Source organism: Nocardia sp. NPDC024068, assembly GCF_040638875.1.
Taxonomy (GTDB): Bacteria; Actinomycetota; Actinomycetes; order Mycobacteriales; family Mycobacteriaceae; genus Nocardia.
Map to the genome: position 1 here is coordinate 400,379 of NZ_JBEZYU010000003.1, position 41,126 is coordinate 441,504.

Annotated in this window: 38 protein-coding genes and 1 pseudogene (1 of these 39 cut by a window edge); 22 read left to right on the forward strand and 17 right to left on the reverse strand. The window is 66.5% G+C overall.

Translation table 11 applies throughout. The features are described from left to right. The 6 genes from AB0F41_RS06920 to AB0F41_RS06945 all read right to left on the reverse strand — a co-directional run. A protein-coding gene (locus AB0F41_RS06920; protein ID WP_357421774.1) for a TetR/AcrR family transcriptional regulator C-terminal domain-containing protein crosses the window boundary here: on the reverse strand, positions 1-420 show its 5' portion. The gene continues 375 nt to the left of window position 1, outside the view; 420 of the gene's 795 nt are visible here — the first part of the coding sequence; the start codon lies at positions 418-420; its stop codon lies beyond the left edge, outside the window. A gap of 199 nt (positions 421-619) precedes the next feature. After that, positions 620-1,717, reverse strand: coding sequence for a hypothetical protein (locus AB0F41_RS06925; protein ID WP_357421775.1), 1,098 nt, complete (start codon positions 1,715-1,717; stop codon positions 620-622). 1,358 nt (positions 1,718-3,075) lie between these two features. Further along, on the reverse strand, positions 3,076-3,300 hold the full coding sequence (locus AB0F41_RS06930) for a hypothetical protein (protein WP_357421776.1): 225 nt from the start codon (positions 3,298-3,300) through the stop codon (positions 3,076-3,078). A 114-nt stretch (positions 3,301-3,414) separates the two neighbouring features. Further along, on the reverse strand, positions 3,415-3,945 hold the full coding sequence (locus tag AB0F41_RS06935; RefSeq protein ID WP_357421777.1) for a hypothetical protein: 531 nt from the start codon (positions 3,943-3,945) through the stop codon (positions 3,415-3,417). Positions 3,946-3,962: 17 nt separating this feature from the next. After that, positions 3,963-4,655 carry a GTP pyrophosphokinase family protein gene (locus AB0F41_RS06940; protein WP_357421778.1) on the reverse strand — a complete coding sequence of 231 codons (693 nt, stop codon included), beginning with the start codon at positions 4,653-4,655 and terminating at the stop codon, positions 3,963-3,965. Between the two features lie 178 nt (positions 4,656-4,833). Further along, positions 4,834-5,862 carry an AraC family transcriptional regulator gene (locus AB0F41_RS06945; protein ID WP_357421779.1) on the reverse strand — a complete coding sequence of 343 codons (1,029 nt, stop codon included), beginning with the start codon at positions 5,860-5,862 and terminating at the stop codon, positions 4,834-4,836. 306 nt (positions 5,863-6,168) lie between these two features. Between AB0F41_RS06945 and AB0F41_RS06950 the strand changes: the two genes are divergently transcribed. From AB0F41_RS06950 to AB0F41_RS06970, 5 genes are all read left to right on the forward strand, one after another. After that, on the forward strand, positions 6,169-7,143 hold the full coding sequence (locus AB0F41_RS06950; RefSeq protein WP_357421780.1) for a quinone oxidoreductase: 975 nt from the start codon (positions 6,169-6,171) through the stop codon (positions 7,141-7,143). A 48-nt stretch (positions 7,144-7,191) separates the two neighbouring features. Beyond that, entirely contained in the window at positions 7,192-8,082 is an 891-nt protein-coding gene (locus AB0F41_RS06955; RefSeq protein WP_357421781.1) for a TauD/TfdA family dioxygenase, read from the forward strand. A 41-nt stretch (positions 8,083-8,123) separates the two neighbouring features. Next, positions 8,124-9,176 carry a 3-keto-5-aminohexanoate cleavage protein gene (locus AB0F41_RS06960; protein ID WP_357421782.1) on the forward strand — a complete coding sequence of 351 codons (1,053 nt, stop codon included), beginning with the start codon at positions 8,124-8,126 and terminating at the stop codon, positions 9,174-9,176. A gap of 118 nt (positions 9,177-9,294) precedes the next feature. After that, positions 9,295-10,638 carry an MFS transporter gene (locus AB0F41_RS06965; RefSeq protein WP_357421783.1) on the forward strand — a complete coding sequence of 448 codons (1,344 nt, stop codon included), beginning with the start codon at positions 9,295-9,297 and terminating at the stop codon, positions 10,636-10,638. A 23-nt stretch (positions 10,639-10,661) separates the two neighbouring features. Continuing rightward, complete coding sequence (locus tag AB0F41_RS06970; protein WP_357421784.1) at positions 10,662-11,258, forward strand: alpha/beta fold hydrolase; 597 nt, start codon at positions 10,662-10,664, stop codon at positions 11,256-11,258. A 19-nt stretch (positions 11,259-11,277) separates the two neighbouring features. On the opposite strand, the gene AB0F41_RS06975 is transcribed toward AB0F41_RS06970, so the two are convergent. From AB0F41_RS06975 to AB0F41_RS06990, 4 genes are all read right to left on the reverse strand, one after another. Continuing rightward, positions 11,278-12,027 carry an amino acid ABC transporter ATP-binding protein gene (locus AB0F41_RS06975; RefSeq protein ID WP_357421845.1) on the reverse strand — a complete coding sequence of 250 codons (750 nt, stop codon included), beginning with the start codon at positions 12,025-12,027 and terminating at the stop codon, positions 11,278-11,280. A 26-nt stretch (positions 12,028-12,053) separates the two neighbouring features. After that, complete coding sequence (locus AB0F41_RS06980; protein ID WP_357421785.1) at positions 12,054-12,794, reverse strand: amino acid ABC transporter permease; 741 nt, start codon at positions 12,792-12,794, stop codon at positions 12,054-12,056. 28 nt (positions 12,795-12,822) lie between these two features. Continuing rightward, a complete protein-coding gene (locus tag AB0F41_RS06985; RefSeq protein ID WP_357421786.1) occupies positions 12,823-13,680 on the reverse strand; it encodes an ABC transporter substrate-binding protein in 858 nt (285 codons plus the stop codon). Positions 13,681-13,834: 154 nt separating this feature from the next. Continuing rightward, positions 13,835-14,881 (reverse strand): LacI family DNA-binding transcriptional regulator, encoded by a 1,047-nt coding sequence (locus AB0F41_RS06990; RefSeq protein WP_357421787.1) that lies wholly within the window; start codon positions 14,879-14,881, stop codon positions 13,835-13,837. A gap of 176 nt (positions 14,882-15,057) precedes the next feature. Here AB0F41_RS06990 and AB0F41_RS06995 point away from each other — a divergent pair, with 176 nt between their 5' ends. The 12 genes from AB0F41_RS06995 (at position 15,058) to AB0F41_RS07050 (ending at position 26,820) form a co-directional block, all read left to right on the forward strand. Continuing rightward, on the forward strand, positions 15,058-16,023 hold the full coding sequence (locus AB0F41_RS06995; RefSeq protein ID WP_357421788.1) for a dihydrodipicolinate synthase family protein: 966 nt from the start codon (positions 15,058-15,060) through the stop codon (positions 16,021-16,023). Further along, positions 16,013-17,161 carry an FAD-binding oxidoreductase gene (locus AB0F41_RS07000; protein ID WP_357421789.1) on the forward strand — a complete coding sequence of 383 codons (1,149 nt, stop codon included), beginning with the start codon at positions 16,013-16,015 and terminating at the stop codon, positions 17,159-17,161. The genes AB0F41_RS06995 and AB0F41_RS07000 overlap by 11 nt, the downstream gene beginning before the upstream one ends. Before the next feature lie 12 nt (positions 17,162-17,173). Then, positions 17,174-17,560: a gamma-glutamylcyclotransferase gene (locus AB0F41_RS07005; RefSeq protein ID WP_357421790.1), complete on the forward strand. Its 387-nt coding sequence runs from the start codon at positions 17,174-17,176 to the stop codon at positions 17,558-17,560. Then, entirely contained in the window at positions 17,557-18,945 is a 1,389-nt protein-coding gene (hydA, locus tag AB0F41_RS07010; RefSeq protein ID WP_357421792.1) for a dihydropyrimidinase, read from the forward strand. The genes AB0F41_RS07005 and hydA overlap by 4 nt, the downstream gene beginning before the upstream one ends. Before the next feature lie 215 nt (positions 18,946-19,160). Then, entirely contained in the window at positions 19,161-19,826 is a 666-nt protein-coding gene (locus AB0F41_RS07015) for a flavin reductase family protein (protein WP_357421793.1), read from the forward strand. A 274-nt stretch (positions 19,827-20,100) separates the two neighbouring features. Then, positions 20,101-20,826, forward strand: a complete 726-nt coding sequence (locus AB0F41_RS07020) for a tyrosine-protein phosphatase (RefSeq protein ID WP_357421794.1) — start codon at positions 20,101-20,103, stop codon at positions 20,824-20,826. 17 nt (positions 20,827-20,843) lie between these two features. Then, complete coding sequence (locus AB0F41_RS07025; RefSeq protein ID WP_357421795.1) at positions 20,844-21,683, forward strand: metallophosphoesterase; 840 nt, start codon at positions 20,844-20,846, stop codon at positions 21,681-21,683. Beyond that, the gene (locus AB0F41_RS07030) at positions 21,683-22,801 is read left to right on the forward strand and encodes an ABC transporter ATP-binding protein (RefSeq protein ID WP_357421796.1); all 1,119 of its coding nucleotides are present in this window, start codon (positions 21,683-21,685) and stop codon (positions 22,799-22,801) included. The genes AB0F41_RS07025 and AB0F41_RS07030 overlap by 1 nt, the downstream gene beginning before the upstream one ends. A 12-nt stretch (positions 22,802-22,813) precedes the next feature. Next, complete coding sequence (locus AB0F41_RS07035; RefSeq protein WP_357421797.1) at positions 22,814-24,190, forward strand: ABC transporter substrate-binding protein; 1,377 nt, start codon at positions 22,814-22,816, stop codon at positions 24,188-24,190. Continuing rightward, complete coding sequence (locus AB0F41_RS07040; protein WP_357421798.1) at positions 24,187-25,179, forward strand: sugar ABC transporter permease; 993 nt, start codon at positions 24,187-24,189, stop codon at positions 25,177-25,179. The genes AB0F41_RS07035 and AB0F41_RS07040 overlap by 4 nt, the downstream gene beginning before the upstream one ends. Then, a complete protein-coding gene (locus AB0F41_RS07045; RefSeq protein ID WP_357421799.1) occupies positions 25,169-26,062 on the forward strand; it encodes a carbohydrate ABC transporter permease in 894 nt (297 codons plus the stop codon). Before AB0F41_RS07040 ends, AB0F41_RS07045 begins: the two co-directional genes overlap by 11 nt. After that, positions 26,059-26,820, forward strand: coding sequence for a GntR family transcriptional regulator (locus tag AB0F41_RS07050; RefSeq protein WP_357421800.1), 762 nt, complete (start codon positions 26,059-26,061; stop codon positions 26,818-26,820). Before AB0F41_RS07045 ends, AB0F41_RS07050 begins: the two co-directional genes overlap by 4 nt. Positions 26,821-26,847: 27 nt before the next feature. Here AB0F41_RS07050 and AB0F41_RS07055 read toward each other — a convergent pair whose 3' ends face one another. From AB0F41_RS07055 to AB0F41_RS07070, 4 genes are read right to left on the reverse strand one after another with little or no spacing between them, the layout of a single operon-like run. Next, positions 26,848-28,065: an amidohydrolase family protein gene (locus AB0F41_RS07055; RefSeq protein ID WP_357421801.1), complete on the reverse strand. Its 1,218-nt coding sequence runs from the start codon at positions 28,063-28,065 to the stop codon at positions 26,848-26,850. A gap of 16 nt (positions 28,066-28,081) precedes the next feature. Continuing rightward, a complete protein-coding gene (locus AB0F41_RS07060) occupies positions 28,082-29,383 on the reverse strand; it encodes an amidohydrolase family protein (protein WP_357421802.1) in 1,302 nt (433 codons plus the stop codon). A 36-nt stretch (positions 29,384-29,419) separates the two neighbouring features. Further along, on the reverse strand, positions 29,420-30,658 hold the full coding sequence (locus tag AB0F41_RS07065; protein ID WP_357421803.1) for an amidohydrolase family protein: 1,239 nt from the start codon (positions 30,656-30,658) through the stop codon (positions 29,420-29,422). Positions 30,659-30,678: 20 nt separating this feature from the next. Further along, positions 30,679-31,071, reverse strand: a complete 393-nt coding sequence (locus tag AB0F41_RS07070) for a pyridoxamine 5'-phosphate oxidase family protein (RefSeq protein ID WP_357421805.1) — start codon at positions 31,069-31,071, stop codon at positions 30,679-30,681. A 136-nt stretch (positions 31,072-31,207) separates the two neighbouring features. Here AB0F41_RS07070 and AB0F41_RS07075 point away from each other — a divergent pair, with 136 nt between their 5' ends. Beyond that, positions 31,208-31,624: an OB-fold domain-containing protein gene (locus tag AB0F41_RS07075; RefSeq protein WP_357421806.1), complete on the forward strand. Its 417-nt coding sequence runs from the start codon at positions 31,208-31,210 to the stop codon at positions 31,622-31,624. 16 nt (positions 31,625-31,640) lie between these two features. Then, positions 31,641-32,789 carry a thiolase family protein gene (locus tag AB0F41_RS07080; protein ID WP_357421808.1) on the forward strand — a complete coding sequence of 383 codons (1,149 nt, stop codon included), beginning with the start codon at positions 31,641-31,643 and terminating at the stop codon, positions 32,787-32,789. A 41-nt stretch (positions 32,790-32,830) separates the two neighbouring features. Here the strand turns inward: AB0F41_RS07080 and AB0F41_RS07085 are convergent, their stop codons facing one another. Together AB0F41_RS07085 and AB0F41_RS07090 are read right to left on the reverse strand one after the other, a co-directional pair. Further along, positions 32,831-33,628: an SDR family oxidoreductase gene (locus AB0F41_RS07085; protein ID WP_357421809.1), complete on the reverse strand. Its 798-nt coding sequence runs from the start codon at positions 33,626-33,628 to the stop codon at positions 32,831-32,833. Positions 33,629-33,647: 19 nt separating this feature from the next. Next, positions 33,648-34,754 (reverse strand): phosphotransferase, encoded by a 1,107-nt coding sequence (locus tag AB0F41_RS07090; RefSeq protein ID WP_357421810.1) that lies wholly within the window; start codon positions 34,752-34,754, stop codon positions 33,648-33,650. Between the two features lie 403 nt (positions 34,755-35,157). Here AB0F41_RS07090 and AB0F41_RS07095 point away from each other — a divergent pair, with 403 nt between their 5' ends. Both AB0F41_RS07095 and AB0F41_RS07100 read left to right on the forward strand, forming a co-directional pair. Further along, a complete protein-coding gene (locus AB0F41_RS07095; protein ID WP_357421811.1) occupies positions 35,158-36,654 on the forward strand; it encodes a carboxyl transferase domain-containing protein in 1,497 nt (498 codons plus the stop codon). Between the two features lie 4 nt (positions 36,655-36,658). Continuing rightward, positions 36,659-36,880, forward strand: a complete 222-nt coding sequence (locus tag AB0F41_RS07100) for a hypothetical protein (RefSeq protein ID WP_357421813.1) — start codon at positions 36,659-36,661, stop codon at positions 36,878-36,880. Positions 36,881-36,888: 8 nt separating this feature from the next. Here the strand turns inward: AB0F41_RS07100 and AB0F41_RS07105 are convergent, their stop codons facing one another. Continuing rightward, complete coding sequence (locus tag AB0F41_RS07105; protein WP_357421815.1) at positions 36,889-38,430, reverse strand: aldehyde dehydrogenase family protein; 1,542 nt, start codon at positions 38,428-38,430, stop codon at positions 36,889-36,891. An 876-nt stretch (positions 38,431-39,306) separates the two neighbouring features. Here AB0F41_RS07105 and AB0F41_RS07110 point away from each other — a divergent pair. Next, positions 39,307-41,126 (forward strand): annotated as a pseudogene (locus tag AB0F41_RS07110) (DNA-directed RNA polymerase subunit beta); the annotation flags it as partial.

The following is a 41,126-nucleotide window of genomic DNA, read 5'->3' on the forward strand; positions in this document are numbered from 1 at the left end:
GACGAGGCTGGCGATGACACGTTCCGTCTGCTGTCCGCCGAGTCGCGCCGCTTTTTCGCTGAGGGCCGACCTGATGAGGATCAGATCGCACAGGATGGGATTGCCGAGGAAGGTCTGTCGCATTGTCTGTGCGTGTTTGCGCAGCGTTTCGCGCCAGTCCTCGGCCTCGATGAAGGGTGTCTCGAACGCGTACTGCCGCAGCGCCCGGTCCGTCATGGCGTTGAGTAGCTCTTCCTTCTTGCGGAAGTACCAATAGATACTCGTGACGCCGACACCCAGATGCTTGCCCAGCAACGGCATGCTCAGGTTGTCGATCGAGATCTCTTCGGCGAGTTCGAACGCGCCCGCGACGATATCGTCGGGGTTGAGAGAGCCGCGTTCGCGTCTCGGGCGCTTCGTCGCGGTTCCCTGCTTCGCCATCTCGATCCCACTTTCTCGCTCGTGATGCCGGCAAGGCGTACCGCAGGTCCTGCCCGGACTATCCGGCCATAGAGCCTCCGCAGCGCGCATCTTTGCCGAAACTGACACCGTTGACGTTACCACAGGGTATTCTGTCGACCATTTTGTAATCGCCGCGGTGCGGCCTGGTGGCGCTTCCGCCGCTCCCGGAGGGCCGCCCTCACCGCCCGTCGGGCCGGGAGCCGAGCCATCGGGCGACTTCGGCGACTTCATGGAAGAACGGCCCTTCGGGGAGCGGGTCGTGCGCGGCGAACTCTCCGCTGAGCTGTTCGCCGGTCTCCGCGATTTCGACCGCCCACCACACTGTGCCGGTCCGGGTCGCGGCGACCGACGCGTACACCCTGCGCAGTGGACGGCGCTCATCCCACCCGCCCGTGGCACGCATCAGGTGCGTAGGCGCGGCAGCACCGGTGTCGGCGAATACCGCCCACGCAGTGGCCCGGAAAAGTGCCCCGTAGTATTCGCCGGGCTGTTCACCGGCGATGAGGCGGGCGGGCGGCACCAGCAGCGGCATCGTCTGCGTTTCGGGAAAGTCGACCGCCGCAAGTTCGAAATCGCCCACTCGGCTCTCGTCCTCGGGTGTACCGAACAACACCAGCAGGGGATCGGTGGTTCGGAAGAAATCGTCCGGGTCGAATGTCAGCTCGTTCACAAGTTGCCGGATCGTCACCGGGTCACCCTCGGGACTCCCGGTGGCGGTCGGTGTTTCCGGCTCGGCCGGCCCGGATCCTCGGACACCGGAGGGCGCGGCGGCGTCGCGAATCGAGTGGGCCTGGTGCAGGACCCGGCCCACCAGCTCTCCGGCGGGACGCGCACCGGTCGTGCCGGACGGCGCCCACCCGGTGAGCGTGTCGTCGCGGCCGTCGATCCGTGCTGCCCACCAGAGGTTCCCGTGCCGGTCGGCGACCAGGATGAACACACACGCGTGCAGATCATCGGTCGCGGGGTCGATGCTGTCGATTCCCGCGCGGTACAAGCCGCGGACCTGCTCGGCAGTGCATTTCACGTAACCGTCTGTGTGGTAATAGCAGGCCCACCAGTTCATCGTTTCGTTTTCGGGGCGCTGCGCGATCTCGCGGGCCAGGACACTCAGATCGGTCGGCGATCCGCTGTCGACGGGGGTGCCCGGCAGATGGACCTCCGGGTAGTCGGCGACGAGTCCGAACCGAGCGGTGTTCGCGGGAAACCACGACAGCAGTGCCTCGGTGAGGTTGGCGACGTGTTCGGTTGGTACTTCCGGTGGCAGAGCGTTCGTCACCGATCCGACCCTAGTATTCCGCGCCTACCGACGGCGAGGAGCTGATAAGACGGGAGTGGGTGGGCTGGTTCCCGCGTATGAACAGGGAAGAGGAATAGGAGTCCGGGCGCGGAACGTGGAAAGCCAACGCTGAGCGACTCGGTCGTGAGAAGTTCGCGCTGATCACCGGAGGCGGGACCGTGCTCGCGATCGGCGAATCGCCGACGGTGTGTCCTACGGTGACCGGTTCGGGGCCCAGGGTCTATTGCTCGTCGCGGGGCATCCGGTCTATGACGCCTGAATCGGGCAGCCCGACCCGGCGGCGAACAATTCCCAGAACCCCGTCAGCTACGTCGACCTGTCCGAAGAAGCCGAATTCGGTGGTGGAGGTTCCGGAGAGCCAGATGATGGTCTACCTGCCGGTCACCGAACAGGACACGCAGAGAATCGCCGATTACTGCCGACGCGAATGACCCCGCGCCGCTGCCGCATTCCTTTGGTCGTGTCGGCTGGTGTTCTGGATACCGGTATCCGCGGTGACTTCTGCCCAGCCGGAAGCGGTCATAGGTTCGACCGATGATCGATACCCTGCGCGCCTCCCGCGGCGAGCGCACGAGCGAGCCGGGCTCGGATGTGGCTCTGGGCGTGAATGCCGACAGCGGTTTGTCGTGAATATCGACAACGGTTTGCGGTCGCAGTGCTGTTCCTGTGCGTGAAAATGAACACCACCCGGCCGGTGTGTCGGCGGGTGGTGTCGGGTGTGTTGGGATCGGATGCCGAGGAATGGGGAGAAGGTCCGGGAAGCGAGCCGGGTGAATCTGCTGTCCGCCGGATGATGTAGCAACGGTTCCGTCGGATGAAATCACCGCTTCCCGGTGATGGCGACCCCGCTCTTTTCCGATAGCCTGCTCTCGGTCGGACAGACTGCCTCGGCGTCCGCGACCAAGGGGGTGGCCTGACAGTGATCTGTAGTCGAACCGGATCGTGGATCATCCGGGGGGCGGCGTGTCACATTTCATCGAGATACGTCTGCCAGAGCCACCTCCTTCGCCGGGGCGGTGTCGGCCAAACGGAAAGATCCCCGGGTGATGTCGGGAACCGTTTCGTGTGCCTGCCGACGTTCTCGAGCCTGGCTTTCTCTGCGATGGGCGCGGACCGTCGTTCAGCTCTGTTTGGCGGGTGTGCTGGCGTCGTCGCACGCAGCGGAAAGATCTGGCCGGCCGTCCCCGAAGGTGGAGACCAGCCATTGCTGCCCACCACCACCGGATGGCCGGGTCGAGATCGCGTAATGCCGCGGCCCACGGTCCAGCCGGCGTCGCCTGCCCAGGTGGACAGGCGGCGCCGGTGGCCAGAAAACCGATCGATCGGCGTCTCGGTTGCTACTGCCCTACGGCGGGCTCCAATTTGTAGGTGCCATAACCGTCTTCGACGCAGACAGCTTCCTTGCCGTAGAGCTGCCGGTAGCTGTCCTTGCCCGTGGTCATGCACTCCTGGTACGACATGCCGCCGCCCTGGGCGGGAGCGGTACCGGCGGTCCAGACAGCACCGGCCATTGCGCCGGTGACCAGGACGCTGATCGCGAAACCATAAGTGGTGCGTTTCATCACGTGAATCCTTTTCTCGGGTGCAGAAGGCATCACACGTGCCCTCCTCGTGTCGGCGAGAACTCCCACTACTTGGATGCGCGGTAACCCGATCTGGTTCCGCCGGAACCGAAATCAATCAAAATCATCGCGCCACCATGGGTCGTACCAGCCGCCGGGGCCGGGTGTAGCGGATGTTGCCGTCCACGTCGCGCCAGTGGTCGCCATCGCGTGTCCAGCCCACGTAGTCGCCGCCGTAGCGCGGTTCCAGCTTTTGGCGCAATTCGGGGTCGATATCGTCCGCCGAACCCGGGTCGGCGCGGTGGCCGCGCGGGCGTCGTGTTCGGCGTTGAACTGGTCGAAAATGGCGCGGTTTCGGGCCTGCTCTTCTTCGGACAGGGCCAAGCCCAGCTGCTTGGCCTCCTCGGCGGTGTAGAGGGTGATCCCGCCGACTTGCTTGGGCATGGTGTGGCCCGTCCGGGCCGGTGTATTCGCCGACCGGATGGCCGGTCTTGGAACGATCTGGAATTCCACGGCCTTGGACTCCGAGAACGCCGGATTCGTGCCAGCGGGCTTGTTCGAGGTCGCGGTATAGCCCTTCTCGGTAACCGGCCGGCCCGGCTGGTACTTTTCCAGTTCCTCGGGTGATAGATCTTTGTGCCGCACGAGCGGGCCCCGATGGGTCAGCCGCGGGAGTCCCGGGCGAGGTCCCACAGATACTCGAGGATCTGGTCGTCGATATCCGTCTCCGGTCCGCGGGTTCTGCCTTCCGTCCCGTGTACTTCGGTGTGCAGCTGCTCCATCCGGTGGTCGAGCTCTGCGGCCGTCGCGGCGGCGCTCGCCAGGTCGTCGATGAGGCGCTGGGGTACGTGCCCGTCGTATTTGTAGAAGATCTTGTGCTCGAGGCTCGCCCAGAAGTCCATGGCGATAGTGCGGACCTGGAGTTCGACGGTGACGTTCACCGGACCGGTGGACAGGAATACCGGGATCTCGAGGATAGCGTGCAGGCTCTTGTAGCCGTTCGGCTTCGGATGGGCGATGTAGTCCTTGACGGCGAGGACGCGGACGTCGTCCTGTGAGGTGAGCGCCTCGAGCACCTGGTACGTATCGGTGATGAAGCTGCAGGTGATCCGCACGCCCGCGATATCGGTCAGGTGTTCACGGAACGCGGGTAGCTCGGGGCGAATATTTTTCCGTATCGCCTTCTGCAGAATGCTCGTCGGTGATTTCACTCGGGAGGTGACATGTTCGATGGGGTTGTAGTGGTGCAGATGCAGGAATTCCTCACGCAGAATCGTGACCTTCGTGAGCAGTTCCTTCACAGCGAACTCGTATTCCATGACGAACCGGGTCATATCTTCCCGCATGTGGATCATGAAAGCGACCCTCGCCTCGTCGCCCGACCCGTGCCGGTCGGTTTCTCGTCTGTGCTCTTCCGCCGCCATCTCGACCTTTCGATGTCGTTCCGTCCCGGTAGGGATATCGGGCACAACCAGGCCTGTCCGCCTCGACCACGGTACGCGGCCGGATCGCACCCGTTGTCCGGCGGCCTCGCTACACCGAAGGCGGAGCAGCGGACATTTCGTGGGTCTTGCGCCATTCGCTGGGGCTGCATCCGTGGTGGTTGCGGAACCAGCGGGTGAAATTGCTGTGCGACGAGAAGGCGAGCATCTCGGCAACCTCGGTGAAGGTGTATCGACGGTTGGCTACCAGGCGACCGGCCAGCCCGGCCCGTACGCCGTCGAGGATCGAGCTGAAGGTTTCACCCTCCTGTGCGAGGTGCCGATGCACGGTCCGCCGGTCGATGCCCAGGCTCCGCGCGACCTGATCGGCCGAACACCGTCCGGTCGGCAGCAGCGTCTCGATCAGATCACGGACCCGGCTTGCAGTGGTCGGCTCCGGTATCGGCTCCGCCGTTCCCAGAAACCGCTGGGTATATGACCGGAGCAAGGGGTCGGATACGGCGTTGGCCGCATCGAGATCGGTTGTGTAGACGACGATTCCGTTGAATTCGCGGTCGAACCCGATATTGCTCCCGAAGATCCGATGGTGGGTGTCGAGATTGCGGGGAGCGGAATGTGTGAAATCCACTTCGAGTGGGCGCCAGCCGGTTCCGAGGAAATCACGCAGGAGTGCGTGGAGAACTCCCACTCCGAGTTCGATTGCCTGGCGTGTCTCACCCGGTTCGCCGAGATCGATGGTCAAGCCGATCGTGCCGACGCCGTTACGCTCGGTCAGACGAGTGTGCAGGGCCTCGTTGTACATATTCTCGTGCCGGGAAAGAATTTTCAGCGCACTGCGCACATCGGGTTCTTCGCGGATGGCGAGGCTGAGCGGGCCGAGGCTCGATATCCGGCGCAGTTCGGCCAGTCTGAGTCCGAAATCTTCGTGGCCGGACTCACCGGCGGCGCGTTCCAGCAGGTCGGCGACCGCTACCGCGGGGACCCAGCGGTCCGGCAGGTTGAGGCCGGCCGGGTCCAGTCCGGCCGCGCGTACGAGCCGGGCCGGATCGAGCCCGAAGGATTGGCCGAGCGTGACGAAATTGTTCAGCGCGGCATAGCGCGCCAGCGGTTTTCTTCCCATACCCGTGTCCCTGAATGAATAACTTCCTGTCCCGTCAGGATAAGCATTCATTCGGAATCTCGCCTAACGTGGGTCACATCACAGCGAGCGCACAGGACCGGAAGGAGGGCGATATGGCTGGTGAGAGCACTCGGCACGCCCTTCCTGCGGGGGCTCGTATCCGGTAGCCCGCATGCCGTCGCAATCCGTGCGGTGACCATCCGGCGCGGCATCAGGTGTCTCCATCGGACGCCGCGCATGCCCGATCGCCCGGTGTCGCGAGTCGGTCGTGAACAAGAGATGCGGTCGTGAGAAGAGGAGAGTGTCGTGGCCGGAACTGTTCGAATGTATGAGACGGGTGGACCCGAGGTCCTCCGCTGGGAGGAGTACGAGGTGGGGCAGCCCGGTCCGGGCGAGGTCCGGATCCGGCACGAGGCGGTCGGGCTGAATTTCGCCGACACGTACTTCCGCAGCGGGCTGTATCCGTCCCCGCTGCCGGCGGGAATGGGGGTCGAGGCCGCGGGCGTGATCGAAGCGATCGGTGCCGGTGTGCCCGGGTTCCGGGTGGGTGACCGCGTCACCTATACCGGGAGCCCGCTCGGCGCGTACAGCACGGAAAGGGTGCTGCCGGCGCAGCATCTGATCGGTCTGCCTGATGCCATCCCCTTCGAAACCGCCGCGGCCATGACGATGCGCGGACTGACCACCGCCTATCTCCTACGGCGTATTCACCCGCTCCGGGCCGGTGACACGGTCTTGTTGCACGCCGCCGCGGGTGGGGTCGGCCTGATCTTCACCCAATGGGCGAAGGTGCTGGGCATCAACGTCATCGGGACGGTCTCGAGCGAGGAGAAGGCGGAGGTCGCCCGGGCGCACGGCTGCGACCATGTCGTGATCTACACCAGGGAGGACGTCGCGGCCCGGGTCCGTGAGATCACCGGGGGCGCTGGTGTGCCCGTGGTATTCGACAGCATCGGCGAGACCACCTACCACGCTTCGCTGAACTCCCTGGCCAAGCGCGGGCTGCTCGTCTGCTTCGGTACGGCCTCCGGGCCGGTGCCGCCGATCGACGCTGTGCAGCTGGCGGTGCACGGGTCGTTATTCGTGACCCGCCCGGCTCTCGCCGACTACATCGCCGACCCAGCCGAACGAGCCGAGTTGGCCGGTGAACTGTTCGGCCACGTCGCCGCGGGGCGGATCCGGGTCGAGGTCAACCAGCGCTACGCCCTCGCCGACGCGGTCGGCGCGCATCGCGACCTCGAAACCGGCCGCAGCATCGGCTCATCCGTTTTCACACTCTGAACTGGTGCGGAGCACCGGTGTCCGGATCACACCGTACGGAGGACGATCATGACAACCAATGCCGGGCCCCGGCCGATCACGGATCGGCGGATCAGGGTGCTGCCGTTGACCCGGTCGATCGGCGCCGAACTTCCCGATATCGACCTGGCCGAGGTCGCACGGGACGACGCGCTGTTCGACGAATTGCGGGCGCTACTGCTCGAATACAAAGTGCTGTTCGCCCGGAACCAAGACATCGGCCGTTCCGAACATATCGCGCTGGCACGGCGATTCGGTGACCTGGAGGATCATCCGGTGGCGGGCAGCGATCCCGGACATCCCGGCCTGGTCCGTATCTACAAGGACCTCGACAGCCCGCCGGAACACTACGAGAACGCCTATCACTGCGACGCCACCTGGCGGTTGAATCCACCGATGGGGTGCGTGCTGCGCTGCGTGGAGACACCGCCCGTCGGCGGCGACACGATCTGGGTGGATATGGCCGAGGCCTACCGTCGGCTGCCGGACCAGGTGAAGGCGCGGATCCAGGGTTTGACCGCGCGGCACAGTATCGAGGCGAGTTTCGGCGCTGCGATGCCGGTCGAACAGCGGCACGCCCTGCGCGAACGTTTCCCCGATGCCGAACATCCGGTGGTGCGAACCCACCCGGAAACGGGCGAGAAGATCCTGTTCGTCAACTCGTTCGCCACCCATCTGACGAATTTCCACACGCCGGAGAATGTTCGATTCGGTGCCGATTACGCTCCCGGCGCCGCGGAACTCCTGCACTACCTCATGCGTCAGGCGAGCATTCCCGAATACCAGGTGCGGTGGCGGTGGACTGCGAACAGTTTCGCGATCTGGGACAACCGCTCGACGCAGCACTATGCCGTACAGGACTACTGGCCCGCTGTCCGCAAGATGGAGCGCGCCGGGATCATCGGCGACCTCCCGTACTGACCACCGATCATCTGTCACCTATTTCTCATCGGAGGATTTCCATGTATTTCCACGACGACGCGCTGTTCCCGGAAAACCAGGAAAAGCTGGTCATCACGGTCGCGCCCTACGGGCCGGAATGGGAGCCGGGCGATTTCCGGGAAGATCTCCCGCTGACCATGGACGAACACGTACAGCAGGCCGTCGATTGCTATGAGGCCGGCGCCACCGTACTGCATATCCACGTCCGCGAACTCGACGGCAAGGGGTCCAAGCGGCTGTCGAAGTTCAACGAACTCCTCGGCCGGCTGCGTGAGGCAGTCCCGGATATGATCCTGCAGGTCGGTGGCTCGATTTCGTTCGCACCGGAAGGATCCGGCGCCGACGCCGTATGGCTGTCCGACGACACGCGGCATATGCTCGCCGAGCTGGATCCGAAACCGGACCAGGTGACGATCGCGATCAACACCAATCAGATGAATATCGTCGAATTGATGACCGACGACGATATCGCCGGCACATCCTTCACGCGGCCCGACGTGTACGAGGCGTACCGGGAGATGCACGTTCCCGCCGGTCCCGGCTGGGTGGCGGAGCATCTGAAAAGGCTGCAGGCCAAGGGAATCCAGCCGCATTTCCAACTCGCCAACATCGCGCAGTTCGAGACCGTCGAACGGTTGATCCGCCGAGGCGTGTACACCGGACCGCTCATGCTGACCTGGGTGGGGATCGGCGGTGGCTTCGACGGGCCGAATCCCTACAACATGATGGAGTTCATCCGCCGGGTGCCCGACGGCGCGGTGCTCACGCTGGAGACTCTCATGCGCAGCGTCCTGCCGGTCAACACGATGGCCATTGCCCTGGGATTGCATGCCCGCTGCGGGAACGAGGACACGCTCTGGGGTCGTAAAGGGCAGAAGATGACCTCGGTCCAGCAGGTCGGGCAACTGGTGCGCATCGCCGGTGAGCTGGGCCGCGAGGTCGCCACGGGCAAGGAAGCCCGCGAGATCTACAAACTGGGCGAACGCTACAGCGGCGCCGAGGAGACCCTGGCCAAGATCGGATTCGCGCCCAACCGGAAGCCCGGCCAGGTCGGATTCACCCAGCACGCCTGACCGTCCGCCCCGGTGGACGCCCGATATCACCACGGGCACGAGCCGCGAGGCCTGTGCCCGTTCCTTTCCACACCCGGCCGGGCCGTTCTTCGTCTGCGCCGGATCAGCAGGAGCACCGATGGAGTTGCACACCACCGCCGCCGGGCCGGCGGATCACGATACCGCCGTCCCGGTCCGGGCGCTCACCGGCTCACCACCGGGCCGCCGCAGGATCTATCCCTGGGTGGTGTTCGCGCTGGCCTTCGGACTGCTGCTGGCCGACTACATGTCCAGGCAGGTCCTCAGCGCGATCTTCCCGTTCCTGAAAACCGAATGGCTGCTGTCGGATTCGCAACTGGCTTCGCTCACCAGCGTTGTCGCTCTGATGGTCGGGCTGCTCACGTTGCCACTGTCGATGGTGGCCGACCGGTGGGGGCGGACCCGCAGCCTGGTACTCATGGCGGTGCTGTGGAGTGCGGCGACACTGTTGTGCGCGGTCGCGGTGAGCTACGAGCAGATGCTGGGCGCACGATTCCTGGTCGGGGTGGGGGAGGCCGCCTACGGCAGTGTCGGTATCGCGGTGGTGCTCAGTGTGTTCGCGCCGCGTGTACATGCCGCCCTCGGCGGCGCGTTCATGGCCGGTGGATCCTTCGGATCCGTGCTCGGCGTCGCGCTCGGTGGGGTGATCGCGGTGCAACTCGGCTGGCGCTGGTCGTTCGCCACCATGGCCGTGTTCGGGTTGATCCTCGCGCTGCTGTTCCGGGTCGTGGTGACCGAGGCGAAACTGGACCGCTACGCCACGGATCCGGTATCCGGCGGTCCGTCCGGCGTGGATACGACGCGGGCGCCGGTGTCCACGTTGTTCACCAACCCCGCGGTGCTGTGCGCGTACATCGGCAGCGGTCTGCAGATATTCACCGCGGCGGTGCTGCTGTCGTGGATGCCGAGCTTCTTCAACCGTCACTACGACCTCGCACCGGACAAGGCGGGACTCGTCGCGTCGGTTGTCGTCCTTTTCGTCGGTGCGGGCATGGTCGGCTGCGGGTTCCTCACCGATCGCGTCGGTCGCGCCGATATGTCACGTAAATGGACCACGGCGATCGTGTTCTGCCTGACCTCACTGCTCTGCCTGACCATCGGGTTCGGCCTCGGTACCGGTCCCGCGCAGTTGATCCTGATCGGTATCGGAGCCTTCTTCTCCGGTGGTTCGTCGGGCCCGACCGCCGCCATGGTCGCGAACCTCACGCACCCGTCGGTGCGGGCGTCGGCGTTCGGCACCCTCACCCTGGCGAACAGTCTGCTCGGACTCGCACTCGGCCCTTTCGTCGTGGGTGTACTCGCCGACCATATCGGGCTGACCGCGGCCCTGCGCCTGGCTCCGCTGCCGTACCTGCTCGCCATCGCCGCATTCGTCGTCGGTAAACGCGTCTACCCCGCCGGACTCCGCCGGCTCGCCGCGCTGGAACCGACCGGCCCTCGATAACACCCGAGAGGACATCGAATTCCATGAACGACACCGCCGACCCGACGATCGTGATCGTCCCGGGACTCCGCGACCACGTGGCCGACCACTGGCAGACGCTGCTGGCGGAATGCCTTCCGAACGTGCGGACGGTACCGCCGCTCGAGCACGGCACGCTCTCGCTGACCGCGCGGATCGCCGCCCTGGACGCGGTGCTCGACGAGATCACCGGCCCGGTGTACCTGGTCGCGCACAGCGCGGGCGTGCTGATCACCGTGCACTGGGCGCAGTCCGCGACGCGGCCGGTGCGCGCGGCGCTGCTCGCCACCCCACCGGACCTCGAATCCGCACTACCTGCCGGGTACCCGTCATCGGAGGAACTCGGCACCAACGGCTGGCTGCCGACCCCGCGGCGCCGGTTGCCCTTTCCCAGCGTCGTCGCCGCATCCACGAATGATCCGCTGGCGTCCTACCGGTGCGTTTCCGGTATGGCGGAGGCATGGGGCGCACGTCTGGTCGATATCGGCGAGGTCGGACATCTCAATCCGGCCGCCGGGTACGGGCCGTGGCCGCGCGGTGAGCGGCTCCTCGCCGAACTGATGGACACCCGGACACAGACGGTGGGGGAGAGCCCGCGGTGAGCGGGTCGTCACCGCGCACTCAGAGAACCTGGCGCAGGAATTGCCGGGTTCTGGGGTTCTGCGGGTTGCCGAAGAATTGATCCGGCTCCGCGTCCTCGACGATTTTTCCGTCACTCATGAAGACGATTCGGTCGGCCGCGGCCTTGGCGAAGCCCATCTCGTGACTGACCACGACCATGGTCATTCCCTCTTCACGGAGGCGGACCATCACGTCCAGGACCTCTTTGACCATTTCCGGGTCGAGTGCCGAGGTGGGCTCGTCGAACAGCATGACCTTCGGTTTCATGGCGAGAGCGCGGGCGATGGCCACCCGTTGCTGTTGCCCGCCCGACAACTGCGCGGGGTAGTTGCCGGTCTTGTCTCCCAAGCCGACCATGTCGAGCAGTTCCCGGGCCTGCCGGCGAGCGAGGTCCTTCGTGACCCCCAGGACGTGCCGAGGTCCCGAGGCGACGTTGTCCAGGGCGGTCATCATGGGGAACAGATTGAAGCTCTGGAACACCATTCCGGTGTGATGGCGCTGTTTCGCGAGTTGGGTTTCGGACAGCGGGCGGCGCCGATCGTCGTCGGCGAATCCGATCATTTCACCGCATACCCGCACCGTGCCCGAATCGATGGTTTCGAGGCAGTTCAGAGTCCGCAGCAATGTGCTCTTACCGCTGCCGGACGGCCCCAGGAGGAGCACCACTTCTCCGGCGCCCACGGCGAAGTCGATTCCGTCGAGCACGACGAGATCGTTGTACGCCTTCGTCATATTCCGGACTTCGACCATCATCGGAGCCTTCTCCGCGATATCGGTCATCGGTTCACCGCCTCTGCCTCCAGTGCACTCTCGTCGGGAATCTTCGATTCCCCGGTGCTCTTATGTCTGTAATTGCGGTCGTAGCCGCGGCCGACGCGGGCTTCGAGCATCCGCTGGATCAATCCCCACAGCGTGGTCAGCACCAGGAAGTACAGCGCGGCCGCGCACAGTCCCTCGAGTACTCGGAAATTGACCTGGACCAGGAACTGTGTTCGCCGGAGAAGTTCCTGAACCGAGATCACCGATACCAGTGTCGTCGTTTTCAGGAGGCCGTTGAAGCTGTTTCCGAGCGGCGGAATCATCACCCGCAGCGCCTGGGGGAGGACGACGACCCGGAACACCTTCGCCGGGGACATTCCGAGCGCCCGCGCGGCCTCGGTCTGTCCCGCGGGGACGGACAAGATCCCCGAGCGCACGATCTCGGAGAGGTAGGCGGCCTCGTTGAGAACCAGTCCGAGAAGTGCGGCCTGGATGACACCGAGTTTGATTCCGACCTGCGGCAGTCCGGTGTAGATGATCACGAGCTGGACCAGCAGCGGGGTGCCCCGCATCAGCCACACATAGAACCCGGACACCGCCCGCAGCGGTACCAGCCGCGATGACCGTGCCGCGGCGACCACCACCGCGAGGACCAGCCCGAGGATCATGCTCACGACCGTGAGCCAGATCGTGACCCACGCGCCTTCCAGTAATTGCCGGCTCGTCAGGATGGAGAAGAACGCGTCCCAAGACCACATGGAGATGCCTTTCGGATAGGGCGGCGGATCAGTTGGTCAGCGGGCCCGTACTCACGGCGATATCGCCCTCGTAGCCGGTGACGCCGTATTCGCCGAACAGCTCCGGGAGGTAGCCGTCGGCGCGCATCTCGGCCAGAACCCGGGCCACCTCGGCAGCCGCCTTACTACCCTTGGCGAAGCCCATGGCCAACGGTGCCTCGTTGATACCGCCGACCGCCGTCTCGAAGCGGCCGTCCTTCTGATAGAAGGACGTCACCGACTCCACGATCGACGTTCCGTCGATCTGGCCGGCGGACAATGCCTGGTAGGCGTCGGCGTTCGTTTTGAAGGTCTGGACATTCAGGGCCGGTTTGCCGTCGGCGGCGAACTGCGCGGCGAGCTCGGTGAGCGTATCGAACTCGTACCCGGGCGCCTCGACGCCGATCGTCTTGCCCGCGAGGTCCTCGACGCGGGAGATCGATTCCGGGTTGCCCGCGGGCACCGAGATGGATACCGCCTGCACCTCGTAGGGCACGAGATCGATCGTCTCCGCACGTGCCGGTGTGTAGAACATCCCGGTATCGATCATGTCCCACCGGCCGCTCTGAACGCCCGGGATCTGCGCGTCGAACTCGATGTTGACGAACTTCGGCGCGAGGCACAGGCGCTTGGCGATCTCCTTACCGAGATCGACCCGCATGCCGATGACCTCGCCGTCGGCGTCGACGTATTGCATGGGCGGCAACGTCGCGTTGGTCGCCATGGTCAGCGCACCCTCCTGCGCGAGGTCGGCCGCGCCGAGCGTCGGCGAACAATCCGTCGGGGCGGCGACCTCCTCCGACGAACTGCATCCGGTGACGGCGGCGGCAACGACGATCGCTGCCGCGAATCCGATGATCTTGCGCATTGACGAGCCTTTCGAGATGAACTGCACCGCAACCGAGTTGCGGGGAAAGTCGAAATCAATCCGGGGAATCGATGGGATCGATTGCATAAAGAGTGACAAAACATAGGAGGACCGTCAATGTGGTTAACGCATCCGGCATCGACGTCATCAACTGTTAACGAGGCGGCGGATCGGTCGAGGAGTTCGTGTGGTCGCCGTCATGGGCGCGGCAGGACGCGCGTTCGATCAGGCGCGCACCGATCCGGTAGGTCCGGCCGTCCGGTTCGGCCGCGTCGTTGACCTGCTGGAAGAGCAGGTCCATCGCGACGTTCGCCAGCTGGGCGGCGCCGTTGTCCACCACCGTGATCGCCGGCTGCCACATCGCCAGCCACGGCATGTCCTCATGGCAGACCAGGGACAGTTCACCGGGTACCGAGACGCCACGGCCGGAGAGGGTGGGCAGGATTCCGAACACGGCCTCGTGGTTGGCCGCGTACAGCGCGGTCATCGGTGCGGGCCCGTCCAACAGCGAGTTCACCGCCGCGGCGCCGAACTCGGTGGTGAAGGGTCCCTTGCGTACGAGGTCGTGATCGACCTCGATCCCGGCCTCGGCCAGCGCGAGCCGGTACCCCTCGAATCGCTCCCGGCCCGAGGTCGCGTCGGCGGTGCCGCCGATATAGCCGATACGGCGATGTCCCAGCTCCAGCAGATGTGTGGTCGCATCGCGGGCCCCGTCGAGGTCGTCGGCGAGCACGGTGGAGGCCTTGCTGCCCTGTACGGATCTGATGAGGTTGACCACCGCGCGCCCCTGTGACAACAAGGCGTTCGACGCGGTCGCGCTGCGGCCGCTCCCGATGATGATCGTGCCGTCCACCCCGTGCTCGCCGAGCATCGCCAGCACGTCGTTCTCCCGGCCGGGGTCCGCGTCGGTGATGCAGAGGATGACCTGGAAACCACTGGTCGAAGCCCTTTTCTGGACCACTTCCGCGACTGTGTGGAACGTCGCGTTGAGCAGATTGTTCATCACCAGCCCGATCAGATGCGATCTGTTCGACCGCAGCGCACTCGCGGCGCGGTTGGGCCGGTATCCGAGTGTGCGGGCCGCGTGTTCCACCGCGGCCCGGGTCTCGGCCGAGATCAGGCGGGAACCGCTCAGCGCCCGCGACGCGGTGCTGCGCGATACGCCCGCGGCCTCCGCCACATCGATCAAAGTGACCGCCATCGAACCCTCTTGTCTCCATTCCGTGTCCGGACTTCCGCCATTCGACACCGCCGGCGTTACAAGCACGTTTCCGGCTTGACGGCGGTGGCCGTCTGGCGGCAGTCTATGCAATCGATCCCATCATGGTCGGCAAAATGACCATCTCCGGTGGAATTTCGCTCGAAAGGCATCACCACATGAATCGCGACGACGTCTCGTGGTCCGGATATTGGCCCGCGGCCCCCACCCCGTTCACCCCGTCGGGCGCCCTCGACACGGCGGCACTCGGGTCGCTGATGAACCTGTACGCGGATATGGGTGTCAACGGTGTCCTCGTCAACGGCAGCACCGGTGAATGGTTCAGCCAGACCGACGACGAGCGCCGGACTGTGACCGAGGTGGCAGTGGAGGCCGTCGCGGGTCGATTCCCTGTGGTCGTCGGAATCAGCGCGTACACCGCCCGGCAATCGTCGGCCTTGGCGGTGCACGCGTCCGCGGCCGGCGCCGACGGTGTGCTCGCGACCCCGCCTCCGTATGTCCACACCTCACCCGAGGAGACGCTGCAATTCTTCCGAACCGTCTCCTCGGCGACGGCCCTACCGTTCATGGTCTACAACTGGCCGCGCGGGGTCTCCGTCGATATCGGTACCAGCCCGGGTCTGTTCTCCCGCTTGGCCGACCTCGACAATGTGGTCGCGATCAAGGACAGCACCGGAAACTGGCTGTCGATGCTCGACACCGTGGAAGCGGTGGCGGGCAGGGTCCGGGTTTTCGGCAGCTTCCTGCACCGGCGCGGACTCGCCACGCTGCTCGAACTGGGTGGTGACGGCAATATCGACGGCGGCGGCGTGGGCGCGCCGTTCGCCGTACCGTTCTATCGCGCGGTGGCGGCAGGTGACGCCGAATCGGCCCGCGTCTGGGCCGACAGGTACCGTGCGCTGTCCGGGCGTCTGATCAACGGCGACTACAGCGGCGTGTTCGCCTCACCCATTCCGCAGCTGAAAGCCGTGATGAACCTGCTGGGTCAGCCGGGCGGCGCGGTGCGTGATCCCCTGCTGCCGGTCACGGACGCGACGACCCTGGCGGCACTTCAGGAGATCATCGACGAATCCGGTATCGCCGAAGCGTCGGCACAGATCCTGGGAGCCGGCAGTGCGCACTGAGGTCGACGCGCTCGTCGTCGGAGCCGGAATAGTCGGCGCCGCCACCGCATTGGCACTCACCCGTGCCGGGTCGCGGGTCGCGGTACTGGATCGTGGAATACCGAACAGCGCCGGTTCGGGTACCACCGCGGGAAACCTGCACATCCAGACCATCCACGCGCGCCGGCCCGGCCAGGGGATCGCGGTCGATGTCGAACGCCTGCTTCCCCTGCAGAAGGCCACCAGCGGATTGTGGGACGCACTGGCGGGATCCGTACCCGATCTCGGTCTCGTGCGCTGTGGCGGATTCATGGTCGCCGAGACAGCGGATCAGGTGGACCGGCTGCGGATGAAACACGAGTGGGAACGTGCCGCCGGGATTCCGACCGAGCTCCTGACCGGAGACGAGGCGCGTCGTGCGCTGCCGCTGCTGGGCCCGGCGATCGAAGGCGCCACCTGGTGTCCGTGGGACGGTTTCGCCGAACCCGATATGGCGGGTCCGGCGCTGCTGCGACAGGCGGAAGCCGAAGGCGCGGGAGTGTATTCGAACACGCCCGTGACGGCACTGCGCCGGACGGGTGACAGCTGGGAGGCCGATACGCCCGCCGGGATATGGCACAGCCCGGTCGTGATCGATGCCGCCGGTCCGTGGATGGCCGATATCGCCGCGCTGGCCGGGGTGCGGCTCCAGCTGACACCGACCGCACTGCAGATGCATTCCCTCGCTGCCGCCCCGAACACCCTCGACGTGCTGGTGCAGCATGTCGGCGAGGGGATGTCGATCAAACAGGACCGCCGCGACCGGCTCGTGCTCGGCGGCGGATGGCCCGCCGGACCGTTCCACACCAGCGAACCCGCCCCCGTTCTGGAGAACAGCACCAGCGGCAACCTCGCCCAGGTGGCGCGGCTGCTCCCGAAGCTGTCCGGTGCGCACCTGCTGGAGGCGTGGACCGGGCCCGTCGTCACGACACCCGACGAGATGCCGGTCATCGGCGAACTCGACGGCGCCCCCGGCCTCTTCGTGGCGGGTGGTACGTACTCGTTCACCTTCGCGCCGCTGTGGGCGGAACTGCTCACGGCGCTCGTGCTCGGAAAAGAACCCGAGCTCGACGTGTCGGCGTTCTCCCCCTCCCGGCTCGCTCAGTTCCCGACGCAGTAAAGGACGTATCTCATGGATCGGGTCACAATGTTCGTCAACGGGCAGGCGATGTCCGGCGGAACTCTCAACGACGCCTTGAACGACGCACGGTTTCTCGGAAAGGTCCGCACCGCTCCCAAATACCGGTTCTATTCCGTCCGTGACGAGTTCCCGGGCCTGCATCCCGTCGCGGAGGGCGGATTCGTGGTACCCGGTGAACTGTACGAGGTCGACTACGACGTGCTCCGCGAGAAACTGCTGCCCCGCGAACCGGCCGAACTCGAACTCGGTGTCATCGAACTGGAAGACGGGAGCGGATCGCTGTCCATGCGGATGCGTGCGGGCGCACTCGGCGCAGCCGGTGTCACCGATATCAGCGACCGTGGTGGCTGGCTGGCATACCTGGAGGAAACGCGATGAAGGTTGTGCGCGGCGGCACTGTCGTGGAATCGAATTGGTCGGCACCGGCCGACCTCGTGATCGACGACGGCAAGGTACAGGCCGTGGTCGCCCCCGGAACGCCGGTCGGCGAATCGGCCGAGATCGTCGACGCCACCGGAAAACTCGTCCTGCCCGGTGGGGTGGATCCGCACTGCCACGTAGGTTTCACCTCGGGCGAATTCACCTCGCTGGACTCCTACCTCGAATGCACCACGGCCGCGGTCTTCGGCGGGACCACCACGATCGTCGACTTCGCCATTCCACGCCCGGGCCAGCGGCCGCTCGACGCGGCGGTGGCGCAGCGCGCCAAAGCGGCCGAGGGGCTGTGTGATTCGGCGCTGCACGCATGTGTCGTCGAATGGGACGACACCACGGCGGAGCAACTGGCGATCATGGCCGGCGCCGGTATTCGCACGGTGAAGATGTTCACCACCTATGCCGGCGAGACCATGGCGAACGAACACACCATCCTGAACACCATGCAGACCACGCGTGATCTCGGCGGGATGGTCATCATCCACTGCGAATCCGATGCCATCGTCGCCGACGCGCAGAACTGCGCGGCGGCGACAGCAGGTGTCGACGCCTCCCGAATGCCGAGCACGCGGCCGGAACTGGCCGAAACCGCATCCGTCGCGGCGATCCTCGCGATCGCGGAATCGCAGGGCGCACCGGTCTATTTCGTCCATCAATCCAGCGCGGCCGCGGTCGAACTGGTGGTCGACGCCCGCACCCGCGGGCTGATCGCGTTCACCGAGGCCGTCGCACACCATCTCACCCTCGACGCCACCGAATACGCCGGCCCGGAACCGGAACGTTTCGTCTGCTGCCCGCCGCTGCGTCCGGCCGATACCGTCGCCGGTCTCGGCCGCCAGCTGTTCACCGGCAACATCACCACCATCGGGTCCGATCACTGCTGCTACGACACCGCGCAGAAGCGGTCACACCGGCACGACGTGCGGCATATGCCCAACGGGCTGCCGGGCGTCGAAACGCGGCTCCCGGTCGTCTTCTCCCACTACGTCGACGGTCTGGGCCTGGCGCCCAGCAGATTCGTGGAGCTGACCGCGACCAATCCCGCTCGCACCAACGGTCTCTATCCCCGGAAGGGTTCCCTGATGCCCGGAGCCGACGCGGATATCGCGATCTGGGACCCGGCGCTCGAGTGGACGGTCACCACGGGCGAACTGCATATGGCCACCGACTACACCCCGTACGAGGGCCGGCGTCTCCGGGGCAAGCCGGTCACCGTCCTGGTAGGTGGGGTGGTTGTGGTCGACGACGGGCGGCTGGTCGATGCGACGCCACGTGGCCGGCACCTGGAGGCAGAGCCCCTGGACTTCAGCGGTGCCTTTCATATGTGAACGAGTCATATCGTGAACGGGCCCGAGGCGCCGGTACCTCTGTCATGGGATGACCGGGGATCTCGTCGGCGTCCGCCGAGCACCGGACCCGTCGTGGTCCGGAGGGCCGGGCTCGGCCGGCCTCGTGCTCGGCGCTACGGTCGAATCCGTGCATGCCGTCGGCAGGCCCGGGCCGCGCGGCGGCGATCATCCGACCCGGTAGGGAGGCATGCCGAATGCGAACCGATATCGATCCCGATGAGCTGGGCTACGGCGGCTTCTACAAGGTCTTGACCAGTGTCGTCGTCCCCCGGCCGATCGCGTGGGTATCGACCCGGTCCGCGGCCGGTGTCGACAACCTCGCCCCGCATTCGTTCTTCACCGTCTCCTGCGTGTCGCCGCCCATGGTGCAGTTCACGTCGGTGGGGAAGAAGGATTCGCTGCGTAACGTGCTCGAGACCGGTGAATTCGTCGTCTGCCTGGCCACCGAGTCGATGTTCGAGCAGGTCAACGCCACCGGGACGAACTTTCCCGCCGAACTTTCGGAGTTCACCGAAGTCGGGCTCACGCCCGAGCCCAGCGCGACGGTGGCGCCGCCGCGGGTCGCGCAATCACCTGTCGCACTGGAATGCTCGCTCGAGCAGGCTCTCGAGCTCGGGGATTCGACCGTGGTGATCGGCCGGGTGCGGCACGCGGCGATCGATATCGATGTCGTGCGTACCGATCCGCGTGGCAACAGCCTCCCCGCGGTCGACCTGCTGCGTCCGCTCGCTCGTCTGGGACGTAACGAATGGTCGACGATCGGGGAGGTGCGCGATATCGCCCGCATCCCCTACGAGCAGTGGCCGGGCGGTTTCCGGGGCGAGGACCGAGGGTCGGGATCCGTGCTCGGGCTGCCGTAAGGGCACCCGGCGGTCTCGGCCGGGCATCGGTTGCCCCGAGTTGACCGGAATGGCCGACGGTCGTCATCGACCGACCCCGTCCTCTGGCCGTAAAACCTGCCGACGCGGCCTGGGGTCTGTCGGTGGTGAACTTGCGCAGGACCTCATTGGGTCATATCTATGCAGGTAGTCACCGATTTTACGGGGTAGTCCGAGTCTTTTCGACACTTCGGCTTCGGTGGATGTTCAACTTTTCGAGCATTCTCCCGACACTTTCATCTAGATGAATAGTGGTGTGACCACATCAGCTCCACGCCGAAGGCTACCCATCGGCAACTTCTACAACTTGCGTGATATCGGCGATTACCAGACGGCAGACGGCACCCGGACCGGTTGGGGTCGTCTCTTCCGTTCGGACGCAACCCGGTTCACCGATAGCGCCGATCTCGCCGCGCTGGGCCTGCGCACCGTGATCGACCTACGCGACGACGCCGAGGTGACGGTCCTGCCCACCGGTCTCGACGCACTCGTCCCGGCCGTGCTCCGTCGTCCGCTGGACCCACGCTCACTGCTGTCCGGCGTGCGCGACGACGCGCCGGACCCGCTCGGCGACCTCTATGTGGCGCTCATCCGGGAGCGAGGCGCCGAACTGGCGGCGATCGTCGCCGATCTGGCCCGGCCGGGCGCGTTACCCGCTCTTGTCCACTGCGCCGCGGGTAAGGACCGCACGGGCGTGGTGATCGCCCTCGTGCTCTCCGCCATCGGCGTGGCGGATGACCTCGTCGCCACCGACTACGCGCTGACCGCCGACTATCTGACCGCCGATTTCTTCGCCGCGATCCCGGCGGAATCGGGCGCCGCGGACCCCACCGACGAGGTGCTGCGCGGCGCCCGCCCCGAATCCATGACAGCGATGCTGCGCGTACTCGCCGCCGAGTACGGCGGCGCCCGCACCTACCTCACCGGCCACGGCGTGCCGGGTGAGGCGATCGACCGGCTCCGTACCGCCCTCACCCACTGAAATCCCCGGAGGAATCCATGAAGATCGTGCAGATTTCCGATACCCACCTGACCGCGTCCGGCGGTCCCACCACCGACGCCTTCCGGCTCCTCGCGCGGCATCTCGACGAGGTGGTCCGGCCCGATCTGGTCGTGCATTCCGGCGATATCCAGGTCCTCGACCCGGACGACGCCGCCGATCGCGCCCGCTCGCGCGAATTGCTGGACCTGATCAGCGCACCGCTGCTGGTGGTTCCGGGCAACCACGATGTCGGCATGCCCGGCCTGGACGCCTGGGCCGGTATCAGCGTGACCGGCGAGCGGGTGGCCGCGCACGAAGCGGCATTCGGTCCGGGCCACTGGCGCCACGACACCGGCGAGGCGACCCTGCTCGGGATCAACAGTGAACTGCTGGGGTCCGGGCTGCAGCGCGAAGCCGACCAGTGGCGCTGGCTCGAAGAGACCCGCACGGATCTGCCGGCGGGCCGCCCGGTGCTGCTGTTCCTGCACAAGCCGCTGTGGGCGGTCACCGACGAGCCGGTCGACCACCAGGTCGACATCGGGCCGGTGGCCCGTGACCGGCTGCTCGGCCTGCTGGAACGGATCGACCTGCGGGCTGTGGGCTGCGGTCACCTGCACCGCTACCGCCAGGTGCAGCGGGGCAAGGCGATCGAGGTGTGGGCGCCGGCCACCGCGTTCCTCGCCCCCGGCGAGGACGATCTTCCCGAAGGCCACCAGGAACTGGGCTACGTCGAGTACACCGTCGCCGACGGCGAGGTGAGCGCCGAATTCCGCCTCGTACCGGGTATGCCGCAACTCACCACCGATGACGTCCCCGAGATCGCCCGGGCGATCGAAGCCATGACGGCCGCGGTCTGATGGCCGCCATCGAACTCGACGGAATCGTCCGCCGTTTCGGCGATACCACTGCTGTCGCCGAGGTCTCGCTGACCACCGAACGTAACGAATTCCTCGTGCTGCTCGGTCCCAGCGGTTGTGGCAAGACCACCCTGTTGCGCATGATCGCGGGACTGCTCGAACCCAGCGAGGGCCGGATCCTGGTCGACGGACAGGATGTCACCACGCTGCCGCCGCGGGAACGCGATCTGGCGATGGTCTTCCAGAACTACGCCCTGTACCCGCATCTGACCGTCGAGCGCAACCTCGGCTTCGGGCTGAGTGTGCGGAAAACCGGAAAGCAGGAGATCCGCCGGCGCGTCGAAGAGGTCGCGGAGCTGCTCGACCTCGGCCACCTGCTGCGGCGGCGGCCCAAGGAGCTCTCCGGCGGGCAGCGGCAGCGGGTGGCGCTGGGTCGCGCGATGGTGCGCGAACCGAGGGCCTTCCTCATGGACGAGCCCCTGTCCAACCTCGACGCGAAGTTGCGTGCCGGCACCCGGACCCGGCTCATCTCCCTGCACCGCAGGTTGGATACGACCTTCGTCTACGTCACCCACGACCAGATCGATGCCATGACCATGGCCACCAAGGTCGCGGTGCTGAATCAGGGCCGGATCGAGCAGTTCGGCACGCCGGTGGAAATCTACGACGAGCCCGCCTCGGCGTTCGTCGCGGGGTTCATGGGCGCGCCGCCCATGAACCTGCTGCCCGCCGAACTGGGCGCCGGATACGACGACGAAGTCGTGGTGCGTGCTCCCGGTGTCGAGGTCGCGCTGCCGCTGCGCGCCGGCGCCGATCCCGGCATACGCGACGTGCTGCTGGGGGTACGCCCCGAGCATCTCGTCCCCGTACCCGCCGATCACGACGGACCGGTTCTGCGTGGCAGGGTCGATATCGTCGAAAACCTCGGGAACGAGGAGATCGCGCAGATCGAGATAGGGGACCTGCGGGTGAATGTCCGCGGCTCCCGGCCGATCCGTCTCGGGCCCGGGGATATCACCACGCTGGCCGTGCGCCCCGAACATATCCACCTCTTCGCGCGGCAGAGCGGCCGGCGGCTCAGCTGGGAGTCCGCACCGGTGCCCGCCCTCGTTTCCTGAAAGAGATTCCCCATGAGATTCTTTCGCGTGCTGCCCGTTCTGGCGGTCGCGTTCGCGGCCGTGCTGTCCGGCTGTGCCACCATCCCCACCACAGACAGCGCCGGCTCCGTCGCGGCCACCTCGATCATCCCCGAGCTGGCTCCGGACCAGCAGGTATCGATCCGCTGGGAGAGCTACAACCTCGCCAGCGCCGGGATCTTCGGCGATACCACCCGGAAGCTGGTCGCCGAGTTCGAGCGCCTGCACCCGAACATCCACGTCGAGGCGGTGCCGCCGCAGGGTTCGGCCAACGAGATCGCGCAGAGCGTGCAACGACAGGTCGTGGCGGGCAACCCGCCCGACGTCGCCCAGTTGACCTTCGCCGATCTCCGCTACACCGCAAGCGATCTCGGCGCCCGGCCGCTCGACGCCCTCGTCGGCCGCGACGAAGTGCAGCGACTGCTCACCGGCGGGCCGCACCCCTACGCACCCCGGGCCGCCGTACTCGGCGATGTCGACGGCACCACGTACGGCATTCCCTACGTTTTCTCCACCCCGATGCTGTTCATCAACGAGGATCTGTTCCGCAGGGCCGGGCTCGATCCCGCCGACCCCCCGAAGACCTGGGACGAAGTCGCCGCGGCCGCCGCGGCCATCGCAAAAGTGCCCGGTACCAGCGGCGGCGCCTATCTCAGCTGCCTCGACGCCGCCTCGGGTGGTGACTGGTGCCTCACCGGTATCGTCCGCTCCGCGGGTGGGCGGCTGCTCTCGGAGGACGGGAAGACCCTCGGCTGGGCCGATCCCGCATCGGTCGCGGCGTTCGACGGGATGCAGAAGATCGCCCAGGCCGGTCCGAAGGCCCTGCCGAACCTCAGCGGTTCCGACGCGCAGGACGCCTTCCTGCGCGGCGACCTCGGTATGTTGCTGACCTCGGCCGCCCTCCAGAATGCGATTCTCCAGTCCTCCGCGGGCAAATGGCAGGCGGCGGCCGCCCCGATGCCGGGGTTCGGCACCACTCCCGCGGTACCCACCAACTCCGGTTCCGCGTTGTTCGTCCTGACCGGCGACCCCGCGAAACAGCGGGCCGCCTGGGAACTGATCAAGTTTCTGACCAGTGCAGAGAGCGAGACCACGATCACTTCGAATATCGGATACGTGCCGTTGCGTGCCTCCCTGATCGACGACCCCGCCTACCTCCGGTCCTTCGCCGACGCCCATCCCGGCTTCGTCCGGCCCAATGTCGCCCAACTCGACCGGCTCGAACCCTGGGTCTCCTATCCCGGACCGAGCTACCAGCAGATCCGCACGCTGCTGAGCAAGGCCACCGAAGAGATCGTGTTCCGCGGGGCCGATCCACAGGCCACCCTGTCCGCAGCGCAGACCGGCGCCCAAACCCTCATGCCGAAATGACGGAAGTTCTCGACCGGCCGGCCCCGGCCCCCGGGCGCTTCGTGGAATCGGCGCCGCCGGTGCCGCGGAGCACCCCGCGGCCGGTCGCCCGCCGGCCGCTGATACGTCGGCTCGCGGGCGGCTCGGCGCCCTACCTCTACCTGGTTCCGGCCCTGGCCGGGCTGGTGGTCTGGGTGTATTCCCCGCTCGTTCAGACCATTCAGCTGTCGTTCTACGACTGGAACCTGGTGCCCACCACACCGGCCCGTCCGGCGGGCTGGTCCAACTACGCCGAGGCGTTCGACCTCCCGCAGCTGGGCCGGGCCACGCTCAACACGCTGCTGTACCTCCTCGCGTTGCTGCCCTTCACCATTGTGATCCCGGTGCTGGTCGTACTGCTCTCACAACGGGTGCACGGCCGGGCCCGCGCCTTCTACCGGACCGCGATCTTCGCGCCCTACCTCATCGCCCCGATCGTCACCGCCATCGTGTGGCGCTGGCTGCTCGACCCGGGCGGCGGGCTGGTCAACCAGCTCCTCGGACTGTTCGGCGTCGCACCGATCTCGTTCCTGCGCGACCCGCAGTGGGCCATGTGGTCGATCGTGGTGATCGTCGGCTGGCAGCTGCTCGGCTTCGCGGTACTCGTCGTCTCCGCGGGCGTATCCGGTATCTCCGACGACTACGCCGCCGCGGCCCGGACCGACGGTGCCACCGAAGGACAGATCACCCGGCGGATCACCCTGCCGCTGCTGTCACCGACGCTGTTGTTCATGGCCACCTTGACAATTCTGTCGGCCGCGCAGCTCATGTTCCCGATGATCCAGACCCTCACCCAGGGCGGACCGGGCGATTCCACCACCAATCTCTACTACCTCCTCTACGACACCGCATTCGGCTCGTTCGACGTCGGCCTCGCCTCCGCCGCCAGCGTGCTGTTCTTCCTCGGCTTCGGGCTCCTCGCCTGGGGTGCGGTGTGGCTGATGGACCGCTGGAGCTTCCATGACGACTGATACGACGACGACTGATCCGACGACGACTGATACGACGACGACTGATACGACCACCCGGCCCGCCACCCCGGCCCGCGCCCGGCGATTCGGGGCGATCGGCGGCCACCTCGTCCTCGGAGCGATCACGGTGTTCAGCCTCGTGCCGATCGTCTGGATGTACCTGACCGCGCTGCGCCCGCGTGACGACGTCCTGGGACAGTCGGTGCTGCCCACTGGGATCGGCCTGGACAACCTGCGTGCGGCCGCCGACCTGTTGCCGCTCGGCGGCCTGATCGGCAATACCGCGCTCATGGCCGTCGGCGTGGCCGCCGGCCAGCTTTTCACCGCGCTGCTCGCCGCCTATGCGTTCGGACGCTGGCGTTTTCGTGGTGACCGGGTGCTGTTCCTGCTCTTCGTGGCCACCTGGCTGGTCCCGTTCCAGGTCACGATGCTGCCCAACTACGTGCTGCTGTCGAATCTGGGCTGGCTCAACACTCTCACCGGGGTGATCGTCCCCCAGATCACCGCGCCGTTCGCGGTTCTGCTGCTGCGCCAGCATATGCGTTCGTTCCCGCGCGAGCTGCTCGACGCCGCCCGCATGGACGGCCGCTCGCACTGGAACACCCTGTGGACCGTCGTCGTGCCCTCCTTGCGCGGCCCGCTCGCCGCGCTGGCCATCCTGCTGTTCGTCACCGCGTGGAACGAGTACTTCTGGCCGCTGCTCGTCCTGTCCGATCCGGCCTCGGTCGTCCAGATCGGGCTGCGCAGCCTCATCACGGAGGCCGGAACCGACTATGGTGCCATGATGGCCGCCGCCGGGGCCCTGTGCCTGCCCATCCTCGCCGTCTACATACTGCTGCAGCGTCAGGTCGTGAACGCCTTCGTCCGCTCCGGGCTGCGATGACCGGTACGCGCAACGGTGGACAGGGCCGGATCCCGGTCTACCGCCGAGTGGAGAGTGAACTGCTGCGCCGGATCCGGGACCGCGAACTCGTTCCCGGCCAGCGGCTCCCGACCGAATCCGAGCTGGCGTCCGAATGGGAGGTCAACCGGCTCACGATCCGGCAGGCCATCGGCGAACTGGCCCGCGCCGGACATGTCATCGTCCGGCAGGGATCGGGGACCTATGTGGCCGAGCCGCCGGTGGTGGTCGAGCTCGGGCTGCCGCCCATGCCGTCCACGGACGCCGACGCGGGCAGTACCGCGGCGATCGCCGACTACGTTCAGCAGGATCAGACCGAGACCCTGGTCGATCTGACCGACGGCGATACCGATCGTGACGCCGCCGAAGCATTGCAGACCGCAGGGCCTTTCATCCGGATCGACACTCTGGTCAGAACGGGCGACCAGCCGTTCCTGGTGTCCGGCTACTGGCTCGAAGCAGGCCGATTCCCGGGTTTCGCCGCACTGGTCACCGAGCGGGTCGCGCTGTTCCAGATCCTGCAGGAACGCTACGGCCTCCGGCTCCGGCATTCCTGGCGCTCCCTCACCGCGACCGTGGCGAGCCGGGAGGACGCCGCACTGCTCGAGGTCCCCCCGGGAAGCCCGGTGATGCTGCGCGACGGCGTCAACATCGACGGGGACCTGGTCCCCACGATGTACCTGCGCCGCAGGCTTCGAGGCGACCGGATCCGGTTCACGATGCGCTACGACAGTGCCTAGCTCGGGAACGGGGCACCGCCCGGGCGATCAACCGCGCGAGCCGAGTGGAACTCTCGAACCGAGCAGGGTGAGTGCATTGTCGCGCATCACCTTCCGGGTGTCGTCGTAGGAGAACTCCGGGAACTGCGGGATATCGGCGGTGAAGGTGGTGGGATCGGCCAGACCTTCGCCGTGCGGCCAGTCGGAGCCGAACAGGACCTTGTCCACACCGATGGTCTCGGCGAGCAGCTTGACATCGTCCTCGTAGTACGGCGCGATCCAGACGTTGTTCCGCAGCTGCTCCACCGGATCTTCCGTGAAGTGGTAGGGAGCCGTGTTCGCCGCCTTCTTCAACCGCTTGATCAACCGGTGGACGAAGTACGAGCCGTTCTCGATGCTGACCACTTTGAGCGCCGGATGACGGGTGAACACCTGGTGCACGATCATCGAGGCCATCGTGTCGTGGATGGCGCGGTCGTCGAGCAGGATCTGATCGAGCGGGTCCTTCTTGCCGAACCCTTCGAACGTCGCCTTGCCGCCCCATAGTGCCGCGATGGCGAGGTAGCCGCTGTCGGACAGGTGGAACCCCACCGGTACGCCGGCTTCGGCGAGGCGGGCCCACACCGGATCGTGCAGCGGATCGCCCAGCGAGCGTGGTTTGGCCACCCCCGGAACGGGCGCGGGGCGTACCAGCACCAGCTTCGCGCCGCGCTCCAGCACGAATTCGACCTCGGCGACGGCCGCTTCCGGGTCGGCGAGCGAGATGATCGGTGCCGAGACGAACCGCCCGTCGGACCGATCGAAGCCCCAGTCCTCGTCCAGCCACAGGTTGAATGCGTGCAGGGAGGCCATCGTGGCGGGGATATCGTGCTTGAGCGCCTCCTCGACACCACACGCGAAGGTCGGCAGCATGAAAACCGTTTCCAGTTTCTGCCGGTCCAGGACCTGCACCCGGGCGTCGCGGTTCTGGTATTCGGGATGGTCCGGCAGCCGGTCCAGTTTCATCAGCGATCCCGGATCCACTCCTTCGGGAATCTCGCCGCGGAACAGCAGGTCGAGGCAGCCCGGTTCGACGATCGGGTCGAAGGTCGGGTTCGGGACGAAGTGGTTGACCTTCTCGCCCATGACCGCCAGAGTGCGCCTGCCGCTGGTGACCATCTGCACGCCGCGGGTCTTGAATTCCTTGGGCAGGTGACGAGTGAACGCATCCAGCGGTTCGTAGTAGTGGTTGTCGACATCGATGGCCGGATAGTCCAGCTTTGTCATAGTCGTGTCCTTTTGCTCATTCGGTGGCGGTGTGTGCGGTGGCCGCCTCGATCTGAGAGCGGAAAGCCGCCAGTTTCTCCGTCGCGCTGCTCTGGTGGCGGCTGTGCGCCTTGATGCTGACGTCGTGGCCGGCCGAGGCGGCGCGGAGTGCGCCGACGGTCGCTTTCTCCCGCGGTACGTGTGTGAAGGGGTCGAACGAGTACCACCTCATGGCGTTGCGGTGGGTCATCTTCTGGATCTCGTCATCGGTCACGTTCTCCGCGCCGAACACCGAATCCAGCTCCTCCGGTGCGCCGGGCCACATCGAATCGCTGTGGGGGTAGTCCATTTCCCAGGCGATGTTGTCGATGCCGATCTCGCGGCGCAGCCGGACCCCGATCGGGTCGCTGATGAAACAGGTCAGGAAGTGCTCGCGGAACACCTCGCTGGGCAGCTTCCCGCCGAAATCCTGCATCGTCCAGGTGGAATGCATCTCGAAGGTCCGGTCGACGCGCTCCAGGAAGTACGGGATCCATCCGGTCCCGCCCTCGGAGAGACCGATCTTGAGGTCCTGGTAGTCCTTGACCGGACGCGACCAGAGCAGGTCGGCCGCCGCGGAGACGATATTCATCGGCTGCAGTGTGATCATCACATCCGGCGGCGAGTCCGTGGCCGGGATGGAGAGCTTGCCGGACGAGCCGATATGCACGTTGAGCACGGTGTCGGTGTCCACCAGCGCTTTCCACAGCGGGTTCCAATACGCGTCGTGGAAACTCGGGTAGCCCAGCGCGGCCGGGTTCTCGGTGAATGTGAGCGAGTGCACGCCCTTCTTCGACACCCGGCGTACTTCCGCCGCGCACAACTCGGCATCCCAGATCACGGGCAGTGCCATGGGAATGAATCGGCCGGGGTAGGCACCGCACCATTCGTCGATATGCCAGTCGTTGTACGCCTGCACCAGGGCCAGCGAGAAGTCCGAGTCCTCGGTGGCGAACAGGCGGGCGGCGAAGCCCGGGAAGGACGGGAAGTTCATCTGTGCCAGCACGCCGCCGGCGTTCATATCCTTGACGCGTTCGTCGACGTTGTAGCAGCCGGGGCGGATCTCGTCCAGACCCTCCGGCTCCAGGCCGTACTCCTCCTTCGGGCGGCCCGCGACGGCATTGAGTGCCACGTTCGGGATCACCCGATCCCGGAATTTCCACATATCCGCGCCGTTCTCCATCCGGACCAGGCGCGGCGCGTCCTCGGCGTACTTCGCGGGCAGGTGGTTGGTGAACATATCGGGCGGTTCGATGATGTGGTCGTCGACGCTGATGAGGATCATGTCGTTCTTGTCCACGAGGTACTCCCTTCGAGCCCTTTACTGTAAAGAAAACTATAACGCTGTCGACGTGGCTGTAACCGGGGGTTCGACGGCCGTTGGGTCCGGATTCTCGATCGGCAGGCCCAGGAACCGGCGGGCGTTGTCGCCCAGGAAGTCCCAGGTGCGCCGGGTGTCCATACCCTCGGCGTACTTCCAATACGCCTTCGGCTCCGGCAGTCCCTCCGGATGCGGGTAGTCCGAGCCGAACATCACCCGATCCCAGCCGACCGTTTCGACCACGTCCGAGACCGAACCCTCCCAGAACGGGCTCACCCAGATATTGCGGCGGAACACCTCGAGCGGGTCCTCGGGGAAGTTCTGTGGCATCTTCCTGGTCAGATCGGTCAGGTCGTGGAACAGCGGGTGGATCCACGAGCTGCCGTTCTCCACGCTGGCGATGCGCAGGCCCGGGAACCGGGTCAGGGTGCCGTGACAGATGAGGCTGCCGATCATGTCCGAGATCTCCCGGTGCCCGAGCGCCAGCCAGCGGAACGAGCTCATGGCCATGAAGTTCTTCGTGGCGGGTGGCTCCCACTTGTTGACGTACTCGTCCAGCGGCGGCTGGCTGGCGTGTAGCACGATCGGCAGGCCCGCGTCCTGGACATCGCGCCAGAACGGGTCGAACTCCGGCAGTGCAGGCGACCGCCAACCGTGCACGCCCTTGACCGGGGCCGGTTTGATCAGGGCCACCTTCGCGCCGTGGTCCAGGATGTACCGGAGCTCGCGCCGGGCGCCGTCGACCTCGGCGCAGTTGATGATCGGGGTGCTGAAGATCCGGTCCCGGTAGGCGTAACTCCAGTGCTCCAGCATCCACCGGTTGAGCGCGTGGATGATGGCCATGGTCAGCTCGGGATCGTCGGCCGCCGAGTGCTCGACCAGGCTGGCCAGAGTGGGGTAGTTGAGTGTCTCGCGGACGCCCTGGCGATCGAGTTCGGTGATCCGGTCCTCCGGATTGCGGGTGGCGGCGGGCGCCTCGATGGCGGCGCCCTGCATTTCGCGCAGAGTCCGGCCCTCGGTGTTCTCGCCGGCGAAGAACTTCTCGTGCGCGCCGGGGGCGGCGACCCGCTCGAAGGTGGGGTTCGGGATGAAGTCGGTGATCCGGCCGTTGATGGCGAGCCGGGTATGCCGTCCGATCCGGACGTACTGCACCGCCTCGCGGTACCGGTCGGGCAGGTGCCTGATCAGCGCATCGGCTGTCTCGTACATGTGCGCATCGGCGTCGAAGATCGGGATATCCGGTGTTCGAGTCATATCGACGTTCTCCTGAACGGCTATTTGGCGACGAACCTGGTCGCGTCGAGAATCAGGACGACCCGGTCGTCCATGTCCGCGGGGGGCTCGCACTCGGTGTCGCCGTAGCGCTCGCCCAGTTCCGCGTAGAACTTGCCGTCCTCGTCACCCTGGACGGTCACCAGCCAGCCGCGGGTCTCGAGGCACCGCGAGGGCCTATCGGGGTCGGTGATGAGGAACGAGTAATTCGGGTTGGCCTGCAGGCTGGTGAATTTCCGTCTCGGGATCGTCTGGCTCATGCGCAGGTGCGCGCCGTCCCATGTGAAGCGCATGGGGGATTGATCCGGCGAGCCGTCGGGTGCCACGGTCGCGAGGATGCCCACGAGGGGGCGATGCAGCAGATCCTCGAGGCCGCCTGGAATTTTCGAGCTCATGACTCCACCTCGCAACGAGCAGATCGAAATGGTTACCGTTTAACTTACCGTAAGCTATCATTCTGTTGCTGGATCCGGCACTGCCGGCAGCGTGATGAGCGATACTGTATCCCTATCGGTAAAAGTGAGGACAGCGATGCGGCGAATGATCGCGCCGGAAATCTCGACCTGGCCGGACGAGGACTTCCGGCTCGTCGGCGGGGCCTGCGGTGACTGCGGGGCAGCGGTCTTCCCGGTGCAGGAACTGTGCCCGCGGTGCAGCAGGCCGTCGGTCGAGGCGGTCGGCCTCCCGAACGAGGGCGTCCTGGTGGCCTGGACCACCCAGGGATTCCTCCCCGGCGCGCCCTACCTCGGCGACGAGACCGCCGAGACTTTCGTCCCGTTCGGTGTGGGACTGGTGCAACTCGGCGATGTCATCCGGGTGGAAGGCAGGCTCACCGAGAACGACCCGCAGAAGCTGGAATTCGGTATGCGCGTCGCCCTGACCACTGTTGCGCTCGGTACCGACCCCGACGGCAACGATGTGCTCACCTTCGCCTTCCAGCCGCTGTAGACGACCAGGAGTTCAGATGACCAACGATGTCGCGATCGTCGGTATCGGCCTGCATCCCTTCGGCCGATTCGAGGGCAAATCGGCGATGCAGATGGGCGCCGACGCGATCCGGGCGGCACTGACCGACGCCGGGCTGGAATGGAAGGACATCCAGTTCGCGGTGGGCGGCAGCTGGGAAGTGGCCAATCCGGACGCGATCGTGAGCCTGATGGGGCTCACCGGCCTCCCCTTCACGAATGTGTTCAACGCCTGCGCCACCTCCGCGAGCGCCACCGAGGCGTGCGCCGACGCGATCCGGCTCGGCAAATACGACGTCGGCATCGCGATCGGTATGGACAAACATCCGCGCGGCGCCTTCACCGTCGACCCCACCCTGGTCGGGATGCCGAAGTGGTACGGCGAGAACGGCCAGTACCTGACGACTCAGTTCTTCGGTATGAAAGCCAACCGCTATCTGCACGATCACGGAATCTCCCAGCGCACTCTGGCCAAGGTGGCGGCGAAGAACTACCGCAACGGCGTCCTGAACCCGAACGCGTTTCGCCGCAAGCCGATCGCCGAGGACGATATTCTCGCGGCCCCGATGCTCAACTATCCGCTGACCCACTACATGTTCTGTGCGCCGGACGAGGGCGCCGCCGCCGTGATCATGTGCCGGGCCGACCTGGCGCACCGTTTCACGACCGAGCCGGTGTACGTCGAGGCGGTCGAGATCCGGACCCGTAAATACGGTGCGTACGAGGTGAACACGACCTATGCGCCGGTGCAGGAGGACGTCGCACCGTCGGTGTACGCCGCGCGCGCCGCTTTCGAGGCCGCCGGGGTCGCGCCGTCCGATATCGATGTCGCCCAGCTCCAGGACACCGATGCCGGCGCCGAAGTGATCCATATGGCGGAGGCGGGGCTGTGCGCGCACGGCGACCAGGAGAAGTTGATCGCCGAAGGCGCCACCGAGATCTCCGGCCCACTGCCGGTGAATACCGACGGTGGGCTCATCGCCAACGGTGAACCGATCGGGGCCTCGGGGCTGCGGCAGCTGCACGAGTTGGTGCTGCAACTGCGTGGAACCGCCGGTGAGCGTCAGGTGCCCAACGCTCCGAAGGCGGGTTTCGCACTGCTCTACGGTGCTCCCGGTACCGCCGGGGCGACGATCGTCACCACCTGATGGGCGCCGGTGAAACAGGCACTCCGGTGTCCACCCGCGGGTCAGGTGAAGTCCGATCCGCCGTCGACATTGATATCGGCGCCGGTCATATACGAGTTGCGCCGGGAGGCGAGGAAGGCGACCACCGGGCCCATCTCCTCGGGCATCCCGGCGCGCGGCATCTGGGCGGGATGTCCGAAGTGCTCGCCGATCGCCGTCATGAGGCGATAGGGGTCCTCGCCGTCGATACCCGCCGAACGGGCCCAGCTCCGGAGTGCCGGTGTCACGAAGGTGCCCGGTGAGACCACGTTGACCAGGATCTCCTCCGGTGCCAGCAGCTGGGACAGGTTCTTGGAAACGCTGGCCACCATCGCCTTGGCGGCGGTGTAGGCCACCAGGCCGGTGCTCTGCCGCCGGGTGGATTGCGCGGAGAAGTTCACGATGCGAGCCCACTCGGCCCGCCGCAGCAGCGGCAGTGCGGCCTGGACGCAGTGCACCATCGTCATCGCCCCGTGGTCGATCGCCTCGCGCCACTGTTCGGGGGAGAGGGTGTCGAAATCGCCCTGGACATTCGGCCCGACGGCGTTGACCAGAACGTTCAGTTTCCCGCCCCAACGGCCGGTGAGTTCGTCGAAGAGAGCGCGTACGGCCTCGGGGTCGCGGACGTCCGCAGACAGGCCGACGGCGTCCGGACTGCCGCGGCCGGTCAGGTCGCGGGCCGCTGCCGCGGCACCGGTCGCGGATCGGCCGACCACGGCGACGCGGGCGCCCTCCTCGGCGAGACAACGCGCGGTGGCGAGCCCCATCCCGCTGCTGCCGCCCACCACGACCGCGGTCGCCTCGGCGAGTCCCAGATCCATTTCGGTACCTCCCGTCGGTTCAGGTCGGCGCGCCGGTGGCGCGCACCAGCTTCAGCGTGCCGAGTTCGCGGATCGCGTGACAGCAGCGCCGCAGCATCACCCGGAACAGCGTGTCGCCGCGGTCGGTCGGTGTGGCGAACGCGGCACCGAGCGCAATGATCAACGGGCCCTGCAACATTCCGATCCGGTAGTCGCGAAAGCAGGTGTCCAGGTCGTAGTTCCGCACGCCGTGCCGCAGCAGCGCCGTGTGGTAGGCCCCGACCAGGCGGGTCTCGGCCGCCGCCCGCAAGTCCGGTTCCAGGCAGGTCCCGGTGAAGTAGGCGAGATCGCGGGCGGGCAGGCCGACGCCGAGGGTCTGCCAGTCGACCACGTACAACCGGGAGTCGTCGAAGAGCAGATTGTCCAGCCGGTAGTCGCCGTGCATCAGGGCGTACCGTCCGGTGTCGGCGAGCAGCCACGGAGTGACCAGCCCCAGTGCGGCGCGCAGAGTTTCGCGGTCCTCGCCGGACAGCGCGGGGCCGATGCGCTCCAGTGTGGCGGGTAGCGCCATGGCGGCCACCTGACCGAGGCCGTCGGCGGCCGACGCATCTCCGGGTTTGGGCATGGCGCCGACCGGGAGGGCCAGCCAGTCCGGATCGCACCACGAGGGGCCGTGCAGGCCGGCCAGCGCGGTCACCGCGCGCACGGCAACCGCCTCATCGCAGCCCGCGACCTGATCGCCGGGTGTCGCCGGGTCGAGATCGTCGAGTAGCAGCACGAACTCGGAGCCGTCCGCGCTCACTGCACTGTGGTGACAGCGGGGTACGGGGACCTCGGTCCGGTGCGCGACCGTGGCGTAGAACTCCACCTCGCTCTGATAGCCGAGGGTGACCCCGGCACGCACTCCGTCGTCCTGGGCCGGGAGTTTCACCACGAAGGTGTCCGGGAGCCGGGCGGCGGGTCGCGTGCGGTAGCTCACCGTGAGCCGATAGGTGGCGCCGGTCTGACCTGTGCCGATCGGTGTCACCCGCACCTGCTCGACCGCCGCGCCGGTGCCGCCGAGCACGGCGGTGAGCCATTCGGCGGTGAGATCATCCGGCCGGCCCGGGATGGCGGCACCGCCGGCCCGGCGATCCACTGAGTTCATCCGCGTTCCTTTCGGAGGCAGGACTGTAAATACAACGGTAGAAGTTACCGTATCTTGGTACGGCGGCGATGCGGTTCGCGGTGAATCGGTAGCCACGACCGGTTGCCGTCGAGGGTGGTGAGGCGCGATGTGCGGCCACCGGCGTGGCGAGGTCAACGAATCCGAATCCGGGGCCCGGTCGTGGTCGCTGTCCCGGTCCGGGCGCTGGGTGACCCGCCGGACGCCGGCACCGGTAACGGGCGGTTCCGGTTGTTCCGGGGTACTTACGGAATCATTGACAGTAAGGTTGACTATAAGTCGGGCCGACAGTCGGTACAACGCGGTCGGAGCTCGTATCCGTCGATCCGGTACACGCTGCGCTGGGCCGACGCGCTGAGCCGACCACTGCGCTGAGAGGACGAGAATGACGAACGCGCGAGGCTGGAAGGAAACCCTCGAGGATCTCGACGGCCGCCGGGAGCGGTCCGCGGCCATGGGTGGTTCCGAGCGGGTGGCCAAACACCGGGCGAAAGGCAAGCTGACGGCCCGGGAACGGATCACGCACCTGGTCGATCCCGGTTCGTTCCAGGAGTTCGGCATGCTGGTCGGCGGTGAGGTCGCCGCGGATGCCGTCGTCACCGGCTCGGCCCTGATCGACGGTGCGCCGGTGATGGTGGGCGCGGAGGATTTCACCAGCGTGGCGGGCACCATCGCGCCGGGTAGCAACGCCAAACGCTATCGCCTGGCCGAACTGGCCGTCCGCAACAAGGTGCCACTGGTGATGTTGCTCGAGGGTGCGGGATTCCGGCCCACCGGGGCGCACTACGGACGGACCCCCACCGATCTGCTGGCGCAGGCCCGCTGTTCGGGCCGGGTGCCGATGGTCACCGGCGTACTCGGTGCCTCGGCCGGTCACGGCGCCCTCATCGCCCCGGTATCGGATTTCGCGATCATGAGCAGGCAGGGCGCCATCTTCACCGCGGGGCCGCCGGTGGTCCGGGAGTCGACGGGTGAGGACATCGGCAAGGAGGATCTCGGCGGCCCCGGGGTAGCGGTTCCGAGCGGGCTCATCCACAACCTGGCCGACAACGACGAGGACGCGCTCGACGACATCCGCCGATATCTGTCGTATTTCCCGTCCAGCGCGTGGTCGTATCCACCCGCGCTGCTCTCCGACGATTCCACCGAGCCGCGGCCGACCCCGGAACTGCTCGACATCATCTCGCGGGACAATCGGAGCACCTACGACATCCGGGCGGTTCTCGACGCCGTCTTCGACACCCCCGATTGGTTCGAGGTCCAGCCCGGCTACGGCACCGCGATGGTCTGCGCCCTGGCCCATCTCGGGGGGCACCCGGTGGCGGTGGTCGCCAACCAGCCGGAGGTGCTGGCGGGGTCGATCGATACCGCCGCCGCCGAGAAGGCCGCGCATTTCATCTCGGTGGCGGATTCCTTCCATCTGCCGCTGGTATTCCTCGCCGACAATCCCGGAATGCTGCCCGGTGGCGAATCCGAACGTGAGGGTGTGCTCCGGGCGGGCGCCCGGATGTTCGTCGCCCAGACCACCGCGACCACGCTCAAACTGCACGTCACCCTGCGCAAGGCCTACGGCTTCGGTTCGATGGTCATGTCGCTCATCGGTTTCGACGACCAGACCGCGGCCTTCGCCTACCCCGGAGCGACCATGGGCGCGATGAGCGCGGCGGCGCTCGGGCTGGCCTCGGGTGCGGACGAGGATATCGCGGCGCAACTGCGTGAGATGGAACTCCTGGCGTCCTACCACTCCGCCGAACATATGGGTTTCGACGAGCTCATCCGGCCGGAAGAGACACGCGACGCCTTGCTGATCGCCCTGCGGCGCGGGATCTTCGCGCGGCAGCAGGTGCCGGAACCGGTGACGCGCTGCGCAATCGTGCCCTGATCGGATGTGTTTCACCGGGTACGGGTTGTTCGCGCCGGCGGTGGCCGATGCCCTCGGTGTCGACCGCGCGGCGGTGAGCCACCATGTCAGCGGCCGCGACGCGCTGCTCTCCATGGGTCGCGATGAAGACCTTCGCGGAGAACTTCTCGCCCGACGAGATCGCCGGCCGGCCGTGCAGGACGCCTGCCGCGCCTACACGCACGCGTTCACGAACAGCCCTACGTGAATGCGTGTTCAGCCGCGGGCCGGAACCCGATGGCCGATGGTTTTCGTCTCCAGGTACTGCTGGAAGCCCTCCAGTCCGCATTGGCGGCCGACGCCGCTGTTCTTGTAGCCGCCGAACGGAGCGTCGGCGCCGTAGAACATGCCGCCGTTGACCCCGATCGCCCCGGCCCGGATCCGGCGCGCGATGCCCATCCCGCGGTCGGTGGAGGCGGACAGCACCGCGCCGGCGAGGCCGTAGGCGCTGTCGTTGGCGAGGCGCACCGCCTCGTCGTCGTCGGTGAACGGGGTCATCACCAGGACCGGGCCGAAGATCTCGTCCCGCGCGATGGACAGGCTCGGATCCTCGCAGACGAAAACGGTCGGCTCGACGTAGTGACCACCGGCCAGGTGCGGCGCCAGACCCTTCGGCTCGCCACCGCCGGTGATCAGGCGGGCACCGTCGCGGACCGCCCGCTCGTAGGCGTCGAGCACCTTGGTGCGCTGCGCTGCGCTGATCAACGGCCCGACCATCGTTTCCGGCAGGACCGGGTCGCCCACGGGGACCGACCGGAATGCCGCCGCGACGCCGTCGACCATATCGTCGAAGATCGACCGGTGCACGAGCATGCGGCTCGTCGCGGCACAGGCCTGGCCGGCGTGCACGCAGACACCGGCCGCGCTGCGCAGCGCGGCCCGTGGGTCGGCGTCTTCGAGCACGACGAGCGCGGATTTGCCGCCCAGTTCGAGGAAGGTCCGTTTCATGGTGTCCGCGCCCCGCCGCATGAGCATGCGGCCGACCTCCGTCGAGCCCGTGAAGGAGATCAGATCGACCCGCGGATCGGTGGCCAGTAGTTCGGCGACCTCGTTCGACGGCGTGGGGACGACGTTCACCACACCGGCGGGAAAATCGGTGTGTTCGGCGATGATCCGCCCGAGCCGGGTGGCGTTCCACGGCGTGTTCGGGTCGGGTTTGAGCACCACTGTATTGCCGGCGGCCAGTGCCGGTCCCAGTTTGTTGAGTACGACTTCGACCGGGAAGTTCGACGGGCATATCGCGGCGACCACACCCACCGGCTCCTGGACCACCGTGCGGACGTTGCGGTCGCCGAAGAGGCCGCCGCCCGCGAGTTCACGTTCCCAGGGGAATTCGTCGATCAAGCGCGCCGGGTAGCGCAGTGCTTCGGCCAGGGGCCAGTCGAGTTGGGCGATCCGGGTGGTGGAGACCGGGCAGCCGGCCTCGGCGACGAGTTCGTCGCGCAGGACTTCGCTTTCGGATTCCAGTGCGCCCTGGAGTTGTTCCAGACATCGCTGCCGCAGGGACCGGTTCGTGGACCAGTCGGTCTCGTCGAACGCCCGCCGGGCCGCGGCGATCGCGCGCAGCATATCCTCGGCGCCGGCCGCGGCGGTGCTGCCGAGTATCTGCCCGGTGGCCGGGCCGACATTGTCGAATACCGCGCCCGAGGCGGCCGGTACCAGCTCCGCGCCGATGAGCATCCGGGATTCGGAGCGTTCGCCGACCCGGCGACCGAGCTCCAGGCTGAGGGCCGCGTTGCGCCCCGCGACGTCGCTCACATCTGCCTCCTGTTCGGCGGCGCCGGCGCCGCCCGTTTGATCGTTCTTACGGTAGCAGGAACCGTATAGCTTACGGTATGGCGCGACGCTGCGACTCCCACGACCTGTCCTCGGGCTGAAAATCGACGTAGCCGCCGGTTTGGCTTCGACACCGCCCATCGGGACCGATCTGTCGCAGTCGGACGTCGATTTTTCCGTTCCGCGGGATTTTTGCCGCCGAATCCTTCTCGGGGGACTGGTTGAAACCGCCGATTTCCGGTGCGTTATATTTGAGAGGGCACCGGCGATAATGCATCGGGTGGGGGAGGTTTTTTTATCGGTGTTTCGCGTGCGAATTTCCGGGTGGAGATCCGGATGGCCGCCTCGCTGCCGTCCGGTGACATCCTCGATGCGGCGGCACGCGGACTGCGGCGACTGCGCACCCGACGCGCGGATTCCCGGGTGTCCGGAGCGGTTCCGGCGCTCTTCACCGGCCGCGGATCGGTACTACTCGCTGGAGGCACGGCCGGAGCCGGATTCCGGAGGAGTCTCACTCCCCGTGAACAAAGCCGGCTACACGTTCCCTCGGAGAGGCTTGACTCGAGCGGGGGCGAGATGTAATTATTGAAAGGGGAAAGCGCCGCGTATTCGTGCGCTTATTTTCTTTTGGCCCTCGACATTCGTTGATCCCGGGTGTAATTTAGGAATCCGCGCCGGGGCGCGTGCTGTTCAACTCTCGAAATGCGAAACCACCGTGGAAAGTGGCACTGTCGGCGTGCCTGTTTTCACGGTTTGTCGTCGAGTCCGTTCGGACGGCGTCCCGCACGGTGCGCGTATCGGTATACCGCCCACAGGACGAGCAGATCTCGTGGCGCCCGCGCATACGGGCGTCATGAGGTGCTGGAAGGACGCAGCGTGGCAATCTCGAATCACCCCGAGACCGAGGCCGCAACACCAGTAGACCACCCGGATTCCGCCGCGCGGCGGCTGTCGTTCGCCAGGATCCGCGAACCCCTGGAGATCCCGGGACTTCTGGCGATACAGACCGAATCGTTCGAATGGCTGACCGGCGCTCCGGCCGCGCGCGACCGTGCGGTGGTCCGCGGCGATTCGCCGGTCGGCGGATTGGACGAGGTGCTCGCGGAGATCAGCCCCATCGAGGACTACGCGGCAACGATGTCGCTGACTCTTTCCGAACCGCGCTTCGAGGAGGTCAAGGCCTCGGTCGACGAGTGCAAGGACAAGGACATGACCTACGCGGCGCCGTTGTTCGTGACCGCGGAGTTCGTCAACAACAACACCGGCGAGATCAAGAGCCAGACGGTCTTCATGGGTGATTTCCCGATGATGACCGAGCGGGGCACTTTTGTGGTCAACGGCACCGAACGCGTGGTGATCTCGCAACTGGTGCGTTCGCCGGGTGTGTACTTCGACCACTCGGTGGACAAGAGCACCGAGAAGGATCTGCACAGTGTCCGGGTGATCCCGTCCCGTGGCGCATGGCTGGAATTCGACGTCGACAAGCGCGACACCGTCGGTGTGCGTATCGACCGTAAGCGGCGGCAGCCGGTGACCGTACTGCTCAAGGCCCTCGGCTGGACGAACGAGGAGATCACCGAGCGCTTCGGATACTCCGGGGTGATGATGACCTCACTGGAGAAGGACAACACCGCCGGCCAGGACGAGGCGCTGCTGGACATCCATCGCAAGCTACGTCCGGGTGAGCCGCCCACCAAGGAATCCGCGCAGACCCTGCTGGAGAACCTGTTCTTCAAGGAGAAGCGCTACGACCTGGCGCGCGTCGGTCGCTACCGGATCGATAAGAAACTCGGCGCGAACCGCGGCGGCGCAGCCGGCCCGCGCGAACTCACCGACGAGGATATCGCCACGATCATCGACTATCTGCTGCGGCTGCATGCCGGCGACCGGACCATGACCGCGCCCGGCGGCGTCGAGATCCCGGTCGAGGTCGATGACATCGACCACTTCGGTAACCGCCGGGTGCGGACGGTCGGTGAGTTGATCCAGAACCAGTTCCGGGTCGGCCTGTCCCGGATGGAGCGGGTGGTCCGGGAGCGGATGACGACCCAGGACGTCGAGGCGATCACGCCGCAGTCGTTGCTGAATATCCGCCCGGTGGTCGCCGCGCTCAAGGAGTTCTTCGGGACCTCGCAGTTCTCGCAGTTCATGGATGAACGCAACCCGCTCGCGAGTCTCACCAACAAGCGCCGCCTGTCCGCCCTGGGGCCGGGTGGTCTGTCGCGGGAACGTGCCGGCCTCGAGGTCCGCGATGTGCACTACAGTCACTACGGCCGGATGTGCCCGATCGAGACGCCCGAAGGGCCCAATATCGGCCTGATGGGCTACCTCTCGGTGTACGCGCGGGTGAATCCGTTCGGGTTCATCGAGACGCCGTACCGGCGGGTGGTCGGTGGGGTCGTCACCGACGAGGTCGATTATCTGACGGCGGACGAAGAAGACCGGCATATCGTCGCGCAGGCGAACGAACCGCTCGACGCGGCGGGCCGGTTCGTCGCGTCCCGGATCGCGGTGCGGCGCAAGAATTCCGAAGTGGAGATCATCGACAGCAGCCGGGTCGACTATATGGACGTGTCGCCCCGTCAGATGGTGTCGGTGGCGACGGCGATGATTCCGTTCCTGGAACACGATGACGCGAACCGTGCCCTGATGGGTGCGAATATGCAGCGTCAGGCGGT

Bases quoted from the DNA above. Each gene is read 5' to 3' on its own strand.
- AB0F41_RS06930 (WP_357421776.1), bottom strand. From the start codon at position 3,300: ATGAAACGCACCACTTATGGTTTCGCGATCAGCGTCCTGGTCACCGGC.
- AB0F41_RS06940 (WP_357421778.1), bottom strand. From the start codon at position 4,655: ATGATCCACATGCGGGAAGATATGACCCGGTTCGTCATGGAATACGAG.
- AB0F41_RS06945 (WP_357421779.1), bottom strand. From the start codon at position 5,862: ATGGGAAGAAAACCGCTGGCGCGCTATGCCGCGCTGAACAATTTCGTC.
- AB0F41_RS06955 (WP_357421781.1), top strand. From the start codon at position 7,192: ATGACAACCAATGCCGGGCCCCGGCCGATCACGGATCGGCGGATCAGG.
- AB0F41_RS06960 (WP_357421782.1), top strand. From the start codon at position 8,124: ATGTATTTCCACGACGACGCGCTGTTCCCGGAAAACCAGGAAAAGCTG.
- AB0F41_RS06965 (WP_357421783.1), top strand. From the start codon at position 9,295: ATGGAGTTGCACACCACCGCCGCCGGGCCGGCGGATCACGATACCGCC.
- AB0F41_RS06970 (WP_357421784.1), top strand. From the start codon at position 10,662: ATGAACGACACCGCCGACCCGACGATCGTGATCGTCCCGGGACTCCGC.
- AB0F41_RS06975 (WP_357421845.1), bottom strand. From the start codon at position 12,027: ATGGTCGAAGTCCGGAATATGACGAAGGCGTACAACGATCTCGTCGTG.
- AB0F41_RS06980 (WP_357421785.1), bottom strand. From the start codon at position 12,794: ATGTGGTCTTGGGACGCGTTCTTCTCCATCCTGACGAGCCGGCAATTA.
- AB0F41_RS06985 (WP_357421786.1), bottom strand. From the start codon at position 13,680: ATGCGCAAGATCATCGGATTCGCGGCAGCGATCGTCGTTGCCGCCGCC.
- AB0F41_RS06990 (WP_357421787.1), bottom strand. From the start codon at position 14,881: ATGGCGGTCACTTTGATCGATGTGGCGGAGGCCGCGGGCGTATCGCGC.
- AB0F41_RS06995 (WP_357421788.1), top strand. From the start codon at position 15,058: ATGAATCGCGACGACGTCTCGTGGTCCGGATATTGGCCCGCGGCCCCC.
- AB0F41_RS07005 (WP_357421790.1), top strand. From the start codon at position 17,174: ATGGATCGGGTCACAATGTTCGTCAACGGGCAGGCGATGTCCGGCGGA.
- hydA (WP_357421792.1), top strand. From the start codon at position 17,557: ATGAAGGTTGTGCGCGGCGGCACTGTCGTGGAATCGAATTGGTCGGCA.
- AB0F41_RS07015 (WP_357421793.1), top strand. From the start codon at position 19,161: ATGCGAACCGATATCGATCCCGATGAGCTGGGCTACGGCGGCTTCTAC.
- AB0F41_RS07025 (WP_357421795.1), top strand. From the start codon at position 20,844: ATGAAGATCGTGCAGATTTCCGATACCCACCTGACCGCGTCCGGCGGT.
- AB0F41_RS07030 (WP_357421796.1), top strand. From the start codon at position 21,683: ATGGCCGCCATCGAACTCGACGGAATCGTCCGCCGTTTCGGCGATACC.
- AB0F41_RS07035 (WP_357421797.1), top strand. From the start codon at position 22,814: ATGAGATTCTTTCGCGTGCTGCCCGTTCTGGCGGTCGCGTTCGCGGCC.
- AB0F41_RS07040 (WP_357421798.1), top strand. From the start codon at position 24,187: ATGACGGAAGTTCTCGACCGGCCGGCCCCGGCCCCCGGGCGCTTCGTG.
- AB0F41_RS07045 (WP_357421799.1), top strand. From the start codon at position 25,169: ATGACGACTGATACGACGACGACTGATCCGACGACGACTGATACGACG.
- AB0F41_RS07050 (WP_357421800.1), top strand. From the start codon at position 26,059: ATGACCGGTACGCGCAACGGTGGACAGGGCCGGATCCCGGTCTACCGC.
- AB0F41_RS07055 (WP_357421801.1), bottom strand. From the start codon at position 28,065: ATGACAAAGCTGGACTATCCGGCCATCGATGTCGACAACCACTACTAC.
- AB0F41_RS07065 (WP_357421803.1), bottom strand. From the start codon at position 30,658: ATGACTCGAACACCGGATATCCCGATCTTCGACGCCGATGCGCACATG.
- AB0F41_RS07070 (WP_357421805.1), bottom strand. From the start codon at position 31,071: ATGAGCTCGAAAATTCCAGGCGGCCTCGAGGATCTGCTGCATCGCCCC.
- AB0F41_RS07075 (WP_357421806.1), top strand. From the start codon at position 31,208: ATGCGGCGAATGATCGCGCCGGAAATCTCGACCTGGCCGGACGAGGAC.
- AB0F41_RS07080 (WP_357421808.1), top strand. From the start codon at position 31,641: ATGACCAACGATGTCGCGATCGTCGGTATCGGCCTGCATCCCTTCGGC.
- AB0F41_RS07085 (WP_357421809.1), bottom strand. From the start codon at position 33,628: ATGGATCTGGGACTCGCCGAGGCGACCGCGGTCGTGGTGGGCGGCAGC.
- AB0F41_RS07090 (WP_357421810.1), bottom strand. From the start codon at position 34,754: ATGAACTCAGTGGATCGCCGGGCCGGCGGTGCCGCCATCCCGGGCCGG.
- AB0F41_RS07095 (WP_357421811.1), top strand. From the start codon at position 35,158: ATGACGAACGCGCGAGGCTGGAAGGAAACCCTCGAGGATCTCGACGGC.
- AB0F41_RS07100 (WP_357421813.1), top strand. From the start codon at position 36,659: ATGTGTTTCACCGGGTACGGGTTGTTCGCGCCGGCGGTGGCCGATGCC.